45 protein-coding genes and 3 pseudogenes (1 of these 48 only partly in view) are annotated in these 57,671 nt (G+C 71.4%); 22 read left to right on the top strand and 26 right to left on the bottom strand.

Annotated elements, in window-relative coordinates; translation table 11 throughout:
- From ACFY2A_RS04645 to ACFY2A_RS04630, 4 genes are all read right to left on the bottom strand, one after another.
- Window positions 1–1,079: the 5' portion of a permease prefix domain 1-containing protein gene (locus ACFY2A_RS04645; protein ID WP_387168393.1), read on the bottom strand. It extends 376 nt beyond the left edge of the window; only the first 1,079 of its 1,455 coding nucleotides appear in the window; the start codon lies at window positions 1,077–1,079; the stop codon falls past the left edge of the window.
- Window positions 1,076–1,450, bottom strand: a complete 375-nt coding sequence (locus ACFY2A_RS04640; protein ID WP_363919249.1) for a PadR family transcriptional regulator — start codon at window positions 1,448–1,450, stop codon at window positions 1,076–1,078. The genes ACFY2A_RS04645 and ACFY2A_RS04640 overlap by 4 nt, the downstream gene beginning before the upstream one ends.
- Window positions 1,451–1,600: 150 nt before the next feature.
- Complete coding sequence (locus tag ACFY2A_RS04635; RefSeq protein WP_387168389.1) at window positions 1,601–3,061, bottom strand: DEAD/DEAH box helicase; 1,461 nt, start codon at window positions 3,059–3,061, stop codon at window positions 1,601–1,603.
- A 163-nt stretch (window positions 3,062–3,224) separates the two neighbouring features.
- A complete protein-coding gene (locus ACFY2A_RS04630) occupies window positions 3,225–3,446 on the bottom strand; it encodes a hypothetical protein (RefSeq protein WP_363919245.1) in 222 nt (73 codons plus the stop codon).
- A 305-nt stretch (window positions 3,447–3,751) separates the two neighbouring features.
- Here ACFY2A_RS04630 and ACFY2A_RS04625 point away from each other — a divergent pair, with 305 nt between their 5' ends.
- Together ACFY2A_RS04625 and ACFY2A_RS04620 are read left to right on the top strand one after the other, a co-directional pair.
- Complete coding sequence (locus ACFY2A_RS04625; protein ID WP_387168385.1) at window positions 3,752–9,265, top strand: biotin carboxylase N-terminal domain-containing protein; 5,514 nt, start codon at window positions 3,752–3,754, stop codon at window positions 9,263–9,265.
- Window positions 9,266–9,323: 58 nt separating this feature from the next.
- Window positions 9,324–9,797 (top strand): SRPBCC family protein, encoded by a 474-nt coding sequence (locus ACFY2A_RS04620; protein ID WP_387168382.1) that lies wholly within the window; start codon window positions 9,324–9,326, stop codon window positions 9,795–9,797.
- Window positions 9,798–9,851: 54 nt separating this feature from the next.
- On the opposite strand, the gene ACFY2A_RS04615 is transcribed toward ACFY2A_RS04620, so the two are convergent.
- On the bottom strand, window positions 9,852–11,210 hold the full coding sequence (locus tag ACFY2A_RS04615; protein WP_387168380.1) for a hypothetical protein: 1,359 nt from the start codon (window positions 11,208–11,210) through the stop codon (window positions 9,852–9,854).
- Window positions 11,200–11,796: a SigE family RNA polymerase sigma factor gene (locus ACFY2A_RS04610; protein WP_387168377.1), complete on the bottom strand. Its 597-nt coding sequence runs from the start codon at window positions 11,794–11,796 to the stop codon at window positions 11,200–11,202. Before ACFY2A_RS04610 ends, ACFY2A_RS04615 begins: the two co-directional genes overlap by 11 nt.
- A gap of 146 nt (window positions 11,797–11,942) precedes the next feature.
- On the opposite strand from ACFY2A_RS04610, the gene ACFY2A_RS04605 reads away from it, so the two are divergent.
- The 4 genes from ACFY2A_RS04605 (at window position 11,943) to ACFY2A_RS04590 (ending at window position 16,652) form a co-directional block, all read left to right on the top strand.
- The gene (locus ACFY2A_RS04605) at window positions 11,943–13,010 is read left to right on the top strand and encodes a DUF2855 family protein (protein ID WP_387168374.1); all 1,068 of its coding nucleotides are present in this window, start codon (window positions 11,943–11,945) and stop codon (window positions 13,008–13,010) included.
- 71 nt (window positions 13,011–13,081) lie between these two features.
- Complete coding sequence (locus tag ACFY2A_RS04600) at window positions 13,082–13,978, top strand: bile acid:sodium symporter family protein (RefSeq protein ID WP_363919232.1); 897 nt, start codon at window positions 13,082–13,084, stop codon at window positions 13,976–13,978.
- 174 nt (window positions 13,979–14,152) lie between these two features.
- Entirely contained in the window at window positions 14,153–15,529 is a 1,377-nt protein-coding gene (locus ACFY2A_RS04595) for an FAD-dependent oxidoreductase (RefSeq protein ID WP_387168370.1), read from the top strand.
- A gap of 208 nt (window positions 15,530–15,737) precedes the next feature.
- Window positions 15,738–16,652, top strand: coding sequence for a cation diffusion facilitator family transporter (locus ACFY2A_RS04590; RefSeq protein ID WP_387168367.1), 915 nt, complete (start codon window positions 15,738–15,740; stop codon window positions 16,650–16,652).
- A gap of 5 nt (window positions 16,653–16,657) precedes the next feature.
- Here ACFY2A_RS04590 and ACFY2A_RS04585 read toward each other — a convergent pair whose 3' ends face one another.
- The 3 genes from ACFY2A_RS04585 to ACFY2A_RS04575 form a co-directional block, all read right to left on the bottom strand.
- On the bottom strand, window positions 16,658–17,485 hold the full coding sequence (locus tag ACFY2A_RS04585; RefSeq protein WP_363919226.1) for an SDR family oxidoreductase: 828 nt from the start codon (window positions 17,483–17,485) through the stop codon (window positions 16,658–16,660).
- Between the two features lie 11 nt (window positions 17,486–17,496).
- Window positions 17,497–17,877, bottom strand: a complete 381-nt coding sequence (locus ACFY2A_RS04580) for a YccF domain-containing protein (RefSeq protein WP_099851924.1) — start codon at window positions 17,875–17,877, stop codon at window positions 17,497–17,499.
- A 63-nt stretch (window positions 17,878–17,940) separates the two neighbouring features.
- Window positions 17,941–20,055 carry a cellulase family glycosylhydrolase gene (locus tag ACFY2A_RS04575; protein ID WP_387168363.1) on the bottom strand — a complete coding sequence of 705 codons (2,115 nt, stop codon included), beginning with the start codon at window positions 20,053–20,055 and terminating at the stop codon, window positions 17,941–17,943.
- A gap of 309 nt (window positions 20,056–20,364) precedes the next feature.
- Between ACFY2A_RS04575 and ACFY2A_RS04570 the strand changes: the two genes are divergently transcribed.
- Window positions 20,365–21,573 carry an aromatic acid exporter family protein gene (locus ACFY2A_RS04570; RefSeq protein ID WP_387168360.1) on the top strand — a complete coding sequence of 403 codons (1,209 nt, stop codon included), beginning with the start codon at window positions 20,365–20,367 and terminating at the stop codon, window positions 21,571–21,573.
- Window positions 21,574–21,588: 15 nt separating this feature from the next.
- On the opposite strand, the gene ACFY2A_RS04565 is transcribed toward ACFY2A_RS04570, so the two are convergent.
- From ACFY2A_RS04565 to ACFY2A_RS04550, 4 genes are all read right to left on the bottom strand, one after another.
- Window positions 21,589–22,107 (bottom strand): hypothetical protein, encoded by a 519-nt coding sequence (locus ACFY2A_RS04565; protein ID WP_387168357.1) that lies wholly within the window; start codon window positions 22,105–22,107, stop codon window positions 21,589–21,591.
- Window positions 22,108–22,130: 23 nt separating this feature from the next.
- Window positions 22,131–22,649: a hypothetical protein gene (locus ACFY2A_RS04560; RefSeq protein WP_387168354.1), complete on the bottom strand. Its 519-nt coding sequence runs from the start codon at window positions 22,647–22,649 to the stop codon at window positions 22,131–22,133.
- A 195-nt stretch (window positions 22,650–22,844) separates the two neighbouring features.
- Window positions 22,845–25,646, bottom strand: coding sequence for an AAA family ATPase (locus ACFY2A_RS04555; RefSeq protein WP_387168350.1), 2,802 nt, complete (start codon window positions 25,644–25,646; stop codon window positions 22,845–22,847).
- Between the two features lie 80 nt (window positions 25,647–25,726).
- Window positions 25,727–26,692, bottom strand: a complete 966-nt coding sequence (locus ACFY2A_RS04550; protein WP_387168347.1) for a helix-turn-helix transcriptional regulator — start codon at window positions 26,690–26,692, stop codon at window positions 25,727–25,729.
- 434 nt (window positions 26,693–27,126) lie between these two features.
- Here ACFY2A_RS04550 and ACFY2A_RS04545 point away from each other — a divergent pair, with 434 nt between their 5' ends.
- Complete coding sequence (locus ACFY2A_RS04545; protein ID WP_387168343.1) at window positions 27,127–27,681, top strand: hypothetical protein; 555 nt, start codon at window positions 27,127–27,129, stop codon at window positions 27,679–27,681.
- Window positions 27,682–28,049: 368 nt separating this feature from the next.
- Window positions 28,050–29,417: a cation:proton antiporter gene (locus tag ACFY2A_RS04540; protein ID WP_387168340.1), complete on the top strand. Its 1,368-nt coding sequence runs from the start codon at window positions 28,050–28,052 to the stop codon at window positions 29,415–29,417.
- A gap of 70 nt (window positions 29,418–29,487) precedes the next feature.
- Here ACFY2A_RS04540 and ACFY2A_RS04535 read toward each other — a convergent pair whose 3' ends face one another.
- A complete protein-coding gene (locus ACFY2A_RS04535) occupies window positions 29,488–31,239 on the bottom strand; it encodes a hypothetical protein (protein ID WP_387168337.1) in 1,752 nt (583 codons plus the stop codon).
- 314 nt (window positions 31,240–31,553) lie between these two features.
- Here ACFY2A_RS04535 and ACFY2A_RS04530 point away from each other — a divergent pair, with 314 nt between their 5' ends.
- From ACFY2A_RS04530 to ACFY2A_RS04515, 4 genes are read left to right on the top strand one after another with little or no spacing between them, the layout of a single operon-like run.
- The gene (locus ACFY2A_RS04530; RefSeq protein ID WP_363919205.1) at window positions 31,554–32,387 is read left to right on the top strand and encodes an ABC transporter ATP-binding protein; all 834 of its coding nucleotides are present in this window, start codon (window positions 31,554–31,556) and stop codon (window positions 32,385–32,387) included.
- A gap of 39 nt (window positions 32,388–32,426) precedes the next feature.
- The gene (locus ACFY2A_RS04525) at window positions 32,427–33,410 is read left to right on the top strand and encodes an ABC transporter substrate-binding protein (RefSeq protein WP_387168333.1); all 984 of its coding nucleotides are present in this window, start codon (window positions 32,427–32,429) and stop codon (window positions 33,408–33,410) included.
- 5 nt (window positions 33,411–33,415) lie between these two features.
- Entirely contained in the window at window positions 33,416–35,512 is a 2,097-nt protein-coding gene (locus tag ACFY2A_RS04520) for an iron ABC transporter permease (RefSeq protein WP_387168581.1), read from the top strand.
- Between the two features lie 28 nt (window positions 35,513–35,540).
- Window positions 35,541–36,458, top strand: coding sequence for a siderophore-interacting protein (locus ACFY2A_RS04515; RefSeq protein ID WP_387168330.1), 918 nt, complete (start codon window positions 35,541–35,543; stop codon window positions 36,456–36,458).
- A 177-nt stretch (window positions 36,459–36,635) separates the two neighbouring features.
- On the opposite strand, the gene ACFY2A_RS04510 is transcribed toward ACFY2A_RS04515, so the two are convergent.
- The 3 genes from ACFY2A_RS04510 to ACFY2A_RS04500 are packed head-to-tail and all read right to left on the bottom strand — an operon-like array spanning window position 36,636 to window position 38,623.
- On the bottom strand, window positions 36,636–37,151 hold the full coding sequence (locus ACFY2A_RS04510) for a 2'-5' RNA ligase family protein (RefSeq protein WP_363919199.1): 516 nt from the start codon (window positions 37,149–37,151) through the stop codon (window positions 36,636–36,638).
- 35 nt (window positions 37,152–37,186) lie between these two features.
- On the bottom strand, window positions 37,187–38,233 hold the full coding sequence (locus ACFY2A_RS04505) for an NAD(P)-dependent alcohol dehydrogenase (RefSeq protein ID WP_387168327.1): 1,047 nt from the start codon (window positions 38,231–38,233) through the stop codon (window positions 37,187–37,189).
- A 54-nt stretch (window positions 38,234–38,287) separates the two neighbouring features.
- Complete coding sequence (locus ACFY2A_RS04500; RefSeq protein WP_387168324.1) at window positions 38,288–38,623, bottom strand: hypothetical protein; 336 nt, start codon at window positions 38,621–38,623, stop codon at window positions 38,288–38,290.
- Window positions 38,624–38,705: 82 nt separating this feature from the next.
- Here ACFY2A_RS04500 and ACFY2A_RS04495 point away from each other — a divergent pair, with 82 nt between their 5' ends.
- Window positions 38,706–39,599, top strand: a complete 894-nt coding sequence (locus tag ACFY2A_RS04495; RefSeq protein ID WP_387168321.1) for a DUF72 domain-containing protein — start codon at window positions 38,706–38,708, stop codon at window positions 39,597–39,599.
- A gap of 19 nt (window positions 39,600–39,618) precedes the next feature.
- Here the strand turns inward: ACFY2A_RS04495 and ACFY2A_RS04490 are convergent, their stop codons facing one another.
- The 4 genes from ACFY2A_RS04490 to ACFY2A_RS04475 all read right to left on the bottom strand — a co-directional run bounded on the left by ACFY2A_RS04490 (window position 39,619) and on the right by ACFY2A_RS04475 (window position 42,999).
- Window positions 39,619–40,005 carry a hypothetical protein gene (locus tag ACFY2A_RS04490; RefSeq protein ID WP_363919191.1) on the bottom strand — a complete coding sequence of 129 codons (387 nt, stop codon included), beginning with the start codon at window positions 40,003–40,005 and terminating at the stop codon, window positions 39,619–39,621.
- An 89-nt stretch (window positions 40,006–40,094) separates the two neighbouring features.
- On the bottom strand, window positions 40,095–40,733 hold the full coding sequence (locus ACFY2A_RS04485) for a hypothetical protein (RefSeq protein ID WP_387168317.1): 639 nt from the start codon (window positions 40,731–40,733) through the stop codon (window positions 40,095–40,097).
- Between the two features lie 96 nt (window positions 40,734–40,829).
- Complete coding sequence (locus tag ACFY2A_RS04480) at window positions 40,830–41,726, bottom strand: RNA polymerase sigma-70 factor (RefSeq protein WP_387168314.1); 897 nt, start codon at window positions 41,724–41,726, stop codon at window positions 40,830–40,832.
- Window positions 41,727–41,751: 25 nt separating this feature from the next.
- Entirely contained in the window at window positions 41,752–42,999 is a 1,248-nt protein-coding gene (locus tag ACFY2A_RS04475; RefSeq protein ID WP_387168311.1) for an NAD(P)/FAD-dependent oxidoreductase, read from the bottom strand.
- 170 nt (window positions 43,000–43,169) lie between these two features.
- Between ACFY2A_RS04475 and ACFY2A_RS04470 the strand changes: the two genes are divergently transcribed.
- Complete coding sequence (locus tag ACFY2A_RS04470; protein ID WP_363919183.1) at window positions 43,170–43,703, top strand: hypothetical protein; 534 nt, start codon at window positions 43,170–43,172, stop codon at window positions 43,701–43,703.
- Window positions 43,704–43,792: 89 nt separating this feature from the next.
- Here the strand turns inward: ACFY2A_RS04470 and ACFY2A_RS04465 are convergent, their stop codons facing one another.
- Together ACFY2A_RS04465 and ACFY2A_RS04460 are read right to left on the bottom strand one after the other, a co-directional pair.
- Window positions 43,793–44,647, bottom strand: coding sequence for an alpha/beta fold hydrolase (locus tag ACFY2A_RS04465; RefSeq protein ID WP_363919181.1), 855 nt, complete (start codon window positions 44,645–44,647; stop codon window positions 43,793–43,795).
- Window positions 44,648–44,727: 80 nt separating this feature from the next.
- A complete protein-coding gene (locus ACFY2A_RS04460; RefSeq protein ID WP_387168306.1) occupies window positions 44,728–45,948 on the bottom strand; it encodes a globin domain-containing protein in 1,221 nt (406 codons plus the stop codon).
- A 157-nt stretch (window positions 45,949–46,105) separates the two neighbouring features.
- Between ACFY2A_RS04460 and ACFY2A_RS04455 the strand changes: the two genes are divergently transcribed.
- The gene (locus ACFY2A_RS04455; RefSeq protein ID WP_387168303.1) at window positions 46,106–46,540 is read left to right on the top strand and encodes an RrF2 family transcriptional regulator; all 435 of its coding nucleotides are present in this window, start codon (window positions 46,106–46,108) and stop codon (window positions 46,538–46,540) included.
- Between the two features lie 50 nt (window positions 46,541–46,590).
- On the opposite strand, the gene ACFY2A_RS04450 is transcribed toward ACFY2A_RS04455, so the two are convergent.
- A complete protein-coding gene (locus ACFY2A_RS04450) occupies window positions 46,591–47,847 on the bottom strand; it encodes a hypothetical protein (protein ID WP_387168578.1) in 1,257 nt (418 codons plus the stop codon).
- A 353-nt stretch (window positions 47,848–48,200) separates the two neighbouring features.
- On the opposite strand from ACFY2A_RS04450, the gene ACFY2A_RS04445 reads away from it, so the two are divergent.
- The 5 genes and pseudogenes from ACFY2A_RS04445 (at window position 48,201) to ACFY2A_RS04425 (ending at window position 55,656) form a co-directional block, all read left to right on the top strand.
- Window positions 48,201–50,258 carry a type IIA DNA topoisomerase subunit B gene (locus ACFY2A_RS04445; RefSeq protein WP_387168575.1) on the top strand — a complete coding sequence of 686 codons (2,058 nt, stop codon included), beginning with the start codon at window positions 48,201–48,203 and terminating at the stop codon, window positions 50,256–50,258.
- 31 nt (window positions 50,259–50,289) lie between these two features.
- Window positions 50,290–50,910, top strand: a pseudogene (locus tag ACFY2A_RS04440) (DNA gyrase subunit A); the annotation flags it as partial.
- Window positions 50,911–51,048: 138 nt separating this feature from the next.
- Window positions 51,049–51,585 (top strand): annotated as a pseudogene (locus ACFY2A_RS04435) (LAGLIDADG family homing endonuclease); the annotation flags it as partial.
- A 393-nt stretch (window positions 51,586–51,978) separates the two neighbouring features.
- A pseudogene (locus ACFY2A_RS04430) lies at window positions 51,979–54,060 on the top strand (DNA gyrase subunit A); the annotation flags it as partial.
- Window positions 54,061–54,273: 213 nt separating this feature from the next.
- Entirely contained in the window at window positions 54,274–55,656 is a 1,383-nt protein-coding gene (locus ACFY2A_RS04425) for an RICIN domain-containing protein (protein WP_387168300.1), read from the top strand.
- 59 nt (window positions 55,657–55,715) lie between these two features.
- Here the strand turns inward: ACFY2A_RS04425 and ACFY2A_RS04420 are convergent, their stop codons facing one another.
- Together ACFY2A_RS04420 and ACFY2A_RS04415 are read right to left on the bottom strand one after the other, a co-directional pair.
- On the bottom strand, window positions 55,716–56,351 hold the full coding sequence (locus tag ACFY2A_RS04420) for an alpha-ketoglutarate-dependent dioxygenase AlkB (protein WP_387168297.1): 636 nt from the start codon (window positions 56,349–56,351) through the stop codon (window positions 55,716–55,718).
- A gap of 42 nt (window positions 56,352–56,393) precedes the next feature.
- A complete protein-coding gene (locus ACFY2A_RS04415) occupies window positions 56,394–56,768 on the bottom strand; it encodes a nuclear transport factor 2 family protein (RefSeq protein WP_363919169.1) in 375 nt (124 codons plus the stop codon).
- A gap of 67 nt (window positions 56,769–56,835) precedes the next feature.
- Here ACFY2A_RS04415 and ACFY2A_RS04410 point away from each other — a divergent pair, with 67 nt between their 5' ends.
- Window positions 56,836–57,432: a TetR/AcrR family transcriptional regulator gene (locus tag ACFY2A_RS04410; RefSeq protein ID WP_387168294.1), complete on the top strand. Its 597-nt coding sequence runs from the start codon at window positions 56,836–56,838 to the stop codon at window positions 57,430–57,432.
- The last annotated feature ends 239 nt before the right edge of the window (window positions 57,433–57,671 follow it).

Raw genomic sequence — 57,671 nt, 5'->3', positions numbered from 1 at the left:
TCGAACAGGATCAGGGCTTCCCGCTCGACGTTGATGCCGGTGGTGGTCCAGACGATGGCGACCAGGAAGGCCAGCAACGCGGCGGTGAACAGCGGCGTGAACAGGCGGGTGAGTACCGGGGCGATGTTCTCGACGACGCTCTGCTTGGCCTCGACGAGCCAGCCCGCCACGACCACCGCGGCCACCACGCCGCACGGCAGCAACCACTGCGAGACGAAGCCCTCGGGGTCGATCCCGATGGCCTGGAAGGTGCCGACCGTGAAGGCGGTCAGCACGCCGCCGCCGAGGGCGATGAGGACGAAGTAGACGAAGCATTCACCGGTGAATCTGATGAAGTCCATGCGTCGTCGCGACGAGCGCAGGTCGTCGGAGACGTAGGCCAGGCCGACCACGAACCATAGGGCTATCGGCAGGTGGATGGTGGTCAGCACCAGCGACTGGGAGTCCTCCGCGAGGGAGTAGACGTTGGCGGCCACCGCACCGAGCGCGAACAACGCGACCATCACCCCGATCAGCGCCCTGCCGGCCCGGCGACGCCAGGCCAGGTACGCGGCCAGCCAGGGCAGCGTGAACAGCGCGAAGTTGGGTGCGTAGAAGGCGCCGTCCTGTTGGAAACCCAGGCCGAACAGCTCCGGCAGCTTGATCGACACGGCCGCGCCGACCGCGCAGACGATCATCGCGATCAGGTCGTGCCGGGACCGGTTGTCCGCCTCCGGGTCGTCGGTGCCGCCGGTGAGCACCAGTTGCTTCCACAGCCGCTCCGAGTGTTCCCGGGCGAACTCGCGGGACAGCTCGTCCAGGCCGCCGAGCCGTTTGACCGCGACCAGGAATGCCTCGTCGGGGCGCAGACCGGCGGCGATGAGCTCGTCGACCGAGCCACGAAGATGGTCCTCCAGTTCCTCGGCGTCGGAGCGTTGCAGCTCCGGGCGGCGTCGTACGTAGTTACGCCACTGGGCGAACTGGGCCTCCAACCCTTCCTGGCCGGGCGCCATCGTCGCGCCCTCGGGGTCGCCTGGCGCGGTCGTGCCGTCCGGGCCGGTGGATGCCGTGCTGCCGTCCGGCCCGCTGGGCGCGGTCATGCCAGACCTCCGAGGGGAATCGTCGTCGAGCGCCGTACGTCGCCGGGGTCGACCCAGATCGCCTTGAGCGCGCTCACCACGGTGTCCCACTGGCGACGTTGCTCGGCTAGCTCGGCGAGGCCGCTGTCGGTGATGCGGTAGTACTTGCGCCGCCGCTCGCCGGGGACCGACTGCCAGCTCGACTCCACGTGACCGAGCCGTTCGAGCCGGTGCAGCAGGGGATAGAGCAGCCCTTCGGTCCAGTCCAGCTCGCCGCCGGACAGCTCGTTGATGCGTCTGAGGATCGCGTACCCGTAGCTCTCCCCGTCGGCCAGGATGCCGAGCACCATCGGCGTCGCCGAGGCGGCGACGAGATCCTTGGTGACCTTCATGAGATTCTCCCACCACCAATACCTAGAACTATTAGGCATAGTAGTTCTAGGTATTCGAGGGGCGCAAGAAAAACCCGCCGGCATCGCCGGCGGGCTCTTGGAAGCGCTGCTCAGGATTGTTGACGGGAGCGTCCCGGGCGGCGGTGCCGCTCAGCGACCGCCGCCACGCCCGCCGGGCCGGGCCCGGGCGGAGAAGGCTGCCGCACCGGACCGGACGGCACCCGAGCGCGCCGAGCTGGCCGGGGCGGACCGCCCTGAACCGGCCGGAACGGACCGCCCCGAGCTGGCTGAAGCGGATCGGGTCGAGCCCGCCTGGGCGGGCTTGCCACCGCGCCGGCTCCGCCCTGCGGGGGCGGGTGACGCCTCCCGTCGGGCGGCCGTTGGCCGGACGGGAGGCGCGACCGCCAGCGTCCGTTCCCCCGGTGCGAGTTCACGCAGCAGGGCGTCCCCTGGGCGCAGTCGGGTGGTGGTCGCCGCGATGCCCGCCTTGCGGGTCAGTTCCCGCACCTCGGGGGCCTGCGTGTCGGTCATCAGCGTCACGACGGTCCCGGCCGCGCCGGCCCGCGCGGTACGCCCCGAGCGGTGCAGGTACGCCTTGTGCTCCACGGGTGGATCGGCGTGCACGACGAGGGCCACATCGTCGACGTGAATGCCCCGGGCCGCGATGTCGGTGGCCACCAGCGTCCGCACCGTGCCGTCGGAGAACGCCTGGAGGTTCCTGGTGCGGGCACCCTGGGCCAGATTGCCGTGCAGCTCCACCGCGGCCACGCCGGCCGCGACCAGTCGGCGGGTGAGGGTCTTGGCACCTCGCTTGGTGCGGGTGAACACCACCGTCCGCCCCGGCGCCGCGGTCAGGTCGACCAGCACGGCGAACCGGTCCTCGGCGTGCACGTGCAGCACGTGGTGCGTCATCGCGGCGACCGGCGACTTGGTCGAGTCGACGCTGTGCACCACCGGATCGGTGAGGAAACGCCGGACGAGCACGTCGACGCCGGAGTCCAGGGTGGCGGAGAAGAGCAGCCGTTGCCCGCCGCGCGGGGTCAGCTCCAGCAACCGGCGTACGGTCGGCAGGAACCCCAGGTCGGCCATGTGGTCGGCCTCGTCGAGCACACTGATCTCGACGGCGTCCAGGTGGGCGTGTCCGGCCTGCACGTGGTCGGCGAGCCGACCCGGGCAGGCCACCAGGACGTCGACCCCGGCACGCAACCCGGTGATCTGTGGCCGAGCGGCCACGCCGCCGAAGACGGTCATGGTGCGCAGCGACAGTGCCTGGGCCAGCGGCGCCATCACGCTGTCGATCTGGGTGGCCAGCTCCCGGGTGGGCGCGAGGATGAGTGCCCGGGGACGTCCGGGCCGGCGCGGCGCGGCGGTGGCGGCGAGCCGGGTGAGCACGGCCAGGACGAAGGCGTACGTCTTGCCCGAACCGGTGCGGCCTCGACCGAGCACGTCGCGACCGGCCAGGGCGTCGGGCAGAGTGGCCGCCTGGATCGGGAACGGCCGGTCCACCCCGGTCGCGGCCAGCACGCGGGTGAGTGCCGCGGGCACGCCCAGCTCGGCGAAGGTCGGGAGGGTGGGCGGGGTGGTCTGTTGCTGCGGGCGGCGTGCCGCCATGAAGGCTCCGAACGTAGAAGGGGACGTCCCACCCGGCGCTGCGGTGCCGGCCGTGGCCTGGCGCGTCGAAGGCGCGGGGCCCGGGACATCGAATCGGACCCGCGGTCAGGCGGGTCGCACGATCAGCTTACCCGACGGGCGGCGGGCAGGCCGCCGGTGAGGCTCAGGAGGGCGCCACGACCCGCCAGCGGCTCTGGCCGCCCATCCACGCCCCGGCCAGGATCTCCGCCGACTTGCGGCCGGGGCAGGGGTAGATCTTCGAGCGGCCGGTGCCGCCGCCGGCCCGAGCCTCGACCTCCCACAACTCGCCGTCGGTGCGGATGTAGACGTCGCGACGTCCGCGCGGGGTGTGGTCGCCGTTCCACCAGTGACGCTCAACTCTCACCCGCTGACCGTATAGCACCAGGTCCGCGAGGGAAACGTTAGATGATCTTGGGAGATGTCACCACCACGCAGGGTGTTTGTCTCTTCGACTCGTCGTGGTCGGACGAGGCTCGTCCGGGGTGATCCGGGCCACCCGCAGTCGGCGTCGGAGGGTGGCCTTGGTGGTTTCCGACAAAATCCGTTGTCCGGAGGTGGCAGTTCCCACGTCTTCCTTACCCGCCAGTAGCCACGAAGGTTGGTTCAACGGGACCCCTGTCCGAGGGTGAGTCCCGTCCTGTCAGGGACGATCTTCCGGAGGCCTGCTCGGTGTTCAGCCGCATCGCCATCGTCAACCGGGGAGAGGCCGCCATGCGGCTTATCCACGCTGTTCGCGAGCTCAACGCCGAGAGCGACGCCCCGCCGATCGAGACCGTCGCGCTCTACACCGAGGCGGAGCGCTCGGCCACCTTCGTGCGGGAGGCCGACCACAGCTACTGCCTCGGGCCCGCGTCGGCGCGACCGTACCTGGACCACCGGGTCCTCGAACGGGCGCTGCACGACACCGGCGCCGACGCGGCCTGGGTGGGCTGGGGCTTCGTGGCCGAGGATCCGGCCTTCGCCGAGTTGTGCGAGAAGAACGGCGTCACCTTCATCGGCCCGAGCCCGGAGGCGATGCGCAAGCTCGGCGACAAGATCGGCGCGAAGCTGATCGCCGAGGAGGTCGGCGTCCCGGTGGCGCCGTGGAGTCGTGGCGCGGTGGAGAGCCTCGCCGCGGCCCAGCGTGCCGCGGCCGAGATCGGCTACCCGCTGATGCTGAAGGCCACCGCGGGCGGGGGTGGCCGGGGCATCCGGGTGGTGCGCAGCGACACCGAACTCGCCGAGGCGTACGAGCGCACGAGCCTGGAGGCCCAACGCGCGTTCGGCAGTGGTGTGGTCTTCCTGGAACGGCTGGTCACCGGTGCGCGGCACGTCGAGGTGCAGGTGATCGCCGACGGCCAGGGCACCGCGTGGGCGCTGGGCGTACGGGACTGCTCGGTGCAGCGACGCAACCAGAAGGTGATCGAGGAATCCGCCTCGCCGGTGCTCTCCGCCGAGCAGACTCGTGAGCTGAAGGAGGCGGCCGAGCGGCTCGCGCTGGCCGTGGACTACCGGGGCGCGGGCACCGTCGAGTTCCTCTACCACCCGGGTGACCGGATGTTCGCCTTCCTGGAGGTCAACACCCGGTTGCAGGTGGAGCACCCGATCACCGAGGCCACCACCGACTTCGACCTGGTCAAGGCACAGATCCAGGTGGCCGCCGGTGGCCGGCTCGGCGACCGGATCCCGGCCGAGGCGGGGCACGCCGTCGAAGCCCGACTCAACGCCGAGGACCCCGACCGGGACTTCGCGCCGTCGCCCGGCCGGATCGTGCGACTGGTGCTGCCCAGCGGGCCCGGCGTGCGGGTGGACACCGGGGTCAGCGAGGGCGACGTGATTCCCGCCGACTTCGACTCGATGATCGCGAAGATCATCGCGTACGGCCGCAGCCGCGGCGAGGCGCTGAGCCGGCTGCGGCGCGCGGTCGCCGAGACCACGGTGATCATCGAGGGTGGTGCGAGCAACAAGAGCTTCCTGCTCGACCTGCTGGACCAGCCCGAGGTGATCGATGCCAGTGCCGACACCGGCTGGATCGACCGGGTCCGCGCGCAGGGTCGCCTGGTCTCCACCCGGCACTCCGGCGTGGCGCTGGCCGCCGCCGCCATCGAGGCGTACGAGGACGAGGCGCACGTCGAGCGGCAGCGACTGCTCTCCACCGCGCACGGTGGCCGTCCCCAGGTCCAGCACTCCAGCGGCCGGCCGATCGACCTGAAGCTGCGCGGCGCAACCTACCGCGTCTCCGTCGCGCAGACCGGCCCGCACCGGTTCCGGGTCGGCGTCGGTGACACGTCGACGGTGGACGTCGAGCTGGAGCGCTTCGACGAGCACAGCGGCCGGATCCTGGTCAACGGACGGCGGTTCCGGCTGGTCACCGACACCCACGGGCCCATCCACCTGGTCGAGGTGGACGGCATCACGCACCGGGTCAGCCGGGACGAGGGCGGCGTACTGCGCTCCCTGTCACCCGCGCTTGTCGTCGCGACCCCGCTCGCGGTGGGCGACGAGGTCGAGGCCGGCGCGCCGGTGCTGGTCCTGGAGAGCATGAAGATGGAGACCGTGCTGCGCGCCCCGTTCGCGGCGAAGGTGCGCGAGTGCCTGGTCTCCGTCGGCAGTCAGGTGGAGACCGGTGCACCGCTGCTGCGCCTGGAACCGCTCGGCGACGGGACCGTGAGCGAGGCCGCCGAGTCCACGACCGTCGACCTGGAACTGCCGCCCGAGCCGACCGGGCTGTCCACCGGGGACCGCGTGGCCCGGGGCATCGCCGAGCTGCGCAGCCTGCTGCTCGGCTACGACCTGGATCCGCGCGACGAACGCCGAGCCCTCGCCGCCTACCTGGCCGCCCGGGCCGAGCTGCCACACCGGCCGCTGGAGGATGAGGTCGAGCTGCTCCAGGTCTTCGCCGACCTGTCCGAGCTCAGCCGCAACCGTCCGGCCGGCGAGGAGACCAGGGCCGACACCCGCGTGCACAGCCCACGCGAGTACTTCCACACCTACCTCCAGTGCCTCGACGTCGAGCGGGCCGCCCTGCCGGAGACGTTCCGCCAGCGCCTCGCCCGGGTGCTCGCCCACTACGGCATCGACGACTTCGAACGTACGCCGGAGCTGGAGGAGGCGGTCTTCCGGATCTTCCTGGCGCAGCAGCGGGCGGCGGCCGACGTGAAGGTGATCGTCACCTTCCTGCAACGGTGGCTGACCGAACCGCCGCCGGCCGAGAGCCTGCGCGAGCTGGTCGGTCAGGCGTTGGAACACCTGATCTTCGCCACCCAGCGTCGGTTCCCGGTGGTCGGCGACCTCGCCCGCAGCGTGGTGTTCCGTTGGGCGGCGCAGCCGATGCTGCGACGCAAGCGGGCCGAGGTGTACGCCGACGTCCGTGGCAACCTGCGTCATCTCGACCGCAACCCCGACGCGGCCGACCGGGCCGAGCGGATCGCGACGATGGTCGCCTCACCCGAGCCGTTGGTCCGGCTGCTCGCCCAGCGCATCGGCCGACCGGGCGTCGACCACGGCCCGATGCTCGAGGTGCTCAGCCGCCGCTACTACGGCAGCCGTGGCGCCAGCGACGCCCGAGCCGTCGAGGTGGCGGGGCAGTCGTTCTTCACCGCCGGGTACGACCGCGACGGCGAACGTTTCCGCCTGGTCGCCGCGGCCACGGACTTCGCCGGGCTGCCGGCGACCCTGACGAAGGTCGCCGCGTTGGCCGGAGCGGGCGGCGACGATGCTGGCCCGACTCCGCTGGAGCCCGGCCGTGATCGCGCGCCGTCGGTCGCCGACGTGTACCTGACCTGGGCCGAGCAGCCCGACGCGGAGGCGATGGCCGCGACCCTGCGGGAGGTGCTCGACCAGGCTGGCCTGCTGGACGTGCTCCAGCGGGTGACGGTCTCGGTGGCCGGGCGTAACGGCGCCGAGATGCACCACCACTTCACCTTCCGGCCCGAACTCGGCGAGGACCGGGTGATCCGGGGCCTGCACCCGCTGATCGCCCAGCGTCTGCAACTGCCCCGGCTGCGCAAGTTCGAGCTGACCCGACTGCCCTCGGCCGATGAGGAGGTGTACCTCTTCCACTGTGTCGCGCCGGACAATCCGGCCGACGAGCGGCTGGCCGCGATGGCCCAGGTACGCGACCTCACCCCGCTGCGCGACACCGACGGCCGGATCCTGGCGCTGCCCGCGATCGAGGGCGCGCTCGACGCCTGCCTCGACGCGATCCGCAAGGTACAGGCGCAGCGCCCGGCGAAGAAGCGGTTCGACACCAACCGGATCACCCTGTTCGTCTGGCCCCCCAACGACCTGAGCATCGAGGAGCTGAACACCGTCGCCCAGCGGGTGCTGCCGATCACGGCGGACGCCGGGCTGGAGGAGGTGCTGTTCCTCGGCCGCCAGCGGGACGAGGACACCGGCGAGCTGATCGACATCGCGGTGCAGATCTCCTACGACGAGGGGATGCGGATCTCCGTCACCGAGCCGACGGCGGAGCTGATCCAGCCGCTGGACGACTACCGGCAGAAGGTGCTGTCGGCTCGGCGGCGCGGCACCACCTATCCGTACGAGCTGACCGAGATGCTGGCCGGCCGCAACGGCAGTTTCGTCGAGTACGACCTGGCTGATTCCGGCGAACTGGTTCCGGTGCAGCGGCCGAAGGGGCAGAACCGGGCGGGCATCGTCGTCGGTGTGGCGAGCACGCCCACCGAGCGCTATCCGGAGGGTGTCACCCGGGTGGTGCTGCTCGGCGATCCGACCAGGGCGCTGGGTGCGCTGGCCGAGCCGGAGTGTGCCCGGGTGATCGCCGCGCTCGACCTGGCCGAGCGGATGCGCGTACCTGTCGACTGGTTCGCGCTGTCGGCCGGCGCGCGGATCTCGATGAGTTCGGGCACCGAGAACATGGACTGGGTGGCCGCCGCGCTCAAGCGGATCGTCGAGTTCACCCAGGCCGGTGGTGAGATCAACATCGTCGTCGCGGGGATCACCGTGGGTGCCCAGCCGTACTGGAACGCCGAGGCCACGATGCTCATGCACACCAGGGGCATCCTGGTGATGACCCCGGATTCGGCGATGGTGCTGACCGGTAAGCAGTCGCTGGACTTCTCCGGTGGGGTGTCCGCCGAGGACAACTTCGGCATCGGCGGCTACGACCGGGTGATGGGCCCCAACGGTCAGGCCCAGTACTGGGCGCCGGACCTGCGCGGTGCCCACCAGGTCCTGATGGCGTACCACGACCACGCCTACGTGGCACCGGGCGAGAGCAGGCCACGCCGGGCGGTCACCACCGACCCGGTCGACCGCGACATCTCCGACTACCCGCACGCGATGCCGGACAGCGACTTCACCACCGTGGGCGAGATCTTCTCCCGGGAGCGCAACCCCGACCGCAAGAAGGCGTTCGACATCCGTACGCTGATGCGGGCCCTGGCCGACCAGGATCACGCGGTCCTGGAACGCTGGGCGGGCATGGCCGACGCCGAGACGGCGGTCGTGCAGGATGTGCACCTCGGCGGCATCCCGGTGTGCCTGCTCGGCATCGAGTCCCGCTCGGTGCCCCGGCGCGGGTTCCCGCCCACCGACGGGCCGGACACCTACACCGCCGGCACGCTTTTTCCGCGTTCCTCGAAGAAGGCCGCCCGAGCGATCAACGCGGCAAGCGGAAACCGGCCGCTGGTGGTGCTGGCCAACCTCTCCGGCTTCGACGGCTCGCCGGAGTCGATGCGACAGTTGCAGCTGGAGTACGGCGCGGAGATCGGCCGGGCGATCGTCAACTTCGACGGACCGATCGTCTTCTGCGTGATCTCGCGGTACCACGGTGGCGCGTTCGTGGTCTTCTCCAAGGCGCTCAACCCGAACATGACGGTCCTCGCCGTGGCGGGTTCGTTCGCCTCCGTCATCGGCGGCGCACCGGCTGCGGCCGTGGTGTTCGCCGGTGACGTCGACGCCCGTACCGCCAAGGATGCCCGGGTGGCCGAGCTGGAGGCCCGGGTCGCGGCGGCGAGCGGCGGGCAGCGGGCGGCGCTGGTGACGCAACTGATGGACGTGCGCGCGTCGGTGCGGGCGGAGAAGCTGGCGGAGGTGGCCGCCGAGTTCGACGGCGTGCACAGCATCCAGCGTGCGGTCGAGGTCGGCTCGGTGGACGCCATCATCCGGCCCGAGGAACTGCGTCCGCAGCTCATCGCCGCCGTCGAGCGCGGGCTGGCGAAGGCGACCCCGCCGTCCTGACCGGCCGGGCACGCCGGCGGCGGGACACGGTCCCGCCGCCGGCGTGCCACCATGGGGCGTGCCCGAGGACCGGAAGCCGCCGATCGCGTTCGAGACGACCTGCACCGTCGCGGCCCCGCCGGAGGTGGTGTACGCGCACCTGGCCGATCCGCGCAGCTACATCGGACTGTCGCCGCTGATCGTGGCGGTCGACGACGTGCGGCACGGTCACGACGCCGAGGGCCGCGCGGTCGTCGAGTACGTCGCCGTCGAGCGGTTCCGGTTGGTCGGGCCGTTGCGGTGGGACAACCGCATCCGGGTACGCATGGTGTCGACGCCGCCGCACGGCCCGCTGGTCAGCGCGGTGCGCAGCCCGGGCTGGGTTTCCCTGCGCGCGGTGGTGGAGCTGACCCCGGTACCGGAGGGCACCCGGGTCGACGAACGGGTCACCGCCGACGCACCGGCGCTGCTGCGGCGCTTCGTGGCCGGTCAGGCCAGTCGGGTCGCGGCGTACCGGGCGGCCGAGCTGACCCGTCGCATGGCGACCCGGTAGCCGCACCGGCCCGACCGGCGGCGTGCCCCCGAACTGATGGTTTCGGTGCGAGCGTCACCAGGCCCAGACCGTCGGTTCAGCGATCTGGTTGCTGTCGGCGACGAGGTGCGGCGTGGCCGTGCTGAGCAGGAGCTGGTCGGCACTGTCGAAGACCTTCACCCCGGCAACCTTGCGATGGCCGATCTCGAAGACGCCGATCCCGTCGGTGAGCGGACCCTCGGCCAGCGTCGACCCCCGCGCGTCGATCAGCTCGGCGCGCGTCGCCGACTCCGGCCCGGCCACCAGCACACCGGCGGTCTCGCCCGGCAACGGCACGGCGACCAGGACGGCGCTACCGATGCCCGTCCGGTCGGGCGGAACCGCTTGGTCCGATGACGCAAGCGCACGGGCATCGGCCTTGAGCAGCGCGGCGCAACCGCCGTCGGCCGAACAGGACCGGACCAGGACGGCTGCCGGCGCGTTGGGAACCCAGGTGGGCAACCGACCGGTCCAGAGCACCTCGGGCGCCGAGCCGGTGAGTCCTTCGCCGTCGAGCGCGGCGCGCAGTTCTCGGACGGCGGTGCTGCCGAGGTCGGTGCTCTGCGCATCCGTGATCGTCAGGTTCCTCCGTAGGCCGATCCGGACCGCCGGTCCCGCATACCGCACGACGCTGTCACAGCTGAACTGCCACCGTCCGGCCGGATCATCCGCCGCCTGCACCACGAAGCCGTCGGTGCCCACCGGCTGCCAGGAGCGAACGACGGAGCCGCTCGGCTGGAGCCGACCGTCGTGGGAGGTCTCCACTTGACAGCCGGCTGGTGCCAGGCCGACCGCGAGATCGGCGGTGTGGTCGCCGTCCGCGAGGGAGTGCCGTCCGATGAACAGGTACGGAGTCAGTTCCTGCGGCTCGTCCGGCGTCCCGGTCCGGTCGAGCAGTTCCGGAACGGAAGCGCCCTGCGGGCCGCTGGCATGGCGTAGCAGTGCGTGTGAGTCGTTCAGGTAGGCCACCACCACCACTCGGGCACCCGGCACGTCGTGGGCGAACAGCACCCGCACGTCGTCCAACGACGGATCGACGAGGAGGTCGGCGCGGGCGGCCCGGTACTCCCGTTCGATGGTGGCGATCAGCGCCGTGTCGCCGGCCAGACTGCCGCGCGTGGGTGAATCGAGCAGCCGCCGCACCATCGGATCGCCGATCGGACTCGCCGGCTGGTACGCCGCCGCGGCCAACGTGGACTCGTCGGTCCTCAGCAGGCTCACAAAACCCACCGGCGGTATGACCACCGCGGCCAGCACCAGGGCGGCCACGCCCGTCACCGCCGTCTGTCGCCGCCGGCGTCGCCGTACGCGACCGAGCAACCGCTGGTACGGGTCGGGTTGTGGCACCACCGGTTCGGCGAGCCGGGCCAGTGCCTGCCTGATCTCATCGGCCATCGTTCGGGTCTCTCCTTCTCGACACGTCCGCCACCGCGGCCAGCGAACCCTCTCCGACACGCCGTTGCGGTGCCGCTCGTTGCGACGTCATCGGCCGGGACGGTGCTGCCGGCAACACCGCCCGCAGCCGGGCGAGTGCCCGCGAGGACTGACTCTTCACCGTGCCGACCGAGCATCCGAGCACGTCGGCAACCTGGCTCTCGGAGAGGTCCTCCCAGTAACGCAGCACCAGCACCGCGCGCATCCGGGGTGGCAGATGGTGCAGCGCGGCGAGCACCTCGTCGCGGACCGCGACATCGTGGGCGATGTCCCGGCCGGGCTCGGTCTGGGACCGCCAGGAACCGGTGACACCGGCGAGAAACTCCCGCGAGCCGAACCGCCGCCAGAGCCTGGTCCTCTCGTTGACCATGATCCGGCGGACGTACGCCATCGGCTCGTCCACCTGCCGCCACCGGCGCATCGCCCGCATCAGCGCGATCTGCACCAGATCCTCGGCCGCGTGCCGGGAACCGGTCAGCAGGTACGCGGTCCGGATCAGGTCCGTGTACCGGATCTCGACGAACTCGCGGAAGCCGTCATCGGTCACCTGTGCCCCCCAGCCCTGTCTGGGCATCGTTCATGACAGGAAGACCCCGGGCCGCCAGGAAAGGTTGTGCGGTGCCGGCGAGGAGTGGGATTTTGCACTAGTAGTGCATCTTGTCGTGGCGGCTCCGGCTGCCTAGCGTCTCCAGCATGGCTGCCTCCTGGACGTTCGCCGTGGACCGTGCCGAGCTGAGCCGCACCACGCTGGTGGAGAGGGCCGTGCCGGAGCTGTCCGACGGCGAGGCGTTGTTGCGCGTGGACCGCGTCGGACTGACCGCCAACAACGTCACCTACGCGGTGCTCGGCGAGTCGATGCGGTACTGGGAGTTCTTCCCCGCCGACCGGTACGGGCTGGGCGGGCGGTGGGGGCTGCCACCGTTGTGGGGGTTCGCCGAGGTGGTCGCCTCGACCGTCGCCGAGGTCGAGGTGGGGCAGCGGGTGTACGGCTATCTTCCGCCGGCCGGGCACCTGGTGGTGCGGCCGTCGAGGGTGGACGCCTCCGGGTTCCGGGACGGAAGCGCGCACCGGGCCGAGCTGCCCTCGCCGTACAACGGGTACCGCTCGACCGACGGTGACCCGGCGTACCGGGCCGACCACGAGGACCTGCTGATCCTGTTCCGGCCCCTCTTCTTCACCTCCTTCATGCTGGCCGACCAGGTCATCGACAACGACTGCTACGGCGCGACGTCGCTGGTGTTCTCGTCGGCGTCCAGCAAGACCGCGTACGCCGCCGCGGTCGAACTGCGCGGGCGCGGCCCGCGCCTGATCGGGCTCACCTCGCCCGGCAACCTGGAGTTCACCCGCTCGCTCGGCTGCTACGACGAGGTGCTGCCGTACGACGGGATCGCCGCCCTAGACCAGGAGCCGGCCGCCTACCTCGACCTGTCGGGTGCGCCCGCGACCCGGGCCGCCCTGCGGCGGCGTCTCGGCGACCGGCTGGTCCGCGACATCGCGGTCGGTCTGACCAACCAGATCCCGAGTGCCGACGCCGCCGGAGAGGTCTTCTTCGCCCCGGTGCAGATGCGCAAACGTCGCCTGGACTGGGGTCGCGACGGGCTCGACCGGCGCTTCGCCGAAGCCTGGTGGCGTTTCGCGGAGGTGGTGGGCGGATGGCTCGACGTCCAGCTCGGCACCGGCCCGGCCGCTCTGGAGCGGGCCTGGCTCGACGTGCTCGCGGGCCGTACCCCGCCCCGGGTGGGGCGGGTCGTCCAGTTCTGAGCGCGGGAAGCGGCCACCCCGGCCACATGGAGGATTGCGAGTGCGTTACCAGGTAGTAACGATGTTCTGTCATGGACTCCGCCCTGACCTTGATCGGACTACCCGTCGCCCTCGGCATCATCATGCTCGGTCTGGGTCTCGGCCTGACCACCGGCGACTTCCGCCGGGTGGCCCGGCACCCGAAGGCCGCCGTCATCGCGCTGGTGTGCCAGGTGCTGCTGCTGCCGACGCTCTGCTTCGGCCTGGTGCTCGCCTTCGACCTGCCGCCCGAACTGGGGGTCGGGATGATGCTGTTGGCCGCCTCGCCGGGCGGTACCACGGCCAACCTCTACAGCCACCTCTTCGGCGGGCACGTGGCCCTGAACATCACCCTGACCGCCATCAACTCGGTGCTGGCCGTGTTCACCCTGCCGATCGTGGTGAACCTGTCGGCGGCGTACCTCCTCGGCGATGCGCGCAGCATCGGGTTGCAGTTCGACAAGGTGCTCCAGGTGTTCGCGATCGTGCTGGTCCCGGTCGCCGTCGGGATGCTGATCCGGGCCCGGTCGGCCCGGATCGCCGAGCGGTTGGACCGCCCGGTCCGGGTGCTGTCCGTGGTGGTCCTGGTGGCGGTGATCGCCGGTGCCGTGCTCGGTGAGCGGGAGAACCTCGCCGACTACTTCGTCTCCGTCGGACTGGCCGTGCTGGCGTTCAACCTGCTCAGCCTCGGCATCGGGTACGGGGTGCCGAGGCTGGCCGGGGTCGAGCGCAGCGCCGCCAAGGCGGCCGGGTTCGAGATCGGCATCCACAACAGCACCCTGGCCATCACCATCGCGCTCAGCCCGGCGCTGCTCAACAGCACCCAGATGGCGATTCCCGGCGCCGTCTACGGCATCGTCATGTTCTTCACAGCCGCCGCCTTCGGGTACCTGGTCAACCGGGTTGGTGCCCGCCGGGAACCGGCGCCGGACGGTGCCGCCCGGAGCTGAGCCCGCCGGGTGCGGAGGTGACCGGGCACCGGGACGGATCGTCGTTTGCGTTCCCTCCCTGTGCAACGATCGTTGGGCGTCATGCCGACCGCCCGGCTCCGTCGGTCTGCCCGAGCACCGGTCACTGGCCGGCAGGCGGAAAGGCGCCACACCTCGTACCCTTTGGAGAGCACCATGTCCCTCTCTCCGGCTCGGGTCCTCGCCGCACTGAACGCGGTGCGACCGCCCGACCAGGCGTCCCCTGTCATGGGCAAGGCGGTGGTGATCGGCGGCAGCATCGCCGGAATGCTGGCCGCCCGGGTGCTCTCCGAACATGCCGACAGTGTGGTGATCATCGATCGGGACGACCTGCACGCCACCGGTGGACGACCGGGCGTACCACAGGGGACCCAACTGCACGCCCTGCTGCCCGGCGGCTTCCTCCAGTTGGAGCAGATGTTCCCCGGGTTCCGGGAACAGGCCCTGGCGCAGGGGGCGATCGAGGCCCCGCCCGCGGCCCGGCGGAACTACCTCGACGGCCGGCTGAAGGTCGTCGTACCGGACGACGCCGACAGCCTGGCCGGCAGCCGACCGCTGCTGGAGTCGTTGATCCGGCAGCAGGTACTGCGACTGCCCAACGTCAAGACGCTCACCGCGCGGGCCACCGGGCTGGTGTTCGACGGTCCGGTGACCAGCGGCGTCCGATACGACGTCGGCGGTTCGCCAGGTGTCGAGCACGCCGACCTGGTGGTGGATGCCATGGGGCGGTCCAGCCGGCTGTCCGACTGGCTGGCGGAGGCCGGGTGGGAGCGGCCGGCACTGCGACGGATGACGGTGCACCTCAACTACGCGACCGCCCTGTTCCGGCGGCCCGAGGCGAACCCCGAGCACGCGGTGGTGCTGGCGCTGCACAGCCCGACGACGTCCGTGGATGTCGCTGGTGCCGCGTTTTTCGCGATCGAGGACGGTCGGTGGATGGCCATGATGGCCGGTTACGGAGAGAACCGGCCCGGCCGTACCGCCGAGGACTTCGTCCGCCGGTTGCGCGAGCAGTTCCCGCCGGAGTTCGCGACGGTCGCCGACAGCGAGATGCTCGGCGACGTGCAGACCTACCGGCACGCCGACAGCCGGCGTCGGGACTTCCACGCGGTGACCCGGCTGCCGGCGGGGCTGGTCGGCGTCGGTGACGCGGTCGCCTCGTTCAACCCGGTGTACGGGCAGGGCATCACCGCCGCCGCGCTGCACGCGGCCTGCCTTTCGCACTACCTGCGGCCCGGTCCGGACCTCGGTCTGCCGGCCCGCCACTTCTTCGCCCTCCAGAAGATCGTGGTCGACGCCGCCTGGTCGATCTCGACCTCGGCCGACCTGGCGTTGCCGCACGTCGACGGCCCCTACCCACGTGGCTACCGGTTCTCCAGCTGGGTGAGCCGGCAGATCGTCGCGGCGACCGTCACCGACGTGGCCACCGCCCGCCGGTTCAACGACGTCGTCTCGATGCGGAAGCACCCGAGTTCGCTGGCCACACCGAAGGTGATCCTCGGCGCACTGCGCGCCAACCGGCGCACCCGCTGACTGACCGGCCTACCCACCCAAACACCCCTCCTCCCCGAGCCCGCCCGCCCCCCGCTCGCGATCTTGCACTTCTTGTCCCCTCAGAAGTGGTGAAAAGGTGCATCTCGGCGACCGGAAGTGCAAGATCGCGGGGCAGGGCCGGCTAGGATAGTTGCTCTTATTGCGATGTACGCATATGTTGGCGACGGCGACGGCGAGAGGGGCTCGGGTGGGTGCGGGGCACGATCATGGGCGGCAGGTCGCCCGGGCGGGGGAGAAGCACCGTGGACGGCTGTGGTCGGCCTTCGCCCTGTTGGCGGTCTTCATGCTGGTGGAGGCGGTCGGGGCCTGGGTGACCGGTTCCCTGGCCCTGCTGTCGGACGCCGGGCACATGTTCACCGATGTGCTGGGCATCGGCATGGCGCTCGCCGCGATCACCGCCGCGAGCCGGGCCTCCCGGGACGGTCAGCGCACCTTCGGCCTGTACCGGATGGAGGTCCTGGCGGCGCTGGCCAACGCGGTGCTGCTCTCCGGGGTGGCCCTCTACGTGCTGGTGGAGGCGTTGCAGCGGTTGGACGAACCGCCGGAGGTGCTGGTCGGCCCGATGCTGGCGGTGGCCGTCGGCGGGCTGATCGCCAACGTGGTCGCCTTCCTGCTGCTGCGGGCCGGATCGACGGAGAGCCTGAACGTGCGCGGCGCCTACCTGGAGGTCCTCGGTGACCTGCTCGCCTCGGTCGGCGTGCTCGTCGCGGCCGGGGTGATCGCGCTGACCGGCTGGTGGTACGCGGACCCGATCGTTGCCGTCGGGGTGGGCCTGTTCATCCTGCCCCGCACCTACCGTCTCGGCCGCGCCGCGCTGCGGGTCCTGGTACAGGCTGCGCCGCCGCACGTGGACGTCGCCGAGGTGCGCGACGGGCTGCGTGGGCTCGATGGCGTCGCCGACGTGCACGACCTGCACGTGTGGACCCTGACCTCGGGCATGGAGGTGGCCTCGGCACACCTCACCCTGGACGTCGGCGCGGATCTGGCCCCGGTGCTGGCCGCCGCCCGCCAGATGCTGCACGACCGCTTCAGCATCGAGCACGCCACGTTGCAGGTCGAGCCACGGGGTGCCGAAGGCGTCTGCGGCGGCGCCTACTGGTGAGCCGGTCAGCGCAGCTGGACCACGTTGCCGGTGACCAGTCGCCCGCTCTCCCCGGCGAGGAAGGCGATCACCTCGGCGACCTCCTCGGGCTCGGCCACCCGCAGCAGATGGGGGTCGTCGGCGACGGCGGCGCGTACCTCCTCGCTGATCCAGCCGGTGTCGGTGACCGGTGGGTGCACGGCGTTGGCGGTGATGCCGAATGGTGCGAGTTCGTGCGCTGCGGCCATGGTGTAGTTGACCAGGGCCGCCTTGGCGGCACCGTAGGAGACCTCCTCGGGGAACCCGTCACTGCCGCCCGAGGTGAGGCTGATGACGCGCCCCCAGCCGCGTCGCGCGGCGACGTTGCGGCGGGCGAACTCGGCGATCAGCAGGGCGCCCGCGCGGGCGTCCACGGCGAACTGGGCGTCGAAGGATTCGGCGCTCACCGGCCGCAGCGTCCGGCCGTGCCGGTCGACGGCGGTGGGTTTGAAGGTGTCGGCCAGCCAGCCGCTGGCATTGTTCACCAGAATGTCTACTGTGCCCAGCTCGCGTTCGGCGATGTCGAACAGCCGGGCCGGGACGGCCGGGTCCGCCAGGTCCGCCTCGACCGGCAGCACCCGGCCACCGACGGCGCGGACCCGCTCGACCACCCCGGTCGCGTCGGCGGCGCGGTTGCGTCGGTACGCATCCGGGATGCCCGGGTCCGACCGGTCGTCCAACCGTAGATAGCTGACCAGCACCGCTGCGCCCAACCGGGCCAGCGCGACGGCGGTGGCCGCGCCGATGCCGTGGTTGGCCCCGGTGACGAGGGCAACCCGACCGGTCAGGTCATTGGCAGCTGCTGTCGGGAACACGCCTTCCACTCTCACGGCGCGGGTACGACTTCCTGCCCCAACGGCCAGATCGCCGCCGGGACGAGCTTGAAGTTGGCCACGCCGAACGGGATCCCGATGATGGTCAGGCAGAGGCTGACGCCGGCGACGATGTGCGAGAGCGCCAGCCACCAGCCGGCCAGCAGCACCCAGATGATGTTGGCGAGGCCCGAGGCCACCCCGACGCCGGGCTTGGGCACCAGGGTCCGGCCGAAGGGCCACAGCGAGTACGACGCCAGCCGCAACGACGCCACGCCGAACGGGATGGTGATGACGAGCACGAAGCAGATCAGGGCGGCGATCCCGTAGCCGATCGCCAGCACCAGGCCGCCACCGAAGATGAGCCAGAGCACGTTCAGCAGGAAACGGATCATGGTCCCATGATGACCGCTGCGCGCCACCGGCCACCCGGTGGGCGGCCGGTGGCGCTGGGCGGGTCAGCCGGTGACCCCGGTGACGGTGCTGCCGGACCGGGTGACGCGGTAGGTCACCTGTGCACCGCTCCAGAAGTGGAAGGTGAGGGTGACCGGTGCGCCGTCGCGGACCTCACCGAAGAATGTGTCGGTCAACGTGATCCGGTTACCCGGATAGTCGGGGCTGAAGGCCACGTCGAACTCCTTGAACGACGTCCAGTCGTGGGGGCCGGCGTTGCTGCCGTCGGCGTACCTCGCCTCCATGGTGGCGAGCTGGTCGCCGCGGAACTGGGTCGGGATGGCGAAGGCGGCCGTCGTTCCGGTGGCGTTGGACAGGACCGGAGTGTCGTAGGTGATCACGTCGATCCGCCAGGGCACACCGGCCGAGAAGCGGGCCTGGAGGCTGGCGTTGACCCCGTACGCCCGGTTGCCGACCAGCCGGGTCAGCGCGCTCGCGGTGATGGTGAGCTGGTTGCCGGAGACCGTGTAGTCGGTGCCCTGCGTCAGGTTGGTGCTGCCCTGGCGCAACCCGGAGAAGGAGGTGCCGTTCAGGTTGAGGGTCAGCGACTTCGCGGTGATCGAGCCGGTACGCGGCACGTACACCTGATCGGACGACGCGGTGCCGGAACGGGTCGTCCAGCTCGACCTGATCTGGGCCCACAGCTCCGGGTCCTTCCACTGGAAGGCGACCCGATCGAAGTGCTGGCCATTGTCCCAGAGCTGGGTGGTGATCCGCTTGGTCCGCGCGTAATGGCCGAGGAACTCGAAGAACTTGAGCTTCTCGCCCTGCTGGATGGTGCTGGTGTGCCGGTCGAAGCCGAGCAGCCCGTACTCGCCGATGACGACCGGGATGTTGCGGGTCACGAAGGCGTTGTGCACCCGGTCGAACGAGTCGGTCAGATCCTGCTGGGTGGTGGCGTCGAAGCGGGTGCCACCGGCGACGTTGACGCTGAACGGCCAGTAGCCGTAGAAGTGCACGGTGGCGATCAGGTTGCGGTCGTTGAGCTGGTTGATCGTCGTGGTCAGCTCGTTGATCCGGGCCTGCTCGGATGAGGTGTGCAGGGTCGGCAGGACCAGCATCCGGGTGGCGTTGGTGCCGCCGGAGGCGCGCACGATCCGGTGGAAGTTGACGTTCAGCTCGTGCAGCAGCTCCGCGTTCTGGGCGTCGCCGGAGCTGTTGGCGAACTGCGGCTCGTTGACGCTCTCGAAGTGCAGCCTCGGCGAGTGGTCCCGGAACGCGGCGGCGATCTGGGTCCACAGCGCGTTGTAGCGGTTGAGCACCGTGGTCCGGTTCGTCGGCATCTCGTGAATCCACTGCCACGAGTCGTGGTGCAGGTTGATCATCACGTAGAAGCCGTCGTCCAGGGCCCAGCCGACGACCTCCTTGACGCGGTTCAGCCAGGCCGCGTCGATCGTGTACGACGGCGCGGGTCCGTGGTGGTTGCTCCAGGTCACCGGGATCCGGATGCTGTTGAAGCCCTGTGCCCGGACGGCGTCGAGCTGCGCCTCGGTGACGCGCGGGTTGCCCCACGCGGTTTCGTCGGCGCCGACCGCGTCGAAGGTGTTGCCGAGGTTCCAACCGGGCTGCATCGCGGCCACGTAGGCCATCGGGTCGCCGGCCGGCGGCGGGCTGGTCGGCGGCGGGGTGCTCGGCGGTGGCGTGCTCGGCGGCGGGGTGGTGGTCGGTGGCGGGGTGGTGCCGACGCTGCCGGTGCAGGTGACGCCGTTGAGGGCGAATGTGGTCGGTGCCGTGTTGCTGCCGGACCACGACCCGTTGAAGCCGAACGACGCGGTCTGGTTGGTGCCCAGGGCGGCGTTGTAGCTGACGTTGCTGGCGGTGACGTCGTCGCCGGACGAGGTGACCGTGGCGTTCCAGGCCTGCGTGACCCGCTGCCCCGAGGGGAACGTCCAGGTCAGCCGCCAGCCGTTGAGCGGGTCGCCGAGGTTCGTCACGGCGACGTTGGCGGTGAACCCGCCCGGCCACTGGCTGGGGGCGGAGTACGCCACCCGGCATCCGGCCGCCGCGTGGGCGGTGCCGGCGTTGATGAGGCCGGCACCGGCGAGTAGTGCGGCGATGCCGCTGGCGACCAGGCCGAATCGCCAACGTGTCCTGCGTAGTGTGCCCTTCAGCCCAGCCATGACGCTCCTCGCGTGGTGATGGTGTCAACGGGGTGGCTGGCCGGGCGTCGCCGGGCCACCGGAAACATCCGGCCGGCTCGCACCATAAGTTGGGATCATCAACTTTGTCAATCGATGCATCGCGATATGAAGTCTTACTTCCCAGGTGAGGTGGGTGCTCGGGCGGGAAAGCGCGATGGCTCGGCGTACCGGAACGGGTGGGAGATCGCGTCGAGCTGGTCGACGGCGGGCCGTCCGCCCGCCACGGAGGAAGCGGCACCGGCATCACCGGGCGGCGAATGAGCGGGGTCCGGCGGGGTAGTCGGCGGCGTGGCGGCGGGGGAGGACAACGCGAGTCGGGCGCGTCGTGCCCGCGGTCGGGTCGAGGCCGGGGTCGCCAGCACGGTCGGCCGCATCAGCCGGCGGATCAACTGGCGGGAGCGACGCCGGAGCCTGGAGCTGTACGGCATCCTCGCGGTGCAGGCCGGGGTGTCCGCCGCGCTCGCCTGGACGCTGGCGCACGAACTGTTGAACCACCCGTCACCGGTGTTCGCCCCCAGCGCCGCCGTCGGCACCATCGCCGCCGCGATCGGCCGCCGTACCCGCCGTACCCTCGAACTACTGGTCGGCGTGCTGGCCGGTCTCCTGGTGGGTGACGCCCTGATCATGGTGATCGGCACCGGCCCGTGGCAGATCGGCACCGTGGTGACCCTGGCCATCCTGCTCGCCTTGACCATGAGCCGGGGTGGCGCGGTCGTCACCCAGGCCGGCGGTACGGCGGTGCTGATCGCCACCCTCTCGCCGATCCAGCGGGGACTGGAGGTGCCGCGGGTCATCGACGCGGTCATCGGCGCGATCTCCGCCGTGGCGGTGGTGGCCCTACTGCCGGTCAACCCGGTGCGCATCATCCAGCGGGCCGCGCGCCCGCTCTTCGCCGCCCTGATCGAACACCTGCACGACGCCGCGGACGGCATGTCCCGGCACGACGCCGCGGCCGTGGCCGCGGCCCGGGACGGGTTGTACGGCCTGAGCCCCCAACTGGCCCTGCTCAACGACGCCGTCTCCGGTGCGCAGGAGGCGGTGGCGGTGTCGCCGGCCCGCTGGCACCGACGGGGCGTGTTCGAGCACTACCAGCGCGGTACGCGCTACCTCGACCTGGCCGTCGGGGGCGGTCAGGAGATGCTGCGCCGGGCGGCCACCGCGGTCCGCGACGACGAGCCGGTACCGCCCGGGCTGGCGGCCGCCGTGCACTACTTCGGCGACGCCTTGGCGTTGTTGCAGGTCGAGGCCGAGAGTCGGCAGCACACGAACCGGTCCGAGCAGTTGGTTCTCAAGGCGGTCGACCGGGCCGCCGAGGCGTACGACGAGGGGGTCGGGTTCTCCGGTAGCGTGGTGGTGGCCCAGATCCGCACCGTCGCCACCGACCTGCTGCGCAGCCTCGGCTGTCACGACGAGGAGGCGGTGGCCGTGATCCGGCGACGCTTCGAGGGGCGGCGCCACGAGGCGGAGCAGTCGCCCGCCGAGCGGGAGTCGGCGTGATCCGGCCGGCCGGGCTCAGAGCCGCCCGGCCACCGTCCGCGCCAACTCGGTCAGCGGCTTGTCGTACTTGGCCGGGTCGTCCAGTCGGACCAGTCGGACGGCCACCCACACCCCGGCGGCGTGGACGAAGACCGCGCCGTCCTCCAGGTACGCCTCGTCCCCGATCCCGGACAGCGTCTCGAACTCGTGGTCGAGGTCGCGGTCGATGTCGAGGATCTTCTTGGCTCCGTCGCCCACGTAGACCTCCACCTGCGCCAACGGACCCGAGACCGGCCCGCTGTACGTGCAGGTCTCGCGGACCGGAACCGGATCCTCCAGGGGGGTGCCCGCCAGCTTCTCGGCATCCTCCTTGGACACCAGGGCGCAGGCGTCGACCTGCGGTGCCTCGGTCGACGGCTCGGTCGACTCGACGGCCGGTGCCGGCTCCGCCACCTCGGTCGGTGGCGGTGGCACGGCGGTGGGTTCGGCGCTGCCGCCGCAGGCGGTGAGAGCGGCGACGGCGGCGGCCGTCGCGGTGAGCTTGAGGTACCTCACGGTCGTCTCCTCGGGGCGTGGTGTCACCGGGGCAGGGCGTCGAGCAGCCGGCGCAGCGCCTGCTCGTAGCCGTCGGGCTGCGTGCTGAGGCGCTCGAAGCTGCTCAGCGTCACGGTGAAGCTGCCAGTCCCGCCGACGAGTACCGCCTCGGCGCCGATGTCCTTGACCGCCAGGTAACCCTTGCCGTCGCCGTCGAGGTCCGTCACCGTCTGGTAGGTCTGCTCGGCCTGCTGGCGCTGGTAGTCGTAGGTCGTCTCGCCGGCCAACTGGGAGGCGGTCGTCACGGACAGCGCCGCCACCCCTTTGCCGTCACCGAAGCTGCAGTTGCCGTCGTCGACCATGGACTGGCCGACCAGCTTGGAGATCTGGGCCGCGCTGAACGGGCAGGGCGGGGCCTCGGTGCCGGCACCGTCGGCGGGCAGATCCAGGTCGGTCTCCACGTCCGCGCCGGGGCCAGCCGCTGGCGGTGCAGGTTCGGCGCTGTCGCAGCCGGTCAGCGCGAACGCGACCGCGAGCACCGCGGGCAGGATCAGTCGACGCACGTGTTCGGTTCCCTTCTGACGCCCGGCCGCCACCGGGCCGGGCTGTTCGACCACACCCGGAACGGAGCATCGCCGCTCGCACGGCACGGCTGGATCGGTGCCGACAGCCGGCAACGGGTTCACCCCGAAGCCGGTCCGCCGGTAGTGACGTCTCGACGCTACGACCGCACGGCCGTCGAGGAATCCGGTGTTTCCCTAGCCTTTGGCCGTGGCGGTCGGCGCACCGGCGGTGGCCGCCGGCCGGCGTAACCGTTCGTCGGGTCCATCGACCCGCGCCAGCGCGGCACCCAGTTCCGCCCGACGGGAGATGCCCAGCTTGCGGTAGACCCGGGACAGGTTGGTCTCCACGGTCTTCGGGCTGACGAACAGCTCGTCGGCGATGGCGCGGCTGGTCCGTCCCTGCGCGGCGAGCCGGGCGACCCGCTCCTCCGTGGCGGTGAGGTCCGACGGCGCGGGCGGGCGCCCGCCGAGCCGGGCGGCCTCGGCCCGGGCCCGCCCGGCGAACACCGTCGCGCCCAGGGCGTCGAACTCGACCGCCGCGGCGGCCAGTGCCTCCCTGGCCGGCCGCTTGCGGCGGGACCGACGGTGCACCATGCCCGCGACCAGCAGACACCTGGCCCGGTCCAGCGGCAGGACCTCCGGCGGCACGGCGGCCCGCGCGGCGGCGAGGTCGTCCAGGGCAGCCGAGGGGTCGACGCCACTGGCGCTGTCCAGCAGGGCGCGGCTGCGCGCCAAGCCCAGCAGCGTCCAGGGGCGGGGCAACCGCCGGTGACGTTCCGCCAGCCGGTTCAGGGCACCGCGCGCCGTGACCAGGTCGCCGGCACCCACGCACGCCTCGATCCAGTCGGTCTCGAAGCGCTGTGCGAGCGGCTCGGCCAGACCCATTCGGTCGACCGTCGCGGCAAGTCGGCCGTACCCGGCTGCGGCGTCGGCCATCCGCCCGGCGCAGAGCGCCACGAACGCTGCCAGTTGCAGGTGGATCCGCCGACACCAGTCGTCGTCGAGCTGCTCGCCCAGTCGGAGCCCCGCCTCGGCCACCCGCTGCGCCACGTCGAGTCGGCCGCGGAGCGCGTCGAGCAGCCCGGCCAGCCAGATCTCCGCGGTAGCCTCGGTACCCAGCAGCTCACCGAGCTCGCGGGCCGCCGCGATGTGCCGTTCGGCAGCCGACCACCGCCCCGCCAGCAGCTCGGTCTCGCCGAGGTGTTTGAGCAGGTCGTACTGCGAGGGTTCGTCTCCCCGAGCCGCCGCCAGGTCCAGCAGTTGGCCCAGCCGTCGTCGGGCCCCGGCCGGGTCGTCGATCGACTTCCACCAGATCGCCGGGATCGTGCCGGCGAGCCACGACGGCTCCGAGCCCTCCATCTCCAGCGCCCGGTCGAGCAGTTCGACGCGGGGTGGTTCGCCGGCGCGTACCTCGTTGAAGAACAGGTGCAGCAGCGCCGCGGCGAGCAGCGTGCGGTCTCCACCGGGCCCGGTGAGCAGTGCGATCGCTGCCTCGGCATGGGCCCGTGCCGGATCCGGCAGGTCGACGAAGAGCGCCAGGTGGGCGTGGATCCGGCCGGCCAGCGGGGAATCCGGACGGGTCGCCGCCAGCGCCCGGCCGGCTGCCTCGACTGCCGTGCCGCCGGACTCGTCGGCGCTCCAGGCGACCACCGCGCGCAGCAGCAGCGCCTCCGCGCGGACGTCGCCGCCGAACTCGGCGGCCACCGCCTCGGCGGCGACGCGTGCGCCGGGATGATCGCCACATCCGAAGCGGCAACGGGCCGCCGCCAGCAGCCGCTGGCCCCGGCTGGCCTCGTCGTCGACCGGAGTGAGCCGCGCCGCCGACTCGTACAGGTTCGCGGCGGCCTCCGGCGCGCCCCGCGCGTACTGCCGGGCGGCAGCCGCGGCGAGGGCATCGGCGACCACCGGATCCGGCGTGGTGGTACACAGGGCCAGGTGGCGGACCCGTTCGTCCGGATCGGCCACCACCTCGGCCAGCCGGCGGTGCAGGCCGCGCCGAACGCCGGGTGGGATGCCGGCGCGGACCGCCGCCGCGTAGACCGGATGGGTGAACTCCACTCGCACCGCCCCAACCACGAGCAGGCCGGCCTCCTCCGCGGCGTCGAACGCGGCGGGGGAGATCCCCGCCGCGGCCAGGTCCCGAAGCAGGGGTACGCCGAGCAGGGCGGCCAGCCGTACGGCGTCCCGGCAGCGGTCCGGCAGCCGGGCGAGCACCTCACCGAGGAGTTGGTGCATGGACGAGGCCACCGGCAGATCCTGCGCCGGCTCCGGTGGCTGCGGCAGGCGCTGCACCGCGCGGGTCACCTCGATGGCGACCAGCGGGTTACCGGCGGCCTCCCGGGCGATCCGGGCGAGCAGGGAACGACTCAGGGTGGCACCGACCCGCTCGCGCAGGAGGTGGTGCAGGGCGCCCACTCCCAGCGGAGCCAGTGCCAGCCGGGTCAGCCGGCCGGGACCGGAGTCGAGCCCGAGCGGCGCGGTCCGCAGCGTGGGCGTGTTGTCGGTGCGGCAGCCGACCAGGGTGGACAGCCCGGGCCCGACCCGGCGCAGGGCGAACCGCAGCGCTCGTTCGCTCGGCCGGTCCAGCCACGGCGAGTCGTCCACGGCGACCAGCACCGGCCGGCCGGCGGCGAGCACCGCCTCCAGCAGCGAGCGGGTGGCGGCACCGACCACCCGCTCGTCGACGGTCTCGTCGCTGTCCCGGGTGAGCAGCACCATCTCGGCCGCGACACGCTGCGGGCGGGGCAGCTCCACCACCAGGTCCGCCAGGGGGCGGAGCAGGTCGGCGAGGGCAGCGAAGGGCAGGTCGCTCTCACACTCGGTCGGCCCGCAGGTCAGCACCGACCAGCCGGCCCGCGTCGCCTCGGTGACCAGTTCCCGGAGCAACGTCGTCTTGCCGATGCCGGCCGGGCCCTCCAACAGCACCGACCCCGGCTCGCGCAGTGCGCGCCAGGCCTGATCGAACACCCCGTCGCGGCCGACGAGCGTACCCCGCATGGTGCGATTCTGGCACCGATGAGGTGGGGCGGCCATCGTGCGGACGGTGGTCTGCCGCGGGCGGTCGGTCAGGGTGGCCGTCAGGCGTGCAGGGTGCGACTGGGCGGAAATCCGTAGGTGGCGTGGTAGCGCGCGGTGAACCGGCTGTGGCTGAGGAAACCCCAACGCGAGGCGATCGCCGAGACGGTCTCCTGGCGCGGGTCGGCCTGCATCAGATCGCGGTGGGCGCGGTCGAGCCGGACCCGGCGCAGGTGCGCCATCGGGGTGGTGTCGAGGTGTCGGCGGAATGCCAGTTGCAGGGTCCGCAACGAGACCTGGGCGGCGGCGGCGATGTCGGCCGCACCGATGTCGCGGTCGGCGTACTCCTCGATGAACGCCGTGGCCCGGCGCAGCGTGGCGGTGGTCGCGGCGCGCCGGTCGGTGGCGGAGGGCCAGCCCGCGGTGGTGTTGGGGAAGACCGCCAGGGCCGAGGCGGCCAGCATCCGGGCCGCGTTGGCGATGACCAGGGGCTCGCGGTACGCGTACGGATTGCTCAGCACGACGTGGTTGAGATAGCTGGTGGTGTGCCGCCACAGCCCCGCCAGGGCCGGTGAGGCGGGGGTCAGCCCGGTGAACTGGACGGTGCTCGCCCGGCCGGCGGAGGCTGTTCCGGTCACCCGGTCCAGGACGGAGAGGCTGAGCAGGCAGGTGGTGACCCTGCCCGGTAACCAGCGCAGCGAGCAGGGCAGGTCGGGAAGCGTGACCAGGAAGATGTCGCCCGGCCCGAACCGGCCGTACGCTCCGCAGGTGCGGTCGATGCGCCCGTTGACGACCTCGCAGATCACCAGCGCGGCGGCCGGCTCGACATCGATATCGAGCCGGGTCGACTGATCCGATGCCTCCAACCAGAACGAGCCCGCGTCCACCCGATGGTGGCGGAACCGGTAGCGGACGCCGCCGGCCGGGCGGACGGAGACCTTCCCGCGATAGGCGCGCGCCAGGAAGTCGTGGATCGTCTCCGGGTCGCGGCTGTCGAACCGGTGGGTGGTCGGAACCTTCGTCTTCACTACGTCTCCATCGACCTGGACGGAGGGCGCTTCGGCACGCCGGGACGGCACCCGGCGAGACGTGGTGGATCCGGAAGCGGTAGGACATGCGGAGCCAGGATTCCCATCGATGGTATCCACAAAGGAAGGACTCCCATGAAGTTTTCGTGGCGCATCCGTCGCGCCGGTGGATCTCGCTCGTTGTCGATGTCAGGGGAGTTTTCGTTTTTGGGCTAATCGGTACGGTCCGGCGTGCGCGCACCGGGCTAGCCGACAACCCTCCGTGGCCATGATCATGCGAAGGGTGTCGAACGAGGGGTAGCTGATCGACCAACGGGTGAAGGGGTGGGGTGTTGGAGACCAAGGATCCGACTGACATCGTCCGACTCGCGACGGCTGAGGCACTCCGGCGGATCGCCGGTGAGACAGACCTGACCGGCATCGTGGGATCCCGCATGTCCGACCTGGGCGGCGGCCTGCGGGACGTGCTGCGCTGCGCCCTGGTGGCGCAGCGGGTGGCGGCACCGACGCGACTGATCGCGCTCTGCCGCGACCTCACCCTCGGGCCGGACGCCTTCGACCTGCTGGGTCATCACCTGCTGGGTGCCCTGGTCGGCTATCGCCCGGGGCCGGACGCACTGGTCCGGGTGGGCGGGGCGCTCGGACTGGCGCGGCGGGAACTGTTCAGGCATCGGCATCCCGCGCCGGGCGATCCACATCGGGCCCCCGCCCGGGTCGGCCGACGCAACAGCGCCGCCGTCCGTTACCGCTCTGCCAAGCCGCCGGAGCACCTGCCCTCGCCGCCGAGCTGGACCTGCACCGGCTGCGGGCAGGAGTGGCCGTGCGCGGTCAAGCAGAGCCAACTGCTCGCGGAGTTCGGCGGGGCCCGCGCCGCGCTCGCGGTCTACCTGGGCTCGTGTCTGCTCGCCGCAGCCCGGGATCTACCCGGGCTGCCGCTGGCCCGGGCGCGCAACCGCTTCCTCGGCTGGCTGCCCCGCCGGCCGTTCTGACCGGCCCGGCGGGCGCACCCTTCGTCCGGTGGTCTCGGTCTCACGCGAGACCGAGACCCCGGACCCATGGGTGTCATCGGCTGCCGTCCCGGCCGACCCGATATCGATCGAACCTCGCCGGTGCGGAGGAAGGTCACTTCTGGAGCGCGAAGAAAGACTCGACCAACCAGACCTTTCGTCGTTTCCACCGGTGGCACCGGTGTGGCAAGCAGGTCGGGTCGTGGAGTGTCCGCCACCGGACGGTCGGGGGCGCTGGGTCGCTCTTGTCGCCGCTTCGGGCCGGATCTAGCATCGTCGATAATTCCGCGGGAGGAATTTCGGCCGAACGCTGTCCCCCTTTGTCGTGCCAATCGAGAAATGGATGGCTCATGCCTTCGATGCTTGAAATCGCCATGCATCTCTTTCTGCAAATGGCCGTGATCCTGGCCGTCTATCGGCTGATTTGGCCGCTGTTCCGCAGGTTGGGGCAGGTGCAGGTGGTCGCCATCATGGTCGCCGGGTTCCTGCTGGGGCCCTCACTGTTCGGGCTGTTGTGGCCAGCGGCACAACAATGGATGTTTCCCCTGACTTTGCAGGTCGGTGGTGAAACCATGCCGCACCCCTCGCTGACCGCCATTTACGTCATCGGGCAACTCGGCCTCGTCGTCTACATGTTTCTGGTCGGCTGCTCGTTCGATCTGGCTATTCTCCGGGGGCACGTCCGGCAGGCCGGGGCCACCGCCTCGGCCGGGCTCGGCGTGCCGTTGCTGCTCGGTGGCGTGCTCGGCTGGTGGTTGACCGTCCACAGTGACGAGTACTTCACCGCCCGAGTCGCACCCTGGCAGGGGGCACTGTTCATCGCCTCGGCCATCGCCATCACCGCGTTTCCCATGCTGGCGTGGATCGTGTACGACTCGGGCCTGCTGCGCACCCGGCTCGGCACGATGGCCCTGGCCTGTGCGGCCTCGGACGATGCGTGTGCCTGGATTCTGCTGGCGATCGTGGTGGCCACCGCCTCCGGCGGGTTCGCCGGGGGCGGTGTGGCCCTCGGGGGTGGGCTGGCGTTCCTGCTGTTCATGATCCTCGTGGGTCGGCCCCTGCTGCGCCGAGTCGAGGGCTGGGCGGAGCGGCGACGTAACGCCGGTGAGACGGCGGCACTGCCGGTGGGGCCGCTGACCGTCACGCTGACGGTGGTTCTCCTCGCCGCCTGGTTCACCGACTACGTCGGCATCTACTCGGTCTTCGGTGCCTTCGTCGCGGGCACGGTCATGCCGCGTGGGCGCTTCGTCGACGCGCTCCGGGAACGAGCCGAGCCGCTCGCCGCGTACCTGCTGCTACCGGCCTTCTTCATCTACTCCGGACTGAACACCAAGCTCAGCCTCATCTTCGAGCCTTCCGTGCTGCTGGTGGCCGCCGTGGTGCTGGTGGCCTCCTTCGTCGGCAAGTTCGGTGCCGTCGGCCTCGCGGCCCACTGGCAGGGCATGACCTGGCGGGAGGCCGGGTCGATGGGCGCACTGGCCAACGCCCGTGGGCTGATGGAGCTGATCCTGCTCAACATCGGGCTCTCCGCCGGCCTGGTGAGCCAGCAGCTCTACACGGTGCTGGCCATCATGGCCATCGTGACCACCTTCGCCGCGACTCCGCTACACCGGATGTTCGAGTGGGGCGCGCGGCGCAAGGGCCTTGTCTACGGCCCCTCCGGGCTGGTGCCGGATCCGACCGCGCGGGAACCGGAACTGGTGGCGGGCCGGTCCTGAGCGCAGTGGGCCGCCCGCCCCGAGCCCTCGGGGTTGGGCGGCCCATCGTCCGTTGACCGACGGATCGGGCTCAGTTCGCTGCGGGTTCCGGTGCCCGGTCGGCCTCGGTCGATCCGGGTGCCGGCGTTTCCTCCGCCTCGGACTGCTGGTGCGCGGCCTGACCGGCGAACCAGTCGATGCCGCCCGGCCCACCGGCCGCCACCGCCGCCGCCGCGCGAGCCACCGGATCCACCGCCGGGCGTGCACCGTGCTCCGGGCCGCCGCCGGGTCCGCCCGGCTGTGGATCGCCCGGCCTGCCGGTCGCGGCGCCGTTACGGTCCCGGCCCGCCGGATCGGCACCGTCGGTGACCGTCCGCTCCGGATCCGACCCGGCTCGCTCGACGTCCACCTCCCCAGCGGCGGCCGCGGCCTCGGCCTGACCGCCGGCCGCCGAGGTCGCACCGCCGGCCGTCGAGGTCCCCTCGCCACCGCCCGCCGTGGCCGCGTCGCCAGCGGTCCGGGAAACCCCGAGTCGGGCGGCCACCATCGGGTACTCGGCGGTCTCGCCGCCACCCGCCGCGGCGGCCATCACCGCCGCGGCCGCCAGATCGGCGACCCGCTTGGCCTCCCGCTGCACCCGGGCCCGGGTCTCCTTGGCGTGCCGTTCGGCGGCCTCGGCCGCCCGGCGCACCTCGTCCAGCCGCTGGCGCTCCGCCACGAGTTCGTGGCTGGTCTCCTCCAGCAACTGCCGCAGCCGGGTCAGCTCGGCCTCGGTGGCGTCCTTGGCGCGGCGAGCCTCGTCGAGCTGCTGCTCGGCATCGTCCAACTGCTCGTGCAACTGGGCGAGGGCCTGACGCTGCTCCCCGACCTCAAGCTGGACGGCGTGCAGCTGTTCCTCGGCTGCCGCGGCCTGCTCGTCGCTGAGCTCGCGCACCTCGGCCGCCTGCTCGTCGGCGCGCTTGCGGATCTCCGCCGAGTACTGCTGGGCGTCGGCGATCATCGAGCTGACCCGCTGCTCGGCGGCGGTGCGCTGCGCGGCCAGCTCACGCTCGACGGCGGCCCGCTGCTCGGCCAGGTCCTCCTCGGCAGTGGCCCGCCGCTCGGCCAGTTCCTCCTCGACCGTGGCCCGCCACTGCGCCAGCTCCTGCTGGCTCTTCGACCGGGCCGCCTGGATCTCCTGGTGGATCTGGGTACGCGCCGAGGTGGTCAGCGCCTCCGCCGCCGAGCGGGCCTGCTCGACCTGCTGGCGGCACTGCTCGCCGATCCGCTGCGCCTCCTGCTGCGCACGCTCGTGCGCGGCCTCCCCGTCGGCGCGCAGCTTGTCGGCCCGCTCGCGGGTCTCGGCCAGTTCCGCGTCGGCCGCCGCCCGCAACTCCTCGTACGTCTTCTCGTGCTCCGCCCGTCGGCCGGCCAGCTCCTCCTCGAGGTCGGCCAGTGCCTTGACGGTGCGTTCCCGCGCGTTGGCGAGCGTCTTCTCCGCCTCCGCCTGGAGCTTGGTGGCCCGCTGGGTGTGCGTGTCGATGATTGCCGCAGCCTGCTTTTCGGCCAGGTCCAGGATCTGACCGACCATCGGGCCCACGTCCTGGAAGGTGGCCTTGTCCACTTGCGCCGGTCGCTGCCGCAGCTCGGCCATCTCGCTCTGCACCGCCTGGAGCTTTCCGCTCAGCTCCCGTACGTGCGCGGTGGCCCGGTCCCGTTCTGCCGAGATGGCGGCGAGTCGGCCGTCCATCTGCTCGACATAGCGCTCGACCTGCCGTTTGTCGAACCCGCGCAGGGCGACCTCGAAATTCGGCCGCGAGGCCAGGTCGTCGCGGACTGCGAACGGCTCCTCGCCGATGGACATGCCCCATCCTCCGTAGGATCGAAGAGCGCCACGCCGGCGGGCCGGCGGTGGATGACGCGCAACGTTACCGCTGCTCCGACTGCTCTGTCGTCCCACCCCGGTACGGATTTCGGGCTGCCTGACGGGTGGCCCGGCATCGGCGTCCCGCCCGATCGCAGGTGACTGCTCGTCCGGGTTCGCGCCAGGGAACCGGTCGGCGACGCGGCGTGCCGTATCGACCCTGTTCACCAGCGCCGAGAGGGGACGGGTGGGGTCGATGAAAGTGAGACAGACCCGCGTCTTGACAGGTACTTAGGTTAGGTTAGCCTAACCGCATGTCGAGCGGACTGATGTCGAAAGACGCCGAACAGAGCCTACGGGGTGTCGACCTGCGCCTGGGCTACCACGGCACCACGGTGGTGCACGGCGCCGCGATCACCCTGCGTCCCGGCACGGTGACCGCGCTCGTCGGTCCCAACGGCAGCGGCAAGTCCACCCTGCTGCGGGCGTTGGCCCGGCTGCATCCGCTCGACAGCGGCAGTGTGCTCTTCGCCGACGGCATCGCCGCCGCGGGTCTGCCCGCCAAGGAGTACGCCCGCCGGGTGACCCTGCTCGCCCAGAGCAGGCCGATCCCCAACGGCGTCACCGTCCGCGACGTCGTCGGCTACGGCCGCCACCCCTACCGGGGCCGCTGGCGCGCGGATGACCCGGACGGCCCGGCCGCCATCGCCCGCGCGATGGAGGTCACCGGCGTCACCGCGATGGCCGGCCGGCCGGTGGACGAACTCTCCGGTGGCGAACTCCAGCGGGTCTGGCTGGCCACCTGCCTGGCCCAGGACACCCCGGTGCTGCTGCTCGACGAACCCACCACCTTCCTCGATCTGCGCTACCAGGTCGGGATTCTCGATCTGATGCGTGACCTCGCCGACGACCACGGGGTCGCGGTCGGCGTCGTGCTGCACGACCTCAACCAGGCCGCCGCGGTGGCCGACGAGGTGGTCCTGCTGCACGGTGGCCGGGTCCGCGCCACCGGCACCCCGGCCGAGGTCTTCACCGAACACGACCTGACCGAGACCTACGGCATCCGGATCGAGGTCAGCATCGACCCGCTCAGCGGGCTGGTGACGACCCGACCCGTGGGCCGACACCTGGCCCGAATCCCGGTCTGAGCACAGACCGTTCACGACACCCACCCGAGAAAGAACATCATGTCCCGTACCCGTGTAACCGCCCTGGTGGCCGCCGCCACCGCGGTGCTGCTGGCCGCCTGCGGCACCACCGAGAACACCACCGAGCCCGCCGCCACCACTCCCGCCGCCAGCGGCCCGGTCACCGTCACCGACAGCCGGGGCAAGGAGGTCAAGCTCGACGCCCCCGCGACCAAGGTGGTCGGTCTCGAATGGGGCGAGGTCGAGATGCTGGTCAGCCTCGGCGTCATGCCGGTCGGCGTCGCCGACCCCAAGGGGTACGCGACCTGGGTCAGCGCCGCCAAGCTCGACGCGGGCGTCAAGGACGTGGGCACGCGCGGTGAGCCGAGCATCGACTCCATCGTGGCGCTGCAACCCGACCTCGTGGTCATGGAGGACGACCGCGGCGCCAACGTGATCACGCAGTTGGAGAAGTACGTCCCGGTCATCGTGACCAAGGGCAGCGACGCCGCGGACAACCTCGGCCGGATGCGGGCCGACCTGAACATGATCGCCACGGCGGTCGGCAAGACCGCCGAGGCCGAGAAGCTGCTCGCCGACTTCGACGCCGCCATCGCCGACGGCAAGAAGAAGATCGCCGACGCCGGTGCCGCCGGCAAGCCGTTCGCCATCGCCGACGGCTGGAAGGAAGGCAGCACGGTAAGCATCCGGATGTTCGGCGAGGGCGCCCTGGTCTCCCAGATCGGCATCCAGCTCGGCCTCACCAACGCCTGGACCGGCGAGACGGACCCGGCCTGGGGCCTGGGCCAGACCGACGTCGAGGGCCTGACCGTGCTCAAGAGCCCGGACCTGCACTTCTTCTACAACGCCTCGGACGGCACCGACGTCTTCGCCGACGGGCTGAACAGCAACGCCATCTGGAAGTCGCTGCCCTTCGTGAAGCAGGGCAACCTGCACCGGATGCCCGACGGCATCTGGACCTTCGGCGGGCCGCTCTCCGGCAAGCAGTACATCGACCAGCTCGTCAACACCTACGCGGTGTGACCATGCTGTCCGCGCCCTCGCGTCCGGAGCCGGCTGTCCAGCCGGCTCCGGCCGGGCGCCCCTCGGTTCCGCGCGTCGCCGGGATCTTCGTCGCCGCTGCCGTGCTGCTGCTGGTGGTCGTGGCGGTGCACCTCACCCAGGGCACCTCCGCCGTGGGTGCGCTCGACCTGCTCCGCCTGCTGACCGGCGGGGACGACGAGACCGCCCGGGTACTCGTCGCGTCCCGGTTGCCCCGGCTGCTCGCCGGGCTGACCATCGGTGTGGCCCTCGGCTTCGCCGGCGCGGCACTTCAGTCGATCGCCCGCAACCCCCTCGCGTCCCCGGACACCCTCGCCGTCAACGCCGGCGCACACCTGGCCATCGTCTCGGTCGCCGCGTTCGGCGTCGCACTGCCCGCGCTGCCCGCCGGTGGTCTGGCCTTCTGCGGTGGCCTCGCCGCCGCCGGCCTGGTGATGGCGATGTCCTCCGGCGGCCAGGCCGGCACCACCCGGCTGATCCTCGCCGGCTCGGCCACCGCGCTGGCGCTCAGCTCGGTGACCATGCTGCTGCTCCTGTTGTTCGAGCAGGCCACCATCGGCCTGTTCGCGTGGGGCAACGGCTCCCTGGTGCAGAGCGACCTCGACACGCTCACCCAACTCGCCCCGGTGATCGTGGCCGCCGTCGCGGCGTTGATGCTGTTCGGCCACCGCCTCGACATCCTCGCCCTCGGCGACGACACCGCCACCGTGCTCGGCATCGACGTACGCCGGACCCGGCTGATCGTCACCGTGCTGGCCGTGCTGCTGTCCGCCGCGGCGGTCACCCTCACCGGCCCGGTCGGCTTCGTCGGCCTCTGCGCGCCGGTGATCGTCCGGCTGCTCGGTCCGCTGGTGCCCGGAGTCCATCGGCACCGGATCCTGCTGCCGCTGTCCGGCATGGCCGGCGTCATCATCGTCCTCGGCTCCGACGTGCTGCTGCGGGCCCTGATGGGTGGTCAGGCCGGCGTCGACATTCCCACCGGCGTGGTGACCACCCTGTTCGGCGCGGGAATCCTGATCTGGCTGGCCCGCCGGCACCGCGACGCAGGCCCCACCCGCCGCCCGACCGGCGGGCACGCCGCCGTACGCTCCGCGGGCTTCCACCGCACCGTGGTGGCGGTCGCCGCCACGGTCACCGCCGGGGCGGTGCTGCTCGGCATGCTCGCCGGGGACACCTGGCTGCTGCTCGGCGACATCGTCAACTGGATCAACGGCAGCACCGGGCCGGCGTACACCTTCGTGCTCGATCAGCGGTGGCCGCGGGTCGCCGCCGCGATGCTGGCCGGCGCGGCCCTGGCGGTCGCCGGCACCACCGTGCAGGCGGTCTGCCGCAATCCGCTGGCCGAGCCCGGCATTCTCGGCATCACCGCCGGCGCTGGACTGGGCGCGGTCTCGCTGCTCACCTTCGTACCGCTGGCCGGTGTCTGGGCCGTCTCCGGGGTCGCCGGGCTCGGCGCCATGCTGGCCTTCGCGCTCGTGTACGGCGCGGCCTGGCGTGGCGGCCTCAGCTCCGACCGGTTGGTCCTGATCGGCTTCGGTGCCTGGCAGGGCGGCATGGCCATGATCACCTTCATGATCGTCGCCTTTGATCCCTGGAACACCGGCAAGGCCCTCACCTGGCTCTCCGGCTCCACCTACGGCCGAACCGCGACCCAGGTGCTGCCGGTGGCGATAGCCCTGCTGGTGCTCACCCCGGCCGTGGTGGCCGCCCGGCGCGAGCTGGACCTGATGACACTCGACGACGACACCCCACGGGTACTCGGCGTCCGGCTGGAACGCACCCGACTGATCGCGCTCGGCGCGGCGGCCCTGCTCACCTCGACAGCGGTCTCCGCCGTCGGCGTGATCGGCTTCGTCGGCCTGGTCGCACCGCACGCGGCCCGGGCCCTCGTCGGCGGCCGGCACACCCGGGTGCTCCCGGTCGCCGCCCTCCTCGGCGCGGCCCTGGTCAGTCTCGCCGACACCCTTGGCCGCACCGTGATCGCCCCGGCCCAGATCCCCGCCGGGCTGGTCACCGCCATGATCGGCACCCCCTACTTCGTCTGGTTGCTGTGGCGTTCACGCGCCGCCGCCCCACCCCGGTAAGCGCACCGAACCGACCCGGAGAGGCACCATGACCCACACCCTGCCCGTCGCACCCTGGCGACTGTTCGCCGTCGAGGTCCGCGCGGTACGTCGGCTCAGCCCGTCCTTCGTCCGGGTCACCTTCACCGGTCCCGACCTGGACCGCTTCGCCGACAACGGCTACGACCAGCGGATCAAGCTGGCGTTGCCGCTGCCCGGCCAGGCCAGCGTCCACCTCCCGCAGGGGCCGGACTGGTACGCGCGGTGGCGGACCCTGCCGGATCACGAACGCAATCCGATCCGTACGTACACGGTGCGCGCGGTCCGGCCGTACCTGGGCGAGGTCGACGTCGACCTGGTGCTGCACGGCGACGGCGGACCAGCCACTCGGTGGGCCCGCCGGGTCCGCCCCGGTGACGAGATCGCCATCGTGGGCCCCGACTCGGCGTACGGCGGCGACCACGGCGGGGTCGAGTTCCGGCCCCCGTCGACCGGGTGCCTGCTGCTGGCCGGGGACGAGACGGCGGTGCCGGCGATCAGTGGCATCTGCGAACGGCTACCGCTGGACGCGCGCGGCCGGGTGCTGCTGGAGGTCCCCGAGGCCGGTGACGCGTTGCCGCTGATCACACCGCCGGGTGTCGAGGTGACCTGGCTGCCCCGGGGCGCCGGTGGATACGGCAGCCGCCTCGTTGCCGCGGTCGCCGCAGCCGCCGGCGACCTGCTGGCCAGCGCCCCGGTCAACGGGAGCGGGCCGACCCCGCAACCGGTCGACGAGGTGGACGTGGACCACGAGATCCTCTGGGAGGTGCCCGACGCACTCCCGACGGCCCCGCTCTACGCCTGGCTGGCCGGAGAGGCCGGAGTCATCCGTATCCTCCGCCGACACCTGGTCGCCGAGCGCGGCCTGGACCGCCGCGCCGTCGCCTTCATGGGCTACTGGCGCCACGGCCGCCCCGACCCCTCCTGACCCACCCACCCCACCCACCCCACCCCCGCCCACCCCACCCTCGCCCACCCCACCCTCGCCCACCCCGTTGATCATGAGGTTAGCGGCAGTTTTGGAGATCAACACCGCCGCTAACCTCATGATCAACCGGGCGAGGTGGGGTGGGTGGGGGTGGGGGGGTGGGTAGTGGGGGGGTGGCTAGGGGAGGGGGTGGGAGATGTTGCGGGCGTGGTCGGTGAGGGCGGCGGAGACGACTGTGGCCTCCAGGGGGAGCACTTCGAGGCAGCGGCGTACGGCGGTGGCCATCAGGGCGTTCGGCACCCGCATGGACAGGGTGCAGTGCGGTACCCACCGGCCCGGCCGGTAGTGCTCCACCAACGTCACCCCGCCCGCGACCAGCAGGTCGTGCACCCGCCGGTGGTGCGCCAGCAGTTCCGGGGTGGGTACCGGACCCAGCCAGAGCACCCGGCCGACGAACTGGCCGGCGTGCTGGAACGACAGCCGCAGCGGTGCCGCCACCGTGGTGCCGGCCAGCGCCGCCGTGACCTGCTCCGGGTCGAAGCGCGGCGCGACCGCGAGTGAGACGTGTGGCCGGTGCCGCTGCTCCAGCAGGGAGCGCATGCTCTGCACCCCCTCGGCCTCCAGGGCGTCCCACAGCACCCGGATCCGCCGGGTGGCGACGGTGTCCAGGTACAGCTCCAACGCGGCGACCACATGATCATTCTAGGGGGACGCCTCGCCCGGGCAGCTCACGGCACGATGACGGCCCGACCTTCCAGACTGCCGTCCTGCATCATCCGGTACGCGCTCATCGCCTCGTCCAGGCCGAACGTGGTGGTCTTCGGTCGCACCAGCCCGCGCGCACCCAGGTCGAGCACCTCAAGCAGTTCCGGGCGGCTGCCCCAGTAGGTGGTCTGGATGCTGACCTCGTACGGCACGGAGAAGAAGCCGACCGACAGGGAGCCGCCGCCGAGCCCGACGACGGTCAGGTCACCCACGGTGCGGGCGGCGGCGACGCCCAGCTTCAGCGTGGCGTCGGCGCCGACGAAGTCGAGCACCACGTCGGCGCCCCGGCCGCCGGTGACCCTGCGGATCTCCTCGGCGGTGCCTTCGGCCGAGCGCATCGTCAGGTCGGCACCGCACTCCTCGGCGAGCCGCAGCGCCTCCTCCCGGGTGTCCACCGCGACGACCCGGGCCGCGGTGGTCGCCTTGAGGATCTGCACGCCGACGTGCCCGAGCCCACCGACACCGATCACCAGCGCGGTGCTGCCGGGTGGCAGCTTCGGCCAGGACCGGCGAATCGCGTGGTACGGGGTGAGCCCCGCGTCGGTCAACGGCGCGGCGTCGACCGGATCGAGCCCCTCGGGCAGCGGCAGCACGTGCCGGGCATCCGGCACCAACTCGTATTCGGCCATTCCGCCGTCCAGACCGAGGCCACCACCTCCACCCGGCACCGGCGCGGCGGTCGGGTTCTCGCAGTAGTTGTCGACACCGACCCGGCAACGGGCGCAGCGACCGCAGCCCCACGGGCCGTAGACCGCCACCGGCTGGCCCACCTCCAACCCGGTGACCCCGGAGCCGAGCCGGTGCACCCAGCCCGCGTTCTCGTGACCGAGCGTGAACGGCGGATTCCAGGGCAGACCACCGGCTTCGAAGTCGTGCATCAGGTGCAGGTCGGAGTGGCACGCACCGGCGGCCCCGATCCGCACCACCACCTGGCCCGGGCCGGGTGTCGGTTCGTCGACCTCGACCAGTTCGGGCTCGGTCTTCCAGGCGGGTAGCCGCAGTGCACGCATCCCTGTCTCCCGTCCTCGTGACGCCTGCCCGGGGGCTCCCCGACGGAACCCGACTCAAACCACCTCCGCCGACCTCGTGCCCTCCGCCCCCTCCGCCGTCGGTGCCACAGCGCCGGGCGGTGCCGACCCGGCAGGACCAGGCGGTGCCGACCCGGTGTAGAGGGTCACCGCACCGGTGAGCCCGTCCGGCGGATCGGGCCGACCCCGGCGAGCCCGCCAGACCGCGTACCCGGCGACCAGACCCACCGCGAGGTTGCTCTGGATGGAGAAGTACGGCAGCAGTCCGGTCACCGTGGCCGGGCCGAGCGCGGTGAGCACCACACCGGCCAGCACACTGATCACGATCGTCAGGCGGAGCACCACCGCCACGGATCGACGCCGCAAGGTCATCGCGGCACGTTACCAACGGGTCGGCCCGGCGGTCACCGCCCAGCGGTTGCCGATCCGCCCGTTCGGCGGTCCACTGAATTACATGGGTGTCATCAAGGTGGGCACGTCCTCGTGGGCGGACCGGACGCTTGTGCGTTCCGGCTGGTACCCGCGCCAGGTGAACACCCCGGCCGGTCGGCTGGGCCACTACGCCGGCCGGTTCGGGTTGGTCGAGGTGGACACGTCGTACTACGCGGTGCCCGCACCGGAGACGGTGCAGGGCTGGGTCGACGCCACACCCGACGGGTTCACCTTCAACGTCAAGGCGTTCAGCCTCTTCACCGGTCACCCGACCCCGGTCGCCACCCTGCCCGCCGACCTCCGCCCTACCGGCGGGCCGGCTCGGATCCGGCGGCGTGACCTGCCGGCGGCCGCGTACGACGAGCTGTGGAGCCGGTTTCGGACGGCGCTGACGCCGATCGCGGCGGCCGACCGGCTCGGTGCGGTGCTGTTGCAGTTTCCGCCGTGGCTGGCCCGTGGGGAGGCGGCCCGCCGACGGATCGCGGAGCTGGCGTCGCGCTGCCGGCCGTGGCGGGTCGCCGTCGAGCTGCGGCACGCCTCCTGGTTCGACGGGACGGCGGCGCTGGAGACGCTGGCCTTCCTGCGCGCGCAGGAGCTGACCTTCTGCTGCGTGGACATGCCGCAGGGGCATCCGGACTCGGTGCCGCCGATCCCGGTCGCCACCGCCGATCTGGCGATGATCCGGTTCCACGGCCACAGCAGCGCCTGGACCAGTGGCGACAAGGAGAACCGGTTCCGGTACGCCTACGGCGACGAGGAACTGCGCCGCTGGTCCGAGCTGCTGGTCGACCTCGCCGGGCAGGCCGACGAGTTGCACGTGCTGTTCAACAACTGCTGCGCCGGTCAGGCCCAACGCGACGCGGAACGGCTGGCCGGCCTGCTCGACGAGGCCGCCCGGCGGGCCGTACGGTCCTGACCGGACGCCGTGGTGGCGCTCAGCCGCGCCAGGTTCCCTCCGGGTGCATCCCGGTCGCCTCCTCCAGCGCGTTGTCCGGCAGGTCTCCGTCGGCCTCGTCGTCGGGGAAGCTGCGCCGCGACGGCGCCGGGTCCGGCGGCGCACCGGGCCCGGCCACCGGTGCACGGGTCGGCTCCACCGAGCCGAACCCGTGCCGCCCGGCGGGCCGGTCCGTCGGATCACCGGCGACGGTGCCGGCCGCGCGTCGTTCACCACGCCGTCCCTCGGGCACGGCGGTCTCCTCGCTGCCCTCGTCCATCGGGGAGTGCTCACCGGCACCCCACGGCGGATCCGCGTCGAAGCCGTCGGTGGTCCCCCAGGGCGCGACACCCTCGGGTGCCCGGTCCTGCCTGTCCCTGTCCGTCATGGCCACCTCGCTGATCGGTGCCCGGTCGCCGGCCTACGTGACGCCGACGCTCGGCAGATGGGTGCGCTGGCGTTCGTGCAGTCCCGCCGTCAGCGGCCGGACATCGTCATCTGCCGGATCGCCTTGGCCGCCGCCATCCCGCCGGCACCCTTGCCCATCGTCTTCGACGTGTGCCCCAGGCCACCCACGCGGCCGAGCATGCCGCGCAGGACCTGCCCCGGCTTCTGCTGCTCACCCATGTAGGCGGTGACCACGATCAGGGCGCCGGTCAGCGCCGGAATCGCCCATTGCAGCATCTTCAACTGGCGCTGGCAGGACGCCACGTTCGCCGGTGTCTGCTGGTTCGGCTCGGTGATCCCCTCGACGGACGGCTGGCCGGCCTTTGCCAGTCGCATGCCGAGTAGTCGGCTGTACCCGGTCACCGCCAGGGCGCCGACGGTCAGTGCGGTCTTCACGGTGCTGGCCCGGCCGACGCCGGCCTGGGCGGCCATGCGTGGACTCTCGGTCACCAGCTCGCCGACCGCCCCGGCGAGGTGGGCGCCGATGGCCGCCGCGTTGACCGGCGTCCACCGGTTCCAACCGGTGGACGCCACCGGAAGTCGTTGGGTCGAGTCGCCGATCCGGGCCGCGGCTCCGTTGACGCCGAAGGCACCCATCAGGGAGCCGCCGAACCAGGCCGCCAGGCCCAGGTCGTGCATCGAACGCAGTGCGGTGTGGTTGTCAGACATCTGGTCCCCTTCCGCCGTGTCGGGCGCAGCGGCTTACCCACCTTCGGTGGGGCTAATCGCCGTGACTCGGGCGACGCGCCCGCGACGGTCCGGCGTTCAGCGTCGGGCGAGTCGGGTCTCCGATTCGACCCGGGTCAGCTTCTCCGGGTTGCGGACGTAGTAGAGGCCGCCGATGCCCGCCTTCCCGACCCGGACCGCCATCACGCCGTCGAGCTCACCATCCAGATGTACGACGAGGGCCGGGCTGCCGTTGAGCAACGTGACCGCCGCGGTCAGCCGGCCCGGCACCTTGCCGAGACCACCGACGATCATGCGGGCCACCTTGTCCGCGCCGATGATCTGGTTCGGTACGGCCTGCCGCACGCCGCCGCCGTCGGCGACCAGGACGACCTCGGGGGCGAGCACGTCGAGCAGCGCCTGGAGATCGCCGGTCTCCACGGCGCGCTGGAACGACTCCAGCGCTGCCCGGGTCTCGCCGGGGGAGACCACGTCGCGCGGACGGCGGGCGTTGACGTGCTGGCGGGCCCGGTGCGCGATCTGCCGCACGGCCGCGGGGCTGCGGCCGACCGCGGCGGCGATCTCGTCGTAGCTGACGTCGAACGCGTCGCGCAGCACGAACACGGCCCGTTCGGTCGGCGACAACGTCTCAAGGACGAGCATCAACGCCATCGAGACGCTCTCGGCGAGTTCGACGTCCTCGGCCACGTCCGGCGCGGTGAGCAGCGGCTCGGGCAGCCACGACCCCACGTAGGCCTCCTTGCGGCGGCGCATCGTGCGCAGCCGGTTGAGGGCCTGCCGGGTGGTGATCCGGACCAGGTAGGCACGCTGGTCGCGGACCCGTCCCAGGTCGACGTCGATCCACCGCAGCCAGGTCTCCTGAAGGACGTCCTCGGCGTCGGCGGCCGACCCGAGCAGCTCGTACGCGACGGTGAACAGCAGGTTGCGGTGGGCGACGAAGGTCGCGGTCGCCGGTTCGGTGGCGCGATCACTCACTGTCTCGACCTCTCCTCCGTGCGGGTTACGGTACGTCCACGGCGCGGTCCGATCGGACCGCGCCGTCGACCGCCGGTCTACGCACGCTCCGCGTGGACGGAGCCGTGCGGGGCCCGGCCCGTAGCACCTGGCGGCGCTTGTCATCCTTGAACGGCCAGCGGTACGAGCCGGGTTCGCGTGCCTCGTGCGCCAGCTCCTTGAGCACCGACCTGATGGCGTACTCCTTGATGGTCGCGGCGAGCCGTCCGCCGAGGTAGAACCGGTTCGCGGTGTCGTCTCGGGAGGCGATCTGCGCGGTGGCGGCCCGACGGCCCAGCCCGATGCACTGGCCGAAGAACCCGATGTTGATCGGCTCGGGTGGTTCACCGGCGATCCGGCGGAGCACCGTGTCGGCGGCGTGCGCGCCGAGCGGACGTGCGGACTGGCAGCTCATCCGCAGTGGCCGGTCCGACGGCGCCGCCGCGTCACCGGCGGCGACGACGTGTACGTCGTCCACGCTGGTCAGCGTCTCGTCGGTGCGCAGGCGACCCAGTGCGTCGGTGCTCAGCCCGCTGCGCGCGGCCAGGTCAGGCACGCCGAAGCCGGCTGCCCAGACGGTCACCGTGCTGACGAGTTCCCGGCCGTCACCGAGCCGCACGGCGTCCGGCGTCACCGCCGTCACCTTCGTGCCGGCGCCGTCGAGCACGGTCACCCCGAGCCTGGCCAGCCGGCGGGCGATCGACCGTCGGCCCCGGGGATGCAGGTAAGGCCCGAGCACCCCACCGCAGACCAGGGTGACCGTACGACCCGCCTCCGCCAACTCGGCGGCGGTCTCGATACCGGTCGCACCGGCGCCCACCACCGTCACCGAGGCCGTCGGCGGCGCGGCGGCGATCACCCTCCCCAGCCGCTGTGCATCCTCCAGGGTGGCGACCGAGTGGGCGTGTTCGGCCGCCCCGGGCACCTCCGGCTCGACGCTGCCGCTGCCCACCGCATAGATCAGGTAGTCGTAGTCGATTGTCCCACCGGACCAGGTCGTGATCCGGTGGCCCGCCGCGTCGATGCTGGTCGCGGCATCGACCTCGAGCCGGACGCGGTCGGCCAGTATGTCCCGGTAGTCGACGACCGCCTCGGCGGACCCGCCCGCCACCTGGTGCAGTCGCAGCCGCTCGACGAAATTCCGCCGCGGGTTCACCAGCGTCACCTGCACGTCGGCGCGCCGGGTCAGGCGGTTGGCGGCCATGACACCGGCGTACCCGCCGCCGATGACGACCACCTTCGTGTGCTGGGTCATGGTGTCTCCTTCGCGTCAGGGTCCGGCCGCAAGACACCGCAGCCCTGGCCGCTGTGCCGCCGAGTGGCGTAGGTCACATTTACCTCGGGTGGGTCGCCGGGCGGCGGTGGTCGACCGCCGCCGGTAGGTCCCCACCCGATCGCATTGACCGGTCCCATTAGGCTCGCCGCATGGCGCACCCGGCACCCGAAACGGGCTCGGAACACCAACTCGTGTGGGCCCCCGGCGAGGTGATGGCCCGCATCGAGCAGGAGGTACGCCCGCAGCCGAGCCTGCCGGGCAGGATCGCGCTGGCGGCGCCAACCGCCTTCGTCCTCACCTGGCCACCGAGCTTCGTCGTGTTCGCGCTGGCCACCCTCGTCGCGCCGTCGGTGACCGACGAGGCCGGTGTCGGGCGGGTCGCCCTCTGGGCCCTGCAGTTCGCCGGTCTGACCGCGGTCGCGGCGGCGGTCGGCGCGGCTCTGCGGCGATCCGGCGAGCCCGACATGAACCTGTCGCCGGGACGGATCGTGGTGCGGATCGCGGGTCATGCGCTGGTCACCGTGGTGTGCGCCGGGGTGGTGCTGGCCGTGGCCGGGCTCTCCGTGGGCCAGTACGCGACGCTGACGGCCGTGCTGGTGGTGGTGCTGCACCTGCTGCCGATGACCGTGGCCCGGCTGCTGTTCCGGCTTCGCCGACGCGGTTCGGCCGGCCCGTCGGCTTAGGCACTGCCCTGCCGACAGTCAAGATCGACTAGGCGGGCCGAGCGGCTGTCGGGGAGCCCGCGTGGAGTCCCGACCGGCCGCTCGGCGGGTCAGCGTGCGGGCAGGGTGGTGACGAAATCGGCCACCCGTGCGGCCAGCGGGCCGGCGGCGCGTACCCAGGTGAAGTGGTCCAGGTCGGTGCCCGGTGCGCCGTAGCGCTCACGCTCGACCGGAGCTGCGGTCAGCTTGGCGCAGAGCCGGTCCAGCGTGGGATGCGGGGTGTACTGGTCGCCGTCGACGCTGATCGCCAGCACCGGGGTGCGGATCCGGCGTACCGCCGCCTCGGTGTCCATCCCGTCCAGCTCGGGAAAGCGTCCGGTGCGAGCGGTGTGCGCCCAGTCGCGGATCACCCCGCGTGCCTGCCGACCACCGAAGCCCCATCCGGGCCAGACGCCGAGCAACCGGGCGGTGGCCGCGATGCCCTGGGTGTACGGCAGTACCCCGTACCGTCGGGGGCCGGCGAAGTCACGCCAGTAGGGGATGCCGACCGCGATCAGGGCCAGCCCGTCCACCTCGTGCTCGCCGTGCAGGGCCAGGTGCAGCACGGCGGCCTGGCCGCCGAGGGAGTGCCCAAGCAACAGGGTCCGCCGGCCGTCCAGCCGGGGCTTGAGCGCCGCCCGTACCGCCCCGATGTCGGCGGCCAGGTCGGCGTAGCCGTACCGGCAGGTCCGGCTCGGCCTTGGAGTGCTCTCGCCGGTTCCGCGCAAGTCCGCCACGACCACGGCGAGGCCGGCGGCGCGCAGCGCGGCGGCGAACGGTCGGTAGTAACGGGCCCGGACCCCCATCGCGGGCGCGATCACCACCACCGGGGCGTCGGTCACACCGTCGGGCTCCGGGTAGACCTGGATGCCGAGCCGGGCACCGTCGACCTGGACGAACTCCTGCTGGTACTCCACCGCGTTCACGACCACAGGTTACCGGCGGGTAGGTAGCGGCCGGGGGTCGCCCCCGGCGGGGCGTCGGCCCGCCGGGGACGACCGGGGAGTCAGTGTGCCTCGCCGCGCAGCATGCCCGGGCCGAAGACCTCGTAGGCGATCCGCTCCACCGGTACGCCCCGACGCAGCAGACCGCTGCGAACCACGTTCATGAACGGCAGCGGACCGCAGAGGTGCACGTGGGCGTCGGGCGTGAGCGGGATCAGCTCCGGATCGACCCGACCACCGCTCACCGTGGCGGCGAGTCCGCCTGGCGTGGCTTCGCTCGTGTCCTCGTACCACAGCGTGGTGTGCAGGTTGGGCAGCGCGGCGTGCAGGCGTGGCAGGTCGCCGCGCAGGGCGTGCGCCGCGCCGGCCCGGTCGGCGTGCACCAGCACCACCGGGCGTCGTGGTGCGGTGACCGCCAGATGCTCCAGCGCGGCCATCGCCGGGGTCAGCCCGATACCGGCGCTGACCAGCAGTAGCGGCCCGTCTCCGGCCACCGCATTGACCTCGCCGAAGGGCGGGCTGAGCCGCAGCGTGTCACCGACCGCCACCTGCTCGTGCAGGAAGGTCGAGACCAGGCCGTCGGGTGCGCCGTCGATCCCGCGTAGCCGCTTCACGGCGATCCGCCAGTCGGCGGCCCCGGGGCGACCGGTGAGGCTGTACTGCCGGATCTGCTGACCGCGACCGCCGTCGAGGTCGACGGCGACCGAGGTGTACTGGCCGGGGATGAAGGTGGGTGCGGCCGTGCCGTCCGCGGGTGCCAGGGCGAACGACACCACGTCACTGGTCTCCTGTCGGCGGGCGGTGACGCGCCACGTCCGCCACACCGACTCGCCCTCCGCCAGGCCGGCAGCCGCGTAGAGCCGGGCCTCCCGGGCGACCAGCTCGCAGGCCAACAGCCAGTAGACCTCGTCCCAGGCGGCGGCGACCGGCGGAGTGACCGCATCGCCGAGCACCTCGCCGACGGCGGCGAGCAGGTTGCGACCCACGAGGGTGTACTGGGCCGGGGTGATGCCCAGCGACGCGTGCTTGTGGGCGATCCGGTCCAGAATCGGCCCCCAGGGCATGGTGCTCGCACCGGTCAGGTGCTCGGCGTAGGCGACCACCGCGGCGGCCAGGGCGGCCTGCTGCGCCCCGCTTGCCTGGTTGCCCCGGTTGAACAGGTCGAGCAACTCCGGATGAGCCTCGAACATCCGCTGGTAGAACCGCCGCGTGATGGCCTCGCCGTGCGCGCGTACCGCGGGCAGGGTCACCGACACCACCGCTGCTGAGGACTGCGTGAGCACGATGTTCTCCTTATTGTTCGACCGTTCGGGCCCTCACACAAAACAGGAGTCCCAGATACCTGTTTTAGGGTCGAAGGTCCCGGATCGACGGTCGCACAGGTCACACCGGCGCCTCGGCCGACCGTGGCACCGTGCCGTCGCGGCCTAGGGTCGATACGTGAAGCTCAACAGGTCCACCGACATGGCACTACGGATCGCCATGCACGCCGCGGCGACCGGTCGCCGGACGACGGTGGACGAGTTGGCCGACCAGTTGGCGCTGCCCCGCAACCATGTGGCCAAGGTGGTGCAGCGACTCCAGCGCCTCGGCGTGCTGGTGACCATCCGGGGTCGCTTCGGCGGGGTGGCGTTCGCCGCCGAAGGCGCGGCGTACACCGTCGGGCAGGTGGTCCGGGCGTTCGAGGGCGACGGCGAGGTGGTCGACTGCGACGCACCGGCCTGTCCACTGCGGACAGCCTGCCGGCTGCGGGCCGAGCTGCGCCGGGCACAGGAGGCGTTCCTCGCCGTCCTCGACGGGGTCAGCCTCGGCGAGTTGGTCGACGGGCCGGCCGGGCCGGTGCTGCTCGCCCTCGGCCCGACACCGGCATCATGAGCAACGGGGTACCGCCCGGACCTCGCGGGTCCGGGCGGTACCCGAGCCGGTCAGGAAACGCTGATCGTGCCGTTCGAGCCGCGTACGCAGGCGACCGAGCGGGCAGCGGTGGTGGCCGCGCCGGAGAGGCACTGGCCCAGCACCTGGTGCCCGGCGGCGTTCGGGTGCCACGACTCCTGGCAGGTCTGGAAGTAGCTCACACAGGTGTTGGCGATCCGCTGGATGGCGATCTTGTCCTTGCCGGAGAGGCTGGTCACGAAGGTCCCGTTCGGCGGGTTGTCCATCAGCCGGATCGGGGTGGCCAGGGTGCCGGTCGGGCTGTTCGTGTTCTCGCAGAGCCGGGCGCCGTCGAAGGCCCGCTGCACGTTGAGGTAGACCAGATCGGTGCCGGCGAACTCGGCGGCCAGGGTGTCCCGGGCGGAGCGCACGATGGTTCCGAGGCCCTGCGAGAACCGGTGACCGGGAGCGAGGCTCGCCCGGTGGATCGGGCAGCCGGCCGCGTACCGCTCGGCACCCAGTGCGCGGAACTTGTCCCGGGTGTCGTCCCGGTTGTCCTCGGAGTGGTAGGTGGGGGCCAGGTCCAGCGGCAGCGGGTTGGTGTAGTCCTGCAACACCACCCGGTGCTGGCCGTCGGCGTCCACCTCGCGCAGCGTGTTCAGGATCTGGCGTACCGCCGCGGTGGTCTCCGCCGTCGCGGCGGTGAGCTGTGCCGCGGTGGCCAGGTCGGCGTCCGTGCACGGCTTCTGCTCCACCGGCCCGTTCAGGTACGCCCAGAACTCCCACCAGCCGGTCCAGGCGTCGGCGATGAACCGGTTGGCGCACTTCTCGGCGACCCCGCCGAAGGTGAACGAGCTGTTGTTCGAGCCGAGACCGATCAGCACCAGGTCGATGTCGTGGCTCTGGGCGACTGCGCGGAGCTGGTCGAGTTGGGCGGCGACCTGTCGGCCGTTCGTCCGGGCCGACGAGGCGGCGGCGATGTCGTGCGGCTGGCCGCCGGAGCAGGCGAGATTGAACCTGTCCTGGATGCCGGGCAGCGTCGCCTTGTGCAGTGAGGCGTTGGCCGAGCGGTGGCAGAAGAAGGCGTCGCTGTTGGGCGCTGTCCACCCCGGGAAACCCCGCGCCACGCCGGTCACGTCGACCACCGGCTGGTAGGAGCCGGCGCCCTCGCCGCTGATGAAGCTGTCGCCGAGGGCCACCGCCGCGGTGGGTGGTGCGGCCGAGGCGGCGGGGGCCGCGACGGCGGTGGAGAGGGTCGCCGCGGTGACGGCCAGGGCCATCGCGGCGGCGGTACGACGCAACGCGGACATCGGCATCCCCATCCGTTCATAGAAATGTGAAAGATCCTCTGGTGCCGTGATGAGATCACGCAGGTGTGACGAACGTCAACAGTGGGAAACATCTGTGACCGACGGGCCCACAGAGGTCGCAGATGCTCCCGTGACCGGCCGCCCGGGTGCGCGTCGAGCAGCACCGCCGGGCATAAGGCCGGTGGCCGGGGCGTTGACCGCAGCAGGTCCGCCAGCAGCGGCCCTCGGCGTGCCGGGCGGGTGTCCGCACAGGTTGTCGGGGCGTGCGGCTACGCTCGCTGCGGCGTGCCCGCGCCGGGCCGACCGCCGACGGCGCGGGAGAGCACATCGCCGAGACCGGGGAGTACGACCAGTTGACCGCAGAGCCTGACACCCTGTATGGGGCCGACGACCTCACGCACCTTGAGGGGCTGGACGCCGTTCGCAAGCGGCCCGGCATGTACATCGGCTCCACCGACAGCCGTGGCGTGGGCCACCTCGTCAACGAGATCCTGGACAACTCGACCGACGAGGGCGTCGCCGGCCACGCCACCGCCGTCGAGGTCGTCCTGCACGCCGACGGCTCGGTTCAGGTCGACGACAACGGCCGAGGCATCCCCACCGACGTGCACGCCCGCTCCGGCATCTCCGGCGTCGAGTTGGTGCTCACCCGCCTGCACGCCGGTGGCAAGTTCGGCGGCTCCGGCTACAAGACCTCCGGTGGGCTGCACGGCGTGGGCGCCTCGGCGGTCAACGCCCTGTCCCGCCGCTTCGACGTCACCGTGCGTCGGGGCGGCAAGGTGCACGCCATGTCGTTCCGGCACGGCGTGCCGGGCATCTTCGACGGCGACGGCCCCGACGCGTCGTTCACCCCCGGCCCCGGGCTCCAGGTCGTCGGCGCCATGAAGCGCGGCCACCGCACCGGCACCTCGATCCGCTACTGGCACGACCCCCGCTACTTCGAGACCGGTGCCGCGCTCGACCATGACGCCGTGCGGGCCAAGCTGCGCCACACCGCCTTCCTGGTCCCCGGCGTCGGCTACACGCTGCGCGACCGCACCACGGAGGAGCCCACCGAGGAGCGCTTCCACTACCCCAACGGCCTCACCGACATGGTGGAGTTCCTGGCACCGGCCGGAGACCGGCCGGTCTCCGGCACCCTGCTGGTCACCGGCGAGGGGACGTACCGGGAGAACGCCGCCGACGCCAACGGCGTCATGCAGTCAAACGTGCAGCGCCGGGCGGAGGTCGAGATCGCCTTCCGCTGGGGCACCGGCTACGAACGCACGGTCGAGTGCTTCACCAACACCATCCGCAACGCCCACGGCGGCACCCACCGCAAGGGTTTCGAGCGGGCGCTGGCGCGTACTCTCGCCGACGCCGTGCGCAACACCCGGGGCCTGCTCAAGGCCAAGGAGGACGCGCCCACGCTGGACGACGTCCTGGAGGGCATGACGGCGGTGGTGCACGTCCGGGTGCCCGAGCCGCAGTTCACCTCGCAGACCAAGGACGAGCTGTCCACCGCCGGCATCACCAAGGTCGTGCAGGGCCTGGTGGAGCAGCACGTCAAGTCCTGGCTGGACGACCGTAAGACGCGCACCGAGGCGCGTACGGTCCTCCAGAAGATCGTCGACGCGTCCCGGGTACGCCTCACCCAGAAGCAGCAGAAGGACGCGGCCCGCCGCAAGACCGCGCTCGAAGGCGCGGCCATGCCCGCCAAACTCGTCGACTGCCGCGCCTCAGGCATCGACAGGAGTGAATTGTTCATTGTGGAAGGGGACAGCGCCCTCGGAACAGGCCGACTTGCCCGTTCTGCGGAGTATCAGGCGCTTCTTCCGATTCGAGGCAAGATCCTCAACGTGCAGAAGGCCAACCTTCAGCAGGTGCTCGACAACGCCGAGTGCGCGGCGATCGTGCAGGTGCTCGGTGCCGGCTCCGGGCGCACCTTCGACCTGTCGGCGCTGCGTTACGGCCGGGTGCTCATCATGGCCGACGCCGATGTCGACGGCGCACACATCCGGACGCTGCTGATCACCCTCTTCGCCCGGTACATGCGGCCGTTGATCGAGGCGGGCCGGCTCTACGCCGCGATGCCACCGTTGCACAAGATCACGACCAAGGGGCGCAACCCGGAGACCGTCTACACCTACACCCAGGCGGAGATGGAGTCGACGGTGCGCCGGTTCGAGAAGGCCGGCAAGCAGATCGTCACCCCGGTGCCCCGGTTCAAGGGTCTCGGCGAGATGGATGCCGACGAGCTCTGGGAGACCACCATGAATCCGGCCACCCGCGCGGTCCGCCGGATCACTCTGGACGACATCGAGGCCGCCGAGCGAATCCTCGAACTGCTGATGGGGGAGAAGGTCGAGCCGCGCCGCAAGTGGCTGATCGACTCCGCCGACCGGGTCGACCGTGACGCCATCGACGCCTGACCATCGGGTCTCTCGGAAGGAAAGCTGAGCCATGGCACGCCGCAAGGAGACGAAGGTCGACCGTTCCGCGTTCGACCTGGCCGGCGCGCGGATCATCGACAACCCGCTGACCACCGAGGTGTCCGACTCCTACCTGGAGTACGCCTTCTCGGTCATCCACTCGCGGGCACTGCCCGACGCGCGCGACGGCCTCAAGCCGGTGCACCGACGCATCCTCTGGTCGATGTACGAGCAGGGCCACCGCCCGGACCGGGCGCACGTGAAGTCGGCTCGGATCGTCGGGGACGCGATGGGCAAGTACCATCCGCACGGCGACACCGCGATCTACGACGCGATGGTGCGGCTGGCGCAGGACTTCTCGCTGAACGTGCCACTCATCGACGGGCATGGAAATTTTGGAAGCCCAGACGATGGACCGGCGGCGGCGAGATACTGCGTGACGGGCGATACCCGCATTCGCCTGGCCGACGGTTCAAGTCCCCGGATCCAGGAACTGGTCGATCTCGCCCCCGACAGCGAGGCTGATGTCGATCTTGCAGTGCTGGACAAGGACGGAAAGACCGTCCAGGCGAGCAAAGTCTTTAATTCGGGAGTTCACCCCACCATCCAGATCCGTACGGAGGCCGGGTTCTCACTCCGGGGTAGCGAGAATCATCTCGTCCTGTGCCTGGACGCGCCGCTCGGTGTGCCGGTGTTCCAATGGCGACGTCTTGATGAGGTCGCGCCCGGCACGGTGGTCTGCGTCGCGCGGAACGCCTGGTACCAGGTGACCCCTACGGCCAGGGAGTACATGCTGGGAATTCTCGGCGGAGCATGGGTCTCTGAAGGGTTCGCGAACGAGTCTAGAGCAGGTTTCAACAACACTGACGAGCACTTTTTCGGTGAGGTGCTGCACGCCTATGACCAGATTGTCGGTGGGCGGCGTTATGTGAGCGAGCGGCACACTCGCCGTGACCGCAAGCGCATCCAGGAATTGGATGTCCAGGAGTACGTGGGTGGAATGGCGGCGTTCCGCGCCAGCCCACTTGGCGAGTTGATCGGCTGCCAAGCGCGGGACAAGTTCATCCCCCAGTTCGTTTGGACTGGCGGTTGGGGCGTGAAGCGGGCCTTCCTGATGGCGCTGTTCGAAGGGGATGGCGGCGTCCGGGTAGCCAACGACAGCTTTACCGTTCAGTACACCAGCTTCAGCGAACGCCTAGCCCGCGAGACCCAAGAGTTGTTGGCGGAGTTCGGCGTCATCGCGTGTCGGCGGCAATACACGCGCCCCAGCGGCTCGGTGGAGCACCGGTTGATCATCTCCGGGTTGCGGAACATCACCGCATTCGCCAACCGGGTTGGTTTCCTCCGTAACAAACAAGCCGTACTGCATCGAGTTCTCAGGCGTTCACCGTTGCGCCCCCATCGACTCAGCAAGGATCATGTGCCATTCGTGGCCGAGTATGTTCGGGGGGCGCTCGCCTTCGACAAGCGTGGTTCGGGCCGCAGTTGGCTGACTCAGCACAACTTCGACCGGGTCGAGCGCTGGGAGACCGAGCGGCTCCGGATCATCGATCGGGTCAAGGACCCCGAGGTTCTTGCCACGATCCTGCCCGTGATGGACTCCGGTTACCGCTTCGAGCGGATTGCAGAGGTGACGTCCCGCGAGCCGGCCGAGGTCTACTCGATTAGGGTCGACACCGAGGACCATTCCTTCCTTGCAGGTGGTTTCGTCAACCACAACACCGAGGCCCGGATGTCGCGGGAGGCGATGCTGCTCGTCGGTGAGCTGGGCGAGGACACCGTCGACGTCGAGCCCAACTACGACGGGTCACTGACCCAGCCCACCGTGCTGCCGGCCGCCTTCCCGAATCTCCTGGTCAACGGTGCCGCCGGGATCGCGGTCGGGATGGCGACCAACATGATCCCGCACAATCTGGGCGAGGTCGTCGCGGCGGCCCGGTGGCTGATCCGGCACCCGAACGCCACCCTCGACAAGCTGATGGAGTTCGTGCCCGGTCCCGACCTGCCCACCGGCGGCATGCTGCTCGGCCTCGACGAGGTGCGCCGGGCGTACGAGACCGGCCGGGGCGTGGTGCGGATGCGCGGCAAGGTGGAGATCGGGCCGCTGGAGGGCAGCCGGGGTCGGCAGGCCATCACGGTGGTCGAGTTGCCGTACGGCGTCGGCGCGGAGAAGGTCATCGCCGCGATCACCAACGAGGTGACCAAGACCAAACGGCTCACCGGGATCGCCGACGTCAAGGACCTCACCGACCGGGAGAGCGGCACCCGGCTGGTCATCGAGTGCAAGGTCGGCGTGAACCCGCAGGCACTGCTCGCCGATCTCTACCGGTTGACCCCGCTGGAGCAGTCCTTCGGCGTAAACAACCTGGTGCTGGTCGACGGGCAGCCGCGCACCCTGGGGCTCAAGGAGCTGCTGGAGGTGTTCCTGGCCCACCGCTACGAGGTGGTGACCCGGCGCAGCGCGTACCGCAAGCGTAAGCGGGAGGAGCGGCTGCACCTGGTCGACGGTCTGCTGATCGCCCTGCTCGACATCGACAAGGTGGTCAAGCTGATCCGGGCCAGCGAGGACGCCCAGGCGGCCCGCAGCGGCCTGATGCGCCAGTTCAAGCTCTCCGAGATCCAGGCCAACTACATCCTGGACACTCCGCTGCGCCGGTTGACCAAGTACGACCGGCTGGAGCTGGAGGCGGAGCAGCAGAAACTGCGTGCCGAGATCGCCGAGCTGTCCACCATCCTCGACGACGAGAACGTGCTGAAGAAGGTCGTCTCCGACGAGTTGGCCGCCGTGGTCAAGCAGTTCGCCGCGCCCCGGCGGACGACGCTTGTCGACGGTGACCTCAAGGAGGTGCTGGCCGCGTCCGCCCCGGCCGGGCCGTTGGAGGTGGCCGACGACCCGTGCCAGGTGATCCTGTCGGCGACCGGGCTGGTGGCCCGTACCGCGGCCGAGTCGGAGGAGTCCGCCGAGGGGCGTCGGCGGCACGGCCGGGTCAAGCACGACGCGGTACGCGCCGTGGTGCACTCCACCGCCCGGGGGCGGGTGTTGCTGGTGACCAGTGCCGGCCGGGCGTTCAAGGTGGACGTGCTGCCGCTGCCGGTGCTGCCGGAGCAGGCCGGCACGGTGTCGTTGCGTGGCGGGATGTCGGCCGCCGAGCTGGTGCCGCTGGAGCCGGGGGAGACCGTGGTCGGCCTGGCGCCGCTCGGCGCTGCCGCGGAGGGTTCCCCGGGTCTGGCACTCGGTACCCGGCAGGGTGTGGTGAAGGTGTGTGCTCCGGACTGGCCGGTGCGATCCGACGAGTTCGAGGTGATCGGGCTGCGGGACGGCGACGCGGTGGTCGGGGCGACCTGGCTGGTCGACGGTGCCGAGACGCTAGCCTTCCTGACCAGTGCGGCCGCGCTGCTGCGGTTCCCCGCCGGGACGATCCGCGCCCAGGGGCTCAAGGGCGGCGGGATGGCCGGGATCGCCCTGCCGTCCGGGTCGCGGGTGGTGTTCTTCGGCGCGGTCCGCACCGACGATCCGGAGCACGGTGAGCCGATGGTGGTCACCTCGACCGGCGCGACGGTCAAGGTGACGCCGCTGTCGGCGTACCCGGCGAAGGGGCGGGCGACCGGCGGAGTGCGTGCCCATCGGTTCCTCAAGGGTGAGACCGACGTGGTGGTCGGTTGGGTCGGTCCCCGGCCGGTCGGCTCGACGGCCAACGGTGAGGCGGTGGAGCTGCCGGCGGCCGACCCGCGCCGCGACGGTTCCGGCTTCGCCGTCATGCTCGGCCCAGGCGTGGTGGGTCACCAGATCGACCGCGAGTAGGTATCTGCTCCTCGACTGCGGCGTGCCGGACACGATCGTCCGGCACGCCGTCATCCATCGATGTCGGTCATTGACGTATGACGTATTACGACGATACGTTGAGCCTTGCTCGCTGGTGGCCCGACGTGTCGACACCACCATCCACAACGTCGGTGCCTGCGACAACACGCGTCCTTCCCGATCGCGTGTGGTCCTAGTCGAAGGAGTGGATCAATGAATGGTGAGGTTCGTCCCGCCTCTCCTCCCAGGCGTCGGCGGCGGTCGGTCGTGGCGGCGGTCGGTGCGGCGGCCCTGGTGGCCGGCAGCCTCGTCGCGGTAAACGCGGCACCCGCAGCGGCGGCAACGGTGGACCCGAACGCCTGGTACGTGCTGGTCAACCGCAACAGTGGCAAGGCATTGGACGTGTACGGCCTGGCGACCAACGACGGCGCGCGGATCAGCCAGTGGACCCGCAACGACGGCGCCAACCAGCAGTGGCAGTTCGTGGACTCCGGCGGAGGCTGGTACCGGCTGAAGTCGCGGCACTCCGGCAAGGTCCTGGACGTGTCGAACGCGTCGACCGCCGACGGCGCCGCGATCGTGCAGTGGTCCGACCACAACGGCACCAACCAGCAGTTCCGGTTGGCCGACTCGGACGGCGGTCACGTCCGGCTGATCAGCCGGCACAGCGGCAAGGTCGTCGAGGTGCAGGGCGCCTCCACCGCAGACGGCGCGAACATCGTGCAGTACGCCGACTGGAACGGCGCCAACCAGCAGTGGCAACTGGCCCGGGTCGACGGTGGCGGCCCCACGTCGCCACCACCGACCGGTGAGCCGGGCGCGGGGTGCGGCCGGACTCCGACGCTGGGCAACGGTACGCACACCATCCAGAGCGGCGGCCAGAGTCGTAGCTTCATCCTGAGGATCCCCGCCAACTACAACAACAACACCCGCTACCGGTTGATGTTCGCGTTCCACTGGTGGGGCGGCACCGCCGGCGATGTCGCCTACGGTGGAGCCGACGGGGCCGCCTGGGCCTACTACGGGCAGCAGGAACAGTCCAACAACAGCGCGATCCTGGTCGCGCCCCAGGGCATCGGCAACGGCTGGGCCAACTCCGGTGGTGAGGACGTCACCTTCGTCGACGACATGATTCGTCGGATCGAGAGTGACCTGTGCGTCAACACGGCACAGCGCTTCGCCCTCGGGTTCAGCTACGGCGGGGCGATGAGCTACGCCCTCGCCTGTGCCCGCGCGAACGTCTTCCGGGCCGTCGCGGTCTACGGCGCTCCCCGGGAACTGAGTGGGTGCAGTGGTGGCACCCAGCCGATCGCGTACTTCGGCATTCACGGCATCTCCGACAACATCACAAGCGGGCGGTCGTTGCGTGACAGGTTCGTCCGCAACAACGGCTGCACCCCGCAGAACCCGCCGGAGCCGGCGGCGGGCAGCCGGACGCACATCACCACCGTCTACTCGGGATGCCGCGCCGGCTATCCGGTGCAGTGGGGTGCGTTCGACGGCGGCCACACCCCCGGTCCGGTCGACGGCGGCGGCGACAGCGGCGCCAGGACCTGGACCAAGGGCGAGGTGTGGCGGTTCTTCGCGCAGTTCTGAGTCGAGGGGTCGGAGTCCCCGGTCGAGGCCGGGGACTCCGACGTGCCCCGACCGGTGGGTCAGGCGACGCCGGCCGGGCGGAACTGGACGCTGACCCGGGGGCCGACCGGGCGGGAGGTCTTCGGTATGGCATGTTCCCAGGTGCGCTGGCAGGAGCCACCCATCACCACCAGGTCGCCGTGGCCGAGCGGAAACCGCAGGCTGGTCCCGCCGCCGCGCGGGCGGAGGAGCAGCTGGCGGGGGGAGCCGAAGGAGACGATGGCGACCATGGTGTCGGTGTGCGCGGAGCGGCCCTGGGTGTCGCCGTGCCAGGCGACGCTGTCCCGGCCGTCGCGGTAGAGGCACATGCCGGCGGTGACGAAGGGCTCGCCAAGCTCGTCGGCGTACTGGCGGGTCAGCGCCGCGCGGGCGGCGGTCAGCACCGGGTGCGGTAGCGGCCGGCCGGCACCGTACCAACTGAGCAGCCGGGGCACGTCGACCTCGGTGTCGTACATGGTGCGTCGCTCGGCCCGCCACGGCACCTCGCGTAGCAGCACGTCGAGGACCTGGTCGGAGCCGTGCACCCAGCCGGGCAGGTGGTCGACCCAGGCGTCCCGGCTCAGCGGGTGCCGGCGCGGCTGCCCGACCAGCGGGCCGAGTGCGGGCGCCGCGTCGGTGACCTCCAGCATCGACGGCTGGTACGCGGTCTGCGACATGCCCGCAGCCTAGCAGGTGTTTAGTACACCAGTGCTACACAGTCATGCCGACGGGAGGATCCGGGTGGCCTGGACGGCGCGGCGCAACCGGCCGTCGGCGGCCAACTCCCCGAACATGTAGATCTCCGTGGTGATGGTCCCGCCTTTGCGCAGCTCTGCGACGAGCCGGTACCGGGCGGCCACCTGGTCGCCGTCCACAAGCGCCTGCTGGACCTCGACCCGGAGACCGGCTGCCCGTCTGCGAGCCGGACGGATGTGCTCCAGCAGCCGCTTCCGGTCGAGTGACACACCGTCGTTGACCAGCTCGTAGTCCGGCGTGTGGTAGCGGTCGAGCACGGTCGCCGGATCCTCGTCGCCCAGCCCTGCCTCCTGCGGATAGCGGATCAGATAGCTGGTCAGATCGGTGCGAGGCGTCATTGGCCCCCCTCAAAGGCTTAGCTTTGACATCGTGTCTACCTTAACCTCGGGCGGTAACTTGGACAACGTGTCAGAGGTCAAGGACGGGCGACGTCGACGGAGGCGTTCGGACGCCGAGCGCAGCGCCGCCGCTGTGCTGGATGCCGCCGTGCGCGTGCTCGGTCGGCATCCGGACGCGAAGGTGGAGCAGGTCGCCGCCGCGGCCGGCGTCACCCGCCAGACCGTGTACGCCCATTACCCGTCCCGACAGTTGCTGGTGGCCGCCGTCGTCGACCGCATCACCGCCGAAGCCGTCGCCGCGCTCGACGCCGCCGACGTCGACAGCGGCACCGCCGCCGAGGCGCTGGTGCGCTGGCTGGACGTCACCTGGCGGCTGCTCGACCGGTACCCGCTGCTGCTGCATCCCTCGGTGACCACGATCGACCAGGGGGACTCCGACCGTCAGCACGCCGTGGTCGCCGAGCGCCTGGCCCGGCTGATCGGCCAAGGTCAAGCCGCCGGTGAGTTCGACGGCACCCTCGACCCGGTCTGGTTGGTGTCCGCGACCATCGCGCTCGGTCATGCGGCCGGCGGTGAGGTCGCTGCCGGCCGGATGACCACCGCGCGGGCGGCGACGATGCTGCGCCGCAGCATCCTGCGTCTCTACGGCGCCCGCGAGTCCTGACCGGCGACGACGCGCCTGGGCCGTCGGCACGCCCGGCTGGCCCCAACCGGCTGGTTCACCACAGGGTTGTTGTCACTGCCTCGGCGGGTCGCGCGGCAACAACCTACCTGTCGATGGCCGGGCGGGGGGGGGGGGGGGGGCGCGGTGCGGCCCGCACCCCCCGCACGCCCCGCCCCAGCTCCTCGACCAACAGGCAACTGACTGACGTCACAACGGAGCCCGACTCGGACAGCAGCCGC

The organism is Micromonospora sp. NPDC000442, from assembly GCF_042898635.1.
GTDB lineage: Bacteria > Actinomycetota > Actinomycetes > Mycobacteriales > Micromonosporaceae > Micromonospora.
The sequence above is the reverse complement of the archived record's forward strand: the minus strand, read 5'-3'. Positions and strand labels throughout refer to the sequence as shown.

What these genes read in the sequence shown, in the direction of transcription:
- ACFY2A_RS04640 (WP_363919249.1), bottom strand. Translation starts at nt 1,450, where the DNA reads ATGAAGGTCACCAAGGATCTCGTCGCCGCCTCGGCGACGCCGATGGTG.
- ACFY2A_RS04635 (WP_387168389.1), bottom strand. Translation starts at nt 3,061, where the DNA reads ATGGCGGCACGCCGCCCGCAGCAACAGACCACCCCGCCCACCCTCCCG.
- ACFY2A_RS04615 (WP_387168380.1), bottom strand. Translation starts at nt 11,210, where the DNA reads ATGGCCGATGAGATCAGGCAGGCACTGGCCCGGCTCGCCGAACCGGTG.
- ACFY2A_RS04605 (WP_387168374.1), top strand. Translation starts at nt 11,943, where the DNA reads ATGGCTGCCTCCTGGACGTTCGCCGTGGACCGTGCCGAGCTGAGCCGC.
- ACFY2A_RS04600 (WP_363919232.1), top strand. Translation starts at nt 13,082, where the DNA reads ATGGACTCCGCCCTGACCTTGATCGGACTACCCGTCGCCCTCGGCATC.
- ACFY2A_RS04595 (WP_387168370.1), top strand. Translation starts at nt 14,153, where the DNA reads ATGTCCCTCTCTCCGGCTCGGGTCCTCGCCGCACTGAACGCGGTGCGA.
- ACFY2A_RS04580 (WP_099851924.1), bottom strand. Translation starts at nt 17,877, where the DNA reads ATGATCCGTTTCCTGCTGAACGTGCTCTGGCTCATCTTCGGTGGCGGC.
- ACFY2A_RS04575 (WP_387168363.1), bottom strand. Translation starts at nt 20,055, where the DNA reads ATGGCTGGGCTGAAGGGCACACTACGCAGGACACGTTGGCGATTCGGC.
- ACFY2A_RS04555 (WP_387168350.1), bottom strand. Translation starts at nt 25,646, where the DNA reads ATGCGGGGTACGCTCGTCGGCCGCGACGGGGTGTTCGATCAGGCCTGG.
- ACFY2A_RS04545 (WP_387168343.1), top strand. Translation starts at nt 27,127, where the DNA reads ATGTCCGACCTGGGCGGCGGCCTGCGGGACGTGCTGCGCTGCGCCCTG.
- ACFY2A_RS04540 (WP_387168340.1), top strand. Translation starts at nt 28,050, where the DNA reads ATGCCTTCGATGCTTGAAATCGCCATGCATCTCTTTCTGCAAATGGCC.
- ACFY2A_RS04535 (WP_387168337.1), bottom strand. Translation starts at nt 31,239, where the DNA reads ATGTCCATCGGCGAGGAGCCGTTCGCAGTCCGCGACGACCTGGCCTCG.
- ACFY2A_RS04530 (WP_363919205.1), top strand. Translation starts at nt 31,554, where the DNA reads ATGTCGAGCGGACTGATGTCGAAAGACGCCGAACAGAGCCTACGGGGT.
- ACFY2A_RS04525 (WP_387168333.1), top strand. Translation starts at nt 32,427, where the DNA reads ATGTCCCGTACCCGTGTAACCGCCCTGGTGGCCGCCGCCACCGCGGTG.
- ACFY2A_RS04515 (WP_387168330.1), top strand. Translation starts at nt 35,541, where the DNA reads ATGACCCACACCCTGCCCGTCGCACCCTGGCGACTGTTCGCCGTCGAG.
- ACFY2A_RS04505 (WP_387168327.1), bottom strand. Translation starts at nt 38,233, where the DNA reads ATGCGTGCACTGCGGCTACCCGCCTGGAAGACCGAGCCCGAACTGGTC.
- ACFY2A_RS04500 (WP_387168324.1), bottom strand. Translation starts at nt 38,623, where the DNA reads ATGACCTTGCGGCGTCGATCCGTGGCGGTGGTGCTCCGCCTGACGATC.
- ACFY2A_RS04495 (WP_387168321.1), top strand. Translation starts at nt 38,706, where the DNA reads ATGGGTGTCATCAAGGTGGGCACGTCCTCGTGGGCGGACCGGACGCTT.
- ACFY2A_RS04490 (WP_363919191.1), bottom strand. Translation starts at nt 40,005, where the DNA reads ATGACGGACAGGGACAGGCAGGACCGGGCACCCGAGGGTGTCGCGCCC.
- ACFY2A_RS04485 (WP_387168317.1), bottom strand. Translation starts at nt 40,733, where the DNA reads ATGTCTGACAACCACACCGCACTGCGTTCGATGCACGACCTGGGCCTG.
- ACFY2A_RS04475 (WP_387168311.1), bottom strand. Translation starts at nt 42,999, where the DNA reads ATGACCCAGCACACGAAGGTGGTCGTCATCGGCGGCGGGTACGCCGGT.
- ACFY2A_RS04470 (WP_363919183.1), top strand. Translation starts at nt 43,170, where the DNA reads ATGGCGCACCCGGCACCCGAAACGGGCTCGGAACACCAACTCGTGTGG.
- ACFY2A_RS04450 (WP_387168578.1), bottom strand. Translation starts at nt 47,847, where the DNA reads ATGTCCGCGTTGCGTCGTACCGCCGCCGCGATGGCCCTGGCCGTCACC.
- ACFY2A_RS04425 (WP_387168300.1), top strand. Translation starts at nt 54,274, where the DNA reads ATGAATGGTGAGGTTCGTCCCGCCTCTCCTCCCAGGCGTCGGCGGCGG.
- ACFY2A_RS04420 (WP_387168297.1), bottom strand. Translation starts at nt 56,351, where the DNA reads ATGTCGCAGACCGCGTACCAGCCGTCGATGCTGGAGGTCACCGACGCG.
- ACFY2A_RS04415 (WP_363919169.1), bottom strand. Translation starts at nt 56,768, where the DNA reads ATGACGCCTCGCACCGATCTGACCAGCTATCTGATCCGCTATCCGCAG.